73 protein-coding genes (2 of these 73 running past the window's edge) are annotated in these 51,912 nt (G+C 59.4%); 12 read left to right on the top strand and 61 right to left on the bottom strand.

The window, feature by feature from the left end:
- From CSC67_RS08900 to CSC67_RS08890, 3 genes are all read left to right on the top strand, one after another.
- Positions 1–731, top strand: the 3' portion of a protein-coding gene (locus CSC67_RS08900) for an RNA polymerase factor sigma-54 (RefSeq protein ID WP_118994162.1). The gene continues 769 nt to the left of window position 1, outside the view; the window shows 731 of its 1,500 coding nt (coding positions 770–1,500); the start codon falls outside the window, past its left edge; the stop codon is at positions 729–731.
- Between the two features lie 65 nt (positions 732–796).
- The gene (locus tag CSC67_RS08895; RefSeq protein ID WP_118994161.1) at positions 797–2,251 is read left to right on the top strand and encodes a UDP-glucose dehydrogenase family protein; all 1,455 of its coding nucleotides are present in this window, start codon (positions 797–799) and stop codon (positions 2,249–2,251) included.
- Positions 2,248–2,688 (top strand): hypothetical protein, encoded by a 441-nt coding sequence (locus CSC67_RS08890; protein ID WP_118994160.1) that lies wholly within the window; start codon positions 2,248–2,250, stop codon positions 2,686–2,688. Before CSC67_RS08895 ends, CSC67_RS08890 begins: the two co-directional genes overlap by 4 nt.
- A 33-nt stretch (positions 2,689–2,721) precedes the next feature.
- On the opposite strand, the gene CSC67_RS08885 is transcribed toward CSC67_RS08890, so the two are convergent.
- From CSC67_RS08885 to CSC67_RS08855, 7 genes are all read right to left on the bottom strand, one after another.
- Positions 2,722–5,454 (bottom strand): ATP-binding cassette domain-containing protein, encoded by a 2,733-nt coding sequence (locus CSC67_RS08885; RefSeq protein WP_118994159.1) that lies wholly within the window; start codon positions 5,452–5,454, stop codon positions 2,722–2,724.
- Positions 5,444–5,977, bottom strand: a complete 534-nt coding sequence (locus CSC67_RS08880) for a hypothetical protein (protein ID WP_118994158.1) — start codon at positions 5,975–5,977, stop codon at positions 5,444–5,446. The genes CSC67_RS08885 and CSC67_RS08880 overlap by 11 nt, the downstream gene beginning before the upstream one ends.
- An 86-nt stretch (positions 5,978–6,063) precedes the next feature.
- Positions 6,064–7,602 (bottom strand): phospholipase D family protein, encoded by a 1,539-nt coding sequence (locus tag CSC67_RS08875; protein ID WP_118994157.1) that lies wholly within the window; start codon positions 7,600–7,602, stop codon positions 6,064–6,066.
- Between the two features lie 27 nt (positions 7,603–7,629).
- On the bottom strand, positions 7,630–8,433 hold the full coding sequence (locus CSC67_RS08870) for an alpha/beta fold hydrolase (protein WP_118994156.1): 804 nt from the start codon (positions 8,431–8,433) through the stop codon (positions 7,630–7,632).
- Between the two features lie 62 nt (positions 8,434–8,495).
- Entirely contained in the window at positions 8,496–8,690 is a 195-nt protein-coding gene (locus CSC67_RS08865) for a YqaE/Pmp3 family membrane protein (RefSeq protein WP_118994155.1), read from the bottom strand.
- Positions 8,691–8,821: 131 nt separating this feature from the next.
- Entirely contained in the window at positions 8,822–9,208 is a 387-nt protein-coding gene (locus CSC67_RS08860; protein ID WP_135227454.1) for a hypothetical protein, read from the bottom strand.
- Between the two features lie 91 nt (positions 9,209–9,299).
- Positions 9,300–9,650 (bottom strand): GFA family protein, encoded by a 351-nt coding sequence (locus tag CSC67_RS08855; protein WP_118994153.1) that lies wholly within the window; start codon positions 9,648–9,650, stop codon positions 9,300–9,302.
- Positions 9,651–9,915: 265 nt separating this feature from the next.
- On the opposite strand from CSC67_RS08855, the gene CSC67_RS08850 reads away from it, so the two are divergent.
- On the top strand, positions 9,916–10,113 hold the full coding sequence (locus CSC67_RS08850) for a hypothetical protein (RefSeq protein ID WP_118994152.1): 198 nt from the start codon (positions 9,916–9,918) through the stop codon (positions 10,111–10,113).
- On the opposite strand, the gene CSC67_RS08845 is transcribed toward CSC67_RS08850, so the two are convergent.
- Together CSC67_RS08845 and CSC67_RS08840 are read right to left on the bottom strand one after the other, a co-directional pair.
- On the bottom strand, positions 10,110–11,096 hold the full coding sequence (locus CSC67_RS08845) for an ABC transporter substrate-binding protein (RefSeq protein ID WP_167752816.1): 987 nt from the start codon (positions 11,094–11,096) through the stop codon (positions 10,110–10,112). The two genes, CSC67_RS08850 and CSC67_RS08845, sit on opposite strands and share 4 nt — an antisense overlap.
- 96 nt (positions 11,097–11,192) lie before the next feature.
- On the bottom strand, positions 11,193–11,984 hold the full coding sequence (locus CSC67_RS08840; RefSeq protein WP_118994151.1) for a glutathione S-transferase family protein: 792 nt from the start codon (positions 11,982–11,984) through the stop codon (positions 11,193–11,195).
- A gap of 218 nt (positions 11,985–12,202) precedes the next feature.
- Between CSC67_RS08840 and CSC67_RS08835 the strand changes: the two genes are divergently transcribed.
- A complete protein-coding gene (locus CSC67_RS08835) occupies positions 12,203–13,129 on the top strand; it encodes a LysR family transcriptional regulator (protein WP_118994150.1) in 927 nt (308 codons plus the stop codon).
- 95 nt (positions 13,130–13,224) lie between these two features.
- Here the strand turns inward: CSC67_RS08835 and CSC67_RS08830 are convergent, their stop codons facing one another.
- The 3 genes from CSC67_RS08830 to CSC67_RS21755 all read right to left on the bottom strand — a co-directional run bounded on the left by CSC67_RS08830 (position 13,225) and on the right by CSC67_RS21755 (position 14,851).
- Positions 13,225–14,001 (bottom strand): class I SAM-dependent methyltransferase, encoded by a 777-nt coding sequence (locus CSC67_RS08830; RefSeq protein WP_118994149.1) that lies wholly within the window; start codon positions 13,999–14,001, stop codon positions 13,225–13,227.
- 115 nt (positions 14,002–14,116) lie between these two features.
- Positions 14,117–14,404, bottom strand: a complete 288-nt coding sequence (locus tag CSC67_RS08825; protein ID WP_118994148.1) for a hypothetical protein — start codon at positions 14,402–14,404, stop codon at positions 14,117–14,119.
- Between the two features lie 294 nt (positions 14,405–14,698).
- Complete coding sequence (locus CSC67_RS21755) at positions 14,699–14,851, bottom strand: putative hemolysin (RefSeq protein ID WP_425337639.1); 153 nt, start codon at positions 14,849–14,851, stop codon at positions 14,699–14,701.
- A gap of 298 nt (positions 14,852–15,149) precedes the next feature.
- Between CSC67_RS21755 and CSC67_RS08815 the strand changes: the two genes are divergently transcribed.
- Together CSC67_RS08815 and CSC67_RS08805 are read left to right on the top strand one after the other, a co-directional pair.
- Complete coding sequence (locus CSC67_RS08815) at positions 15,150–15,377, top strand: hypothetical protein (protein ID WP_118994146.1); 228 nt, start codon at positions 15,150–15,152, stop codon at positions 15,375–15,377.
- A 795-nt stretch (positions 15,378–16,172) separates the two neighbouring features.
- The gene (locus CSC67_RS08805) at positions 16,173–16,844 is read left to right on the top strand and encodes an SOS response-associated peptidase (RefSeq protein WP_118994144.1); all 672 of its coding nucleotides are present in this window, start codon (positions 16,173–16,175) and stop codon (positions 16,842–16,844) included.
- A 13-nt stretch (positions 16,845–16,857) separates the two neighbouring features.
- Here the strand turns inward: CSC67_RS08805 and CSC67_RS08800 are convergent, their stop codons facing one another.
- From CSC67_RS08800 to CSC67_RS08565, 47 genes are all read right to left on the bottom strand, one after another.
- Positions 16,858–17,034, bottom strand: a complete 177-nt coding sequence (locus CSC67_RS08800) for a hypothetical protein (protein WP_245220181.1) — start codon at positions 17,032–17,034, stop codon at positions 16,858–16,860.
- Positions 17,035–17,093: 59 nt separating this feature from the next.
- The gene (gene ligD, locus CSC67_RS08795) at positions 17,094–18,047 is read right to left on the bottom strand and encodes a non-homologous end-joining DNA ligase (protein WP_118994142.1); all 954 of its coding nucleotides are present in this window, start codon (positions 18,045–18,047) and stop codon (positions 17,094–17,096) included.
- Entirely contained in the window at positions 18,044–18,229 is a 186-nt protein-coding gene (locus CSC67_RS08790; RefSeq protein WP_118994141.1) for a DUF3606 domain-containing protein, read from the bottom strand. Before CSC67_RS08790 ends, ligD begins: the two co-directional genes overlap by 4 nt.
- 171 nt (positions 18,230–18,400) lie before the next feature.
- The gene (locus CSC67_RS08785; RefSeq protein ID WP_118994140.1) at positions 18,401–18,772 is read right to left on the bottom strand and encodes a hypothetical protein; all 372 of its coding nucleotides are present in this window, start codon (positions 18,770–18,772) and stop codon (positions 18,401–18,403) included.
- Positions 18,769–19,194 (bottom strand): alanine-zipper protein, encoded by a 426-nt coding sequence (locus CSC67_RS08780; RefSeq protein ID WP_135227452.1) that lies wholly within the window; start codon positions 19,192–19,194, stop codon positions 18,769–18,771. The genes CSC67_RS08785 and CSC67_RS08780 overlap by 4 nt, the downstream gene beginning before the upstream one ends.
- Positions 19,187–19,531, bottom strand: coding sequence for a hypothetical protein (locus CSC67_RS08775; RefSeq protein ID WP_118994138.1), 345 nt, complete (start codon positions 19,529–19,531; stop codon positions 19,187–19,189). The genes CSC67_RS08780 and CSC67_RS08775 overlap by 8 nt, the downstream gene beginning before the upstream one ends.
- A 2-nt stretch (positions 19,532–19,533) precedes the next feature.
- Complete coding sequence (locus CSC67_RS08770) at positions 19,534–19,980, bottom strand: glycoside hydrolase family 19 protein (protein WP_245220180.1); 447 nt, start codon at positions 19,978–19,980, stop codon at positions 19,534–19,536.
- A 189-nt stretch (positions 19,981–20,169) separates the two neighbouring features.
- Positions 20,170–22,092: an acyltransferase family protein gene (locus CSC67_RS08765; protein ID WP_118994136.1), complete on the bottom strand. Its 1,923-nt coding sequence runs from the start codon at positions 22,090–22,092 to the stop codon at positions 20,170–20,172.
- A 61-nt stretch (positions 22,093–22,153) separates the two neighbouring features.
- Entirely contained in the window at positions 22,154–22,627 is a 474-nt protein-coding gene (locus CSC67_RS08760) for a hypothetical protein (RefSeq protein ID WP_135227451.1), read from the bottom strand.
- Between the two features lie 5 nt (positions 22,628–22,632).
- Positions 22,633–23,310, bottom strand: a complete 678-nt coding sequence (locus tag CSC67_RS08755) for a gp53-like domain-containing protein (protein ID WP_118994134.1) — start codon at positions 23,308–23,310, stop codon at positions 22,633–22,635.
- A 64-nt stretch (positions 23,311–23,374) separates the two neighbouring features.
- Entirely contained in the window at positions 23,375–24,031 is a 657-nt protein-coding gene (locus CSC67_RS08750) for a baseplate wedge 1 family protein (protein ID WP_118994133.1), read from the bottom strand.
- Positions 24,031–25,482, bottom strand: a complete 1,452-nt coding sequence (locus CSC67_RS08745; protein WP_118994132.1) for a baseplate J/gp47 family protein — start codon at positions 25,480–25,482, stop codon at positions 24,031–24,033. The genes CSC67_RS08750 and CSC67_RS08745 overlap by 1 nt, the downstream gene beginning before the upstream one ends.
- A gap of 11 nt (positions 25,483–25,493) precedes the next feature.
- On the bottom strand, positions 25,494–25,856 hold the full coding sequence (locus CSC67_RS08740) for a contractile injection system sheath initiator (protein ID WP_118994131.1): 363 nt from the start codon (positions 25,854–25,856) through the stop codon (positions 25,494–25,496).
- Entirely contained in the window at positions 25,853–26,479 is a 627-nt protein-coding gene (locus CSC67_RS08735) for a Gp138 family membrane-puncturing spike protein (RefSeq protein ID WP_118994130.1), read from the bottom strand. Before CSC67_RS08735 ends, CSC67_RS08740 begins: the two co-directional genes overlap by 4 nt.
- Entirely contained in the window at positions 26,476–27,390 is a 915-nt protein-coding gene (locus tag CSC67_RS08730; RefSeq protein WP_118994129.1) for a phage protein, read from the bottom strand. The genes CSC67_RS08735 and CSC67_RS08730 overlap by 4 nt, the downstream gene beginning before the upstream one ends.
- Positions 27,371–27,703: a phage baseplate plug family protein gene (locus CSC67_RS08725; protein ID WP_118994128.1), complete on the bottom strand. Its 333-nt coding sequence runs from the start codon at positions 27,701–27,703 to the stop codon at positions 27,371–27,373. The genes CSC67_RS08730 and CSC67_RS08725 overlap by 20 nt, the downstream gene beginning before the upstream one ends.
- Complete coding sequence (locus tag CSC67_RS08720; protein WP_118994127.1) at positions 27,700–28,326, bottom strand: phage baseplate protein; 627 nt, start codon at positions 28,324–28,326, stop codon at positions 27,700–27,702. Before CSC67_RS08720 ends, CSC67_RS08725 begins: the two co-directional genes overlap by 4 nt.
- Positions 28,327–28,383: 57 nt before the next feature.
- The gene (locus CSC67_RS08715; RefSeq protein ID WP_118994126.1) at positions 28,384–28,869 is read right to left on the bottom strand and encodes a hypothetical protein; all 486 of its coding nucleotides are present in this window, start codon (positions 28,867–28,869) and stop codon (positions 28,384–28,386) included.
- A 29-nt stretch (positions 28,870–28,898) separates the two neighbouring features.
- Positions 28,899–30,806, bottom strand: a complete 1,908-nt coding sequence (locus CSC67_RS08710) for a tape measure protein (RefSeq protein WP_118994125.1) — start codon at positions 30,804–30,806, stop codon at positions 28,899–28,901.
- A gap of 154 nt (positions 30,807–30,960) precedes the next feature.
- Complete coding sequence (locus CSC67_RS08705; protein WP_118994124.1) at positions 30,961–31,431, bottom strand: phage tail assembly chaperone; 471 nt, start codon at positions 31,429–31,431, stop codon at positions 30,961–30,963.
- Entirely contained in the window at positions 31,431–31,859 is a 429-nt protein-coding gene (locus tag CSC67_RS08700) for a phage structural protein (RefSeq protein ID WP_118994123.1), read from the bottom strand. Before CSC67_RS08700 ends, CSC67_RS08705 begins: the two co-directional genes overlap by 1 nt.
- 15 nt (positions 31,860–31,874) lie before the next feature.
- Positions 31,875–33,230 (bottom strand): DUF3383 family protein, encoded by a 1,356-nt coding sequence (locus CSC67_RS08695; RefSeq protein WP_118994122.1) that lies wholly within the window; start codon positions 33,228–33,230, stop codon positions 31,875–31,877.
- A gap of 63 nt (positions 33,231–33,293) precedes the next feature.
- Positions 33,294–33,800, bottom strand: coding sequence for a phage neck terminator protein (locus tag CSC67_RS08690; RefSeq protein ID WP_118994121.1), 507 nt, complete (start codon positions 33,798–33,800; stop codon positions 33,294–33,296).
- Positions 33,787–34,143 carry a hypothetical protein gene (locus tag CSC67_RS08685; RefSeq protein ID WP_118994120.1) on the bottom strand — a complete coding sequence of 119 codons (357 nt, stop codon included), beginning with the start codon at positions 34,141–34,143 and terminating at the stop codon, positions 33,787–33,789. Before CSC67_RS08685 ends, CSC67_RS08690 begins: the two co-directional genes overlap by 14 nt.
- Entirely contained in the window at positions 34,140–34,583 is a 444-nt protein-coding gene (locus tag CSC67_RS08680; protein WP_118994119.1) for a hypothetical protein, read from the bottom strand. Before CSC67_RS08680 ends, CSC67_RS08685 begins: the two co-directional genes overlap by 4 nt.
- Before the next feature lies 1 nt (position 34,584).
- Positions 34,585–34,950 (bottom strand): DUF4054 domain-containing protein, encoded by a 366-nt coding sequence (locus tag CSC67_RS08675; protein WP_118994118.1) that lies wholly within the window; start codon positions 34,948–34,950, stop codon positions 34,585–34,587.
- Between the two features lie 5 nt (positions 34,951–34,955).
- Positions 34,956–35,270 (bottom strand): hypothetical protein, encoded by a 315-nt coding sequence (locus CSC67_RS08670; protein ID WP_118994117.1) that lies wholly within the window; start codon positions 35,268–35,270, stop codon positions 34,956–34,958.
- A gap of 12 nt (positions 35,271–35,282) precedes the next feature.
- Positions 35,283–36,239: a DUF2184 domain-containing protein gene (locus CSC67_RS08665; protein ID WP_118994116.1), complete on the bottom strand. Its 957-nt coding sequence runs from the start codon at positions 36,237–36,239 to the stop codon at positions 35,283–35,285.
- Between the two features lie 29 nt (positions 36,240–36,268).
- On the bottom strand, positions 36,269–36,724 hold the full coding sequence (locus CSC67_RS08660) for a structural cement protein Gp24 (RefSeq protein WP_118994115.1): 456 nt from the start codon (positions 36,722–36,724) through the stop codon (positions 36,269–36,271).
- A 15-nt stretch (positions 36,725–36,739) separates the two neighbouring features.
- Positions 36,740–37,786: a DUF2213 domain-containing protein gene (locus CSC67_RS08655; protein ID WP_118994114.1), complete on the bottom strand. Its 1,047-nt coding sequence runs from the start codon at positions 37,784–37,786 to the stop codon at positions 36,740–36,742.
- A complete protein-coding gene (locus tag CSC67_RS08650; RefSeq protein WP_118994113.1) occupies positions 37,783–38,649 on the bottom strand; it encodes a phage head morphogenesis protein in 867 nt (288 codons plus the stop codon). The genes CSC67_RS08655 and CSC67_RS08650 overlap by 4 nt, the downstream gene beginning before the upstream one ends.
- Positions 38,609–39,865 carry a phage portal protein gene (locus CSC67_RS08645; RefSeq protein ID WP_118994112.1) on the bottom strand — a complete coding sequence of 419 codons (1,257 nt, stop codon included), beginning with the start codon at positions 39,863–39,865 and terminating at the stop codon, positions 38,609–38,611. Before CSC67_RS08645 ends, CSC67_RS08650 begins: the two co-directional genes overlap by 41 nt.
- Positions 39,862–41,313 (bottom strand): phage terminase large subunit, encoded by a 1,452-nt coding sequence (gene terL, locus CSC67_RS08640; protein ID WP_118994111.1) that lies wholly within the window; start codon positions 41,311–41,313, stop codon positions 39,862–39,864. Before terL ends, CSC67_RS08645 begins: the two co-directional genes overlap by 4 nt.
- 4 nt (positions 41,314–41,317) lie before the next feature.
- Positions 41,318–41,866: a terminase small subunit gene (locus CSC67_RS08635; RefSeq protein ID WP_167752815.1), complete on the bottom strand. Its 549-nt coding sequence runs from the start codon at positions 41,864–41,866 to the stop codon at positions 41,318–41,320.
- Positions 41,867–41,924: 58 nt separating this feature from the next.
- Positions 41,925–42,263, bottom strand: a complete 339-nt coding sequence (locus CSC67_RS08630) for a GrlR family regulatory protein (RefSeq protein WP_118994109.1) — start codon at positions 42,261–42,263, stop codon at positions 41,925–41,927.
- A gap of 362 nt (positions 42,264–42,625) precedes the next feature.
- Positions 42,626–42,928: a hypothetical protein gene (locus tag CSC67_RS08620; protein ID WP_118994107.1), complete on the bottom strand. Its 303-nt coding sequence runs from the start codon at positions 42,926–42,928 to the stop codon at positions 42,626–42,628.
- Positions 42,925–43,281: a hypothetical protein gene (locus tag CSC67_RS08615; protein ID WP_118994106.1), complete on the bottom strand. Its 357-nt coding sequence runs from the start codon at positions 43,279–43,281 to the stop codon at positions 42,925–42,927. Before CSC67_RS08615 ends, CSC67_RS08620 begins: the two co-directional genes overlap by 4 nt.
- Entirely contained in the window at positions 43,281–43,631 is a 351-nt protein-coding gene (locus CSC67_RS08610; protein WP_118994105.1) for a hypothetical protein, read from the bottom strand. Before CSC67_RS08610 ends, CSC67_RS08615 begins: the two co-directional genes overlap by 1 nt.
- A complete protein-coding gene (locus CSC67_RS08605) occupies positions 43,628–44,002 on the bottom strand; it encodes an endodeoxyribonuclease RusA (protein ID WP_118994104.1) in 375 nt (124 codons plus the stop codon). Before CSC67_RS08605 ends, CSC67_RS08610 begins: the two co-directional genes overlap by 4 nt.
- Positions 43,999–44,232: a hypothetical protein gene (locus CSC67_RS08600; RefSeq protein WP_118994103.1), complete on the bottom strand. Its 234-nt coding sequence runs from the start codon at positions 44,230–44,232 to the stop codon at positions 43,999–44,001. The genes CSC67_RS08605 and CSC67_RS08600 overlap by 4 nt, the downstream gene beginning before the upstream one ends.
- Positions 44,229–44,918 (bottom strand): ATP-binding protein, encoded by a 690-nt coding sequence (locus CSC67_RS08595; protein WP_245220177.1) that lies wholly within the window; start codon positions 44,916–44,918, stop codon positions 44,229–44,231. Before CSC67_RS08595 ends, CSC67_RS08600 begins: the two co-directional genes overlap by 4 nt.
- Positions 44,919–44,964: 46 nt before the next feature.
- The gene (locus tag CSC67_RS08590) at positions 44,965–45,771 is read right to left on the bottom strand and encodes a YdaU family protein (RefSeq protein WP_118994101.1); all 807 of its coding nucleotides are present in this window, start codon (positions 45,769–45,771) and stop codon (positions 44,965–44,967) included.
- Positions 45,768–46,136 carry a GIY-YIG nuclease family protein gene (locus tag CSC67_RS08585; RefSeq protein WP_118994100.1) on the bottom strand — a complete coding sequence of 123 codons (369 nt, stop codon included), beginning with the start codon at positions 46,134–46,136 and terminating at the stop codon, positions 45,768–45,770. Before CSC67_RS08585 ends, CSC67_RS08590 begins: the two co-directional genes overlap by 4 nt.
- A 73-nt stretch (positions 46,137–46,209) precedes the next feature.
- Complete coding sequence (locus CSC67_RS08580) at positions 46,210–46,587, bottom strand: hypothetical protein (protein ID WP_118994099.1); 378 nt, start codon at positions 46,585–46,587, stop codon at positions 46,210–46,212.
- Positions 46,584–47,087 carry a nuclease domain-containing protein gene (locus CSC67_RS08575; RefSeq protein WP_118994098.1) on the bottom strand — a complete coding sequence of 168 codons (504 nt, stop codon included), beginning with the start codon at positions 47,085–47,087 and terminating at the stop codon, positions 46,584–46,586. The genes CSC67_RS08580 and CSC67_RS08575 overlap by 4 nt, the downstream gene beginning before the upstream one ends.
- Before the next feature lie 124 nt (positions 47,088–47,211).
- The gene (locus CSC67_RS08570) at positions 47,212–47,622 is read right to left on the bottom strand and encodes a recombination protein NinB (protein WP_118994097.1); all 411 of its coding nucleotides are present in this window, start codon (positions 47,620–47,622) and stop codon (positions 47,212–47,214) included.
- Positions 47,622–48,140, bottom strand: coding sequence for a hypothetical protein (locus CSC67_RS08565; RefSeq protein WP_118994096.1), 519 nt, complete (start codon positions 48,138–48,140; stop codon positions 47,622–47,624). Before CSC67_RS08565 ends, CSC67_RS08570 begins: the two co-directional genes overlap by 1 nt.
- Positions 48,141–48,208: 68 nt before the next feature.
- Between CSC67_RS08565 and CSC67_RS08560 the strand changes: the two genes are divergently transcribed.
- Positions 48,209–48,436: a hypothetical protein gene (locus CSC67_RS08560; RefSeq protein ID WP_118994095.1), complete on the top strand. Its 228-nt coding sequence runs from the start codon at positions 48,209–48,211 to the stop codon at positions 48,434–48,436.
- 139 nt (positions 48,437–48,575) lie between these two features.
- On the opposite strand, the gene CSC67_RS08555 is transcribed toward CSC67_RS08560, so the two are convergent.
- The gene (locus tag CSC67_RS08555; RefSeq protein WP_118994094.1) at positions 48,576–48,938 is read right to left on the bottom strand and encodes a hypothetical protein; all 363 of its coding nucleotides are present in this window, start codon (positions 48,936–48,938) and stop codon (positions 48,576–48,578) included.
- Positions 48,931–49,182 (bottom strand): transcriptional regulator, encoded by a 252-nt coding sequence (locus tag CSC67_RS08550; RefSeq protein ID WP_118994093.1) that lies wholly within the window; start codon positions 49,180–49,182, stop codon positions 48,931–48,933. Before CSC67_RS08550 ends, CSC67_RS08555 begins: the two co-directional genes overlap by 8 nt.
- A gap of 86 nt (positions 49,183–49,268) precedes the next feature.
- Here CSC67_RS08550 and CSC67_RS08545 point away from each other — a divergent pair, with 86 nt between their 5' ends.
- The 4 genes from CSC67_RS08545 to CSC67_RS21340 form a co-directional block, all read left to right on the top strand.
- Positions 49,269–49,619 (top strand): helix-turn-helix transcriptional regulator, encoded by a 351-nt coding sequence (locus CSC67_RS08545; RefSeq protein WP_167752814.1) that lies wholly within the window; start codon positions 49,269–49,271, stop codon positions 49,617–49,619.
- Positions 49,620–49,778: 159 nt separating this feature from the next.
- Positions 49,779–51,170 carry an ATP-binding protein gene (locus CSC67_RS08540; RefSeq protein ID WP_118994091.1) on the top strand — a complete coding sequence of 464 codons (1,392 nt, stop codon included), beginning with the start codon at positions 49,779–49,781 and terminating at the stop codon, positions 51,168–51,170.
- A gap of 397 nt (positions 51,171–51,567) precedes the next feature.
- Entirely contained in the window at positions 51,568–51,747 is a 180-nt protein-coding gene (locus tag CSC67_RS21225) for a hypothetical protein (protein WP_125166239.1), read from the top strand.
- 102 nt (positions 51,748–51,849) lie between these two features.
- A protein-coding gene (locus CSC67_RS21340) for a hypothetical protein (protein ID WP_167752813.1) crosses the window boundary here: on the top strand, positions 51,850–51,912 show its start. It continues 93 nt past the right edge of the window; only the first 63 of its 156 coding nucleotides appear in the window; the start codon lies at positions 51,850–51,852; the stop codon falls past the right edge of the window.

The following is a 51,912-nucleotide window of genomic DNA, read 5'->3' as shown; positions in this document are numbered from 1 at the left end:
GCCTCATGCGCTCGTTCGATTGCGACGAAGAAGAAGCCCGCGCCGCCTGCCTGCTGATACGCGGACTGGATCCGCGTCCCGGGACGCGCTACGCATCGATCGACCCGTCCTGCTACATCGTTCCCGACGTCATCGTGCGCAAGGTAGGCAAGCAGTGGATGGCGCTTTCCAATCAGGAAGCCGTGCCGCGCGCGCAGCTGCACACCACCTATGCCCGCCTGTTCAAGGAAAGCCGCTACAACGAGCGCGCTTTGATGGCCAAGGCGCTGCAGGAGGCGCGCTGGCTGATACGCAGCCTGGAACAACGCAACACGACGATACTTCGGGTGGCTCAAGCCATCGTCTCACGCCAGCAGACCTTCTTCGATTATGGGGATGTGGCGCTGCGACCTCTGATGCTCAGCGAGATCGCCGAAGAATTGGGCATGCATGAATCGACCGTGTCGCGCGCTACCAGCAATAAATACCTTTCATCACCGCGAGGCATCTTCGAGTTCAAGCACTTCTTCTCGCGCGAGCTCGCCACCCGCTCGGGCGGCACCTGCTCGGCGGGTTCCGTGCGCGCCCTCATCCAGGAAATGATCGACGCCGAGGATCCGAAGGAACCCCTTTCCGACGTGATGCTGGCCCGCAAGCTGGCCGGCCAAGGCGTGGTAGTGGCACGCCGCACCGTATCCAAATACCGGGCCCAGATCAAATACCCCTCGGCCGAATTGCGGCGCGCGCCTTAGGGCGGCAACGAGGCCGGGCGGGCATACGGCTTGCATCGGGATGGCGGTTTTCGCAAGGAATCCACATGAAAATCGCCATCATTGGAACGGGGTATGTCGGCCTCGTCACAGGCGCCTGTCTCGCCCGCGCCGGACATCAGGTGCTCTGCATCGACCAGAATCCCGGCAAGATCGAATCCCTCCGCCGGGGCGAGTGCCCCTTCTATGAGCCTGGCCTGGACGACCTGGTTCACGAGCAAACCGGCGGCGGCTCGCTGAACTTCGATACGTCGCTCGAGGCGGGAGTAGACGGCGCCGAGATCGTCATGCTCGCCGTGGGCACGCCCTCCAAGGCCGATGGCTCGGCCGACCTGGGCAACCTGTTCTCCTGCGCTCGGGAAGTCGCCGCCGCCTTGCGCGGCGACGCTCTTGTGGTGGTGAAGTCGACCGCCCCGGTGGGCACTTGCGATCGCATCCAGCACATGCTGGACGAGCATCGCCCCGCAGGCAGCCGAAACCGATGGCTGCGCGTGGCTTCCAATCCGGAGTTTCTGGCCGAGGGCACCGCCGTCGACGATTGCATGTATCCTGAACGCATTGTGATCGGCGTGCGGGACGAGCGGTCGAGACAGATGCTGACCCGCATGTACAGGCCGTTCGATCCTGCCGGCGAACGGCTGCTGTGCATGGACGTGCGCAGCGCGGAGTTCGCAAAATATGCCTGCAATGCCATGCTGGCGGCCAGGATATCCACGGTCAACGAACTGGCCTCGATAGCCGGCAGCGTGGAGGCCGACATGGGCCAGGCCTGCCGTGTAATGGGCCTCGACCGCCGCATCGGAAAAAGATATTTGCGCCCGGGCGCCGGCTACGGCGGATCATGCCTGCCCAAGGATGTCGAAGCGCTGATTCACCTGGCCCATGAACACGGAGAGCCCGCCACCTTGCTGCGCAGCGTACAGGCCGTCAACGAGCGGCAGGTGGGATTGATGGCGAAGGCGATTGCGCGTCATTTCGATGATGACCTTTCGGAGCGCACCGTGGCCGTCTGGGGCCTTTCTTTCAAGCCCGGCACCGACGACGTCAGGGCATCGCCCAGCCTGCGCCTGATCGACCAGCTCATCCGTCTCGGAGCTCGGATACAGGCCTACGATCCCATCGCCGCCGGCCATGTGCGCAGCCTGATCCCGAGCGCCCGCCTCACGCTGGCCCCCACCGCCGCCGAAGCATGCCGGGAGGCGGACGCCCTGGCCGTCATGACCGAATGGAACGAATTCGGGCATCCGGACTTTGCCCGCCTGGCGCGCGTTCTCAAGGGCCGGGCCGTATTCGACGGCCGGCGCCTGTACGACACGGACGAACTTCACGCGCATGGCCTTTGGCATTATGTGCCCGGCCAGAAACTGGAGGTCTCCTCGCCATCGTCGGTCCATGCCGCCTCGATCGGCACAGCATTTGCTCAACGGCCAGTACGCCAGGAAGCGGGGCCCTCGCCCCTCAACCTGAACGTATCATCACTTTCGCAAAGGAGTCGTCCATGAAAATTCTTAAACCCGCCCTTGGCACCCTGATACTGGGCTTCAGCCTGACCGCGTTCACCGCCGCAGCCCAATCCTCCAACGACGCTCGACCCGGTACGGGCGCGACGACCACTCAGGAAGCGACCCAAAGCCCGCGGGCCGGCGGCAGCGCCGCCATGACGGACGAAGAGCGCCAGCGTCGCTACGATGCCGAAAGGAAGCGCTGCGACAATCTGCAGGGTGATGAAAAGGACATCTGCCAGAAACAGGCGGAGGCCAATCGCGACACGGCCAAAGCTGAAAGCGAACGAAGCAAGAAGACGGCCGAAGCCAACCGTGACGCCAACAAGAAAGAGAAGGATGCCCAGTACGACGTAGAGAAGGAAAAGTGCGACGCCATGTCGGGCGACGCGAAGGACCGTTGCATAGCTGAAGTGAAGACGCGCTTCAATAAATAAAACGTCTGCCCCCACGGCGGTGGCGCTCAGCCCTCAGGCTCGCGTCACCGCGCGGACGGTGGCCACCAGCTCGCGCGTGTCCACCGGTTTTCCCAGATACACTTGAAACCCCGCCAATAGCGCCCGCAGGCGATCTTCACGCCCCGCATGGCCCGATAAGGCCACGGCCGGCAGCCTTCGATGCAGCGGTATCCCCCGCTCCGCTTCCAGCGCCCTGATCCGGCTGATCACCGCATAGCCGTCCAGATCCGGCATGGCCAGATCGCATAGCAGCACCGTGGGCCATTCTTCGGCCGGCCTGCCCCGCAGCGCCTGCAACGCCAACTCGCCATCGCCAAAGGCGGCGACTTCGGCCCTGTGATCACGCAGCACTTCCGCAATCAGCTCGCGCGACGCCTCCTGGTCCTCGATGAGCAGCACTTCCATGCCTTGCAAAGCATCACTGAGCGACGCGTCGTCCGCCGCCCCGGAGCCCAGTTGCGCCACGGCGCGCAAAGGAAGATCGACCGTGAAGACCATGCCATGCCCTTGCTGTGCGTGCTCTATGCGCCAGCTTCCGCGCATCTGTTCTATCATGCCGCCCAGCCTGACGGGGTCCGGCGGCGTATAGGCGACGGGCCAATCCACCCGGCCGAGCGACTCCGACTTCTGCACCTCGTCGGGCGACGGCCGCCCATCTTCGATCGCGAGCCGAGCCATGTCCGCGGCCCGTTCCAGCCTCAGGGCGATGCGTCCGCCCGGCGGCGTAACCGCGATGGCATTGATGCACAGCTCCCAGACCACCTGCTGCAGCACGCCCGGATCGCCGGTGACGCGCGCCGCATCGTCGTTGATCAGCGTATAAAGCTGCACGCCCTTCTGGGCCGCCTGGGGACGCACGGCGTCCAGCACGCTGGCGGCCAGCGCCACCAGGTTGACGGGCTGGTCCGCCAGTCGGCTTTCCTCCTGCCGGATCTGGTCCTGCTGGCGCTGCAAATGCCACATTTGCGCGTACAGTCCCTGCTTGTGCAGAAGCTCGCGGTGCGTACCGCGCTCGACGATGCGGCCGCGCTCCATCACTAGGATCTGGTCCGCATCGACGATGGTCGACAACCTGTGCGCAATGATGAGGGTGCTGCGATGACGCGATATGTCGTCGAGTTGCTCTTGTATGGCACGCTCGGTGCGCGTATCCAGCGCCGAGGTGGCCTCGTCGAAGATGAGCAGCGCCGGGTCTTTCAACAGCGTGCGCGCGATGGCGATACGCTGCCTTTCCCCGCCGGAGAGCTTTACGCCCCGCTCTCCCACCCGGGTCTCGTACTGAGCAGGCAGGCTCTGGATGAATTCGTGCACGCTGGCTTCCCGGGCCGCCCGTTCGACGTCCTCGCGCGTGGCGCCCCGGCGGCCATAGGCAATGTTGTAGGCAATCGTGTTGTCGAACAGCAGCGTATCCTGGGGAACGATGCCGATGGCGTCGCGCAGGCTCTCGTGGCTCACCGACCGGATGTCCTGCCCATCGACGCAGATGCGTCCCGAATCCACATCGTAGAAGCGCAGCAGCAGGCGAGCCAACGTCGACTTGCCCGACCCGCTGCCCCCCACCACCGCCACGGTCTGCCCCGATTCGATACGAAAATCCAGCTCGTGCAAGATGGGCCTGCCCGGCTCGTAGCCGAAGCTCACGCCTTCGAACACCACCTCGCCGGCGCGCAGCCTCAGCGGCTCGCTGCTTTCGGACTGCGTCTCGGTGGGCTGGCTCAGCAGCTCGGCCATGCGTTCGGCATTGACCAGCGCCTCGCGCGACTGGCGGAACACCACGCCCAGAGTGTTCAAGGGCAGACAGATCTGGATCATGTACGCATTGATCAGGACCAGGTCGCCGACCGTCACATTGCCGGCCACGACATCGCGGCCCGCCAGGAGCATCACGCTCGCAACACCGACCGCGATCACCCCGCTTTGCCCCACATGCAATACGGAGAGCGCCTTCTGGTTGCCGATGCCCACGTGCACCCACCGCCTCAGCAAGCTGTTCAGGCGCCTGGCTTCGCGGGTTGCGCCGCTGAAGTACTTGACCGCTTCGTAATTGATCAGGCTGTCCACCAGCTGCCCGTTGGCGCGCGAGTCGAGATCGTTGAGGCGGCGCTGGTAATAAATGCGCTTCTCGGTAAAGTAGGTGGTAAAAACCGCATAGACGGTGAAGGTGGCGGCCACGATCCAGGCGTAGGCCGCGTCGTAGCCGATCACCAGAATCGTCACCACGGCCGCGATCTCGACCACAGTGGGCAGCACGGTGAACAATAGCGCGTTCATCAGGAAGCCCGCGCCGGTCGCGCCGCGCTCGACGTCCCGCGCCACGGTGCCCGTCTGCCGGCTGGCGTGGAACCTCACGCTCAGCGCATGCAGATGCGAAAACACGCGCAACTTGAAATCGGCGACCATGCTTTGCGTGACGCGGGCGAAAACCATGTCGCGCAATTCGGTGAACAGGCCTCCTGCGAACCTCAGCAGGGCGTAGCCGACCAGCAACAGCGCCGGCAAGGTCAAGGCCTCGGGCGGCCCGCTCAGCGCATCGACAATGGCCTTCAGCGCGCCGGGCACCGCGACCATCAGAAGCTTGGCCAATATCAGCAGGCCGAGCGCGGCAAGCGTTCGCCACCGATGGCGCCACAAGGCCTGCATGAGCGCGCGCCAGACCTCGCGCTGCGCCCGCACGGGCGTGCCTTTGCCGGCGCCGCCGCCTCCAACGAGCTTGGCAGCGCCCTGCTTTATCCCGTCAACGTCCATCGGCCTGAGCGGAGCCGGCATCCTGCCCGGCGGGGCCGAGCTCCGGCGTTTCCGGCTGGGCGAGCGCCCTTGATTTGGCAACCGCCTTGAGGCAATGCGCAACGCAGCCGGCAAACGCTTCGTCGTACCAGGGATTGGCGCCGCTTACCCCGACCACGATCCCGTCCACGCATACCGCGCCCCACACGCCGCAGTCCCCCGCGGCCAGCAGGTGGGGAGACACGGTCCTGACGGCGTGCCCGTCCCGGCCCGTGCGCCAGCAGATGCGGGCCTTGTCGCGGGCGAACCGCGCATAGTCGGCGTCCCATCGCTCCCGGTCCCCGACCGAATGCTCATGCAATATGGACTGTTCGAACGGCGCCGCCCCCCAGGGACGGGCCGGATCCATGATGACGATATGCAAAAAGCCGCTCTCGCCTACGGCCGGATTCTTCATGGCCGTTTCTATCATGGGCAGAACCATGTTTACCGCCTGGCTGGCCGCGGATGCATCGGCGAACCAGGATCCCTCATTGTCGGACATCGGATACTCCGGACGAAGAATTGGACACCGTGTCCGGGCAGCAATCCGCATGCCTCGGAAAAACGGCGTTGCTCGTCACAAAGTCTTCATAGCAGCCATTCGATGGGCAGGTGGGAAAGCAGCCAGACGCTCATGCGGCGCCACAGGCTTGCGCCCGGCTCTACCGTATGCACGATTGAACGGCCATCGCGCTTCTCGACCCATACCAGCCGGCCCGAGTCGTCCAGGCGCACCCGATAGGCGATGTCCGCCGCCTGCTTCTCGATGGCTTGGGGCAGGCGCTGGGCCAGCCTGGGACTGTCGATGACGAAGCCGATTTCGGTGTTGAGCCGGGCCGAGCGCGGATCGAAGTTGAACGAGCCGATGAATATGCGCTCGCCGTCGACCGAAAGCGTCTTGGCATGCAGGCTGGAGGCCGAACTGCCGGTCAGCCCACGGTCGCGCAAGGGAGCTGTGGACGACTCCTTCTTGAATTCATATAGTTCGATGCCCGCTTCGAGCAAAGGCTTGCGCCGCTTGGCGTAGCCGGCATGCACGGCGGCGACGTCGGTCGCCTCGAGCGAATTGGTCAGTATCGTGATCGCGACCCCGTCCCGCGCCAGCGTCGTAAGATAATCGACTCCGTCGCGGGTGGGCACGAAATAGGACGAGACCATGAACAGGTCGTGCTCCGGAACGCCGAAAATACGCCCCAGCCGCTTCGGCAGCATCTCGTGCTCCTGGGCCTGTCCCAACCCCTTGGAGGGGTCGTCGCTGACCATGCGCGTCACGGCCCATTCCAGCTCGATGCTGCCGTCCAGCAGCTGCCGCACAATCGGCAACTCGTTCATCGCCTCGACATATCCCTCGGCCCTGGGCTCGCGCTTGATCTGCTCCGCCTTGGCTTTCAGCTGCCCCAGCCCATCGGACGCGGCGGGTGCGAGAATGAGACTGGCCGGATAGGCCGAAGCGCTTTTCCAATAGCGGTCGAAATCGCGGGAAACGTCCTTGACCACCGGCCCGACGGCCAGCACGTCCAGATCGATGAAGAGGAATTCCTCGGAAGCGCCGAAATATTCATCGCCGACATTGCGCCCGCCTATGATGGTGGCCTGGTTGTCCACCGTATAGGATTTATTGTGCATGCGTCGGTTCAGGCGATCGAAATCGGTGAGATAGCCCACCCAGCGCCAGCCCCGATACATGAACGGATTGAAGAGCCGCAGCTCGATATTGGCATGGCTGTCCAGCGCGGCAAGCACTTCGTCCATGCCCACTGTATTGTTGTCGTCGAGCAGCAGGCGCACCCGCACGCCGCGGTCCGCCGCATCCACCAGCGCATCGAACAGCAGTGTGCCCGCCATGTCGTCGTGCCAGATGTAGTTCTGGATGTCGATGGACTTTTCAGCGGCCTGGGCCATCAAGGCCCTGGCCGCAAACGCATCGCCGCCGCGCGCCAGCGGCGAGACGCCCGACTTGCCGGGATGGCCGGCGGCCAGCGGCTGTATGGCGCGGCCCAGCCGGGTGTCCGCCGTGTCGGTATAAGCGCTGGAGACACTGCGCTCCTCGAGCGAGGGCAGTTGGGCGCACGCGGCCAGCAGGCCCAGCAGGAAGGCCAGGACGATCCGTTTGAATATCGACCCCATACCTCGCTTCATCCTCCCCTCGCCCTTTTACCCGCGCGCCGGCACGGCCAGAAATTCGCCCACCAATTGAAGCAGCTCTTGCGGACGCTCGAAAGGCGCCATATGGCCGGCATCCAATTCCGCATAACGGGCGCCCGAGATGGCCCGCGCTATGGCGCGCGCCGGCTCGGGGCCCAGAATATAGTCCTGCGAGCAGCCGATGACCAGGGTCGGCCGGTCGATTTTTGCCAGTTGCCCGCTGATGTCCAGCCGCGCGTCCAGTTCCACCTGGCGCAACATGCCGTCCCAGCGGTTGGACTGCTGAATGAGGTCCACCCATTGTTCGATTTGCCGGTCGCTGAAACCGCGCAAGAAAGCGGGGCTGAACCCGTTGAGCAGGACGAGGCGGGCGAAAGCGGCCGGGTCCAGCCGGATGAGCTGCTGCCATAACTCGAACTGCAACTTTATCCGCGGCTCGCCGCCCTGGGCAAAGGGCGCCACCAGCACGAGCGAACGGACGAGTTGGGGGTATTCGGCGGTAATGTGCGCAGCGACCGCCGAGCCCAGCGAATACCCCAGCAGATCGAAAGAAGCCACGTTGCAGGCTCTGACCGCCGCCAATACTTGTCCCGCCAGCATGTCGACGGTCAGCGCCCGGCCATCGTCCCGCGTATCGCCCGAACCCGAATAATCGACCCGGACCACCCTGCGATGGGCCGCCAAGGGCTCCATCAAATGATCCCAATTGCTGTGCAGGTTTCCGCCGGTGCCCGATACCAGCACCAGCGCCGGCCCGCTGCCGTCGATCCGGTAGGCTACTTCGGCACCGTCGATCTCCACACTGTCGTTCATGACGACCCTCTTGTTGTTCTGGTAGCTATGATTTTCGGGCCGGGCGCGCCCGGCCCGCTTGCTCAGTTGCGCGAGCCGAGCGCCTTGGCGATTTTCTGGTCCGTCTTGTACTGGCTCAGCGCATACACCGCCCAGATGGCGGCGGGCACCCAGCCGATGATGGTGATCTGCAGAATCAGGCAGATGATGCCGGCAAAGGGCCGGCCGATGGTGAAGAAGGTAAGCCAGGGCAGGATCAGGGCTATGAGAAGACGCATGGGGCAGACATCCGGTAGTTGAACCGAAGGAAGTTTACCTCATGGCGTCCGCGGGCCGGGCACGAAGCGCAACCGTGCGCTTCAGGCCGAATGCAGCTTTCGTACTGCGGCGCCGACCATGGCGTCCACAGTCACGAACCCGCCACCGAGCACAGCTTCCTGATCACATCGTTGTTGAGGGCCGTGCGTCCGCCCGCTTTCTTGTCTTCAATGACGGTCACGTTGTCGGAAGAGGCGAACCGGAGGTCGCCAGTGTAGCCGTGCCGGGTCTTGATGTCCACCAGCCCGCACACCACCGGCCCGCCCGACGAACCGGGCACCTCGGTGGCGTAGACGCCCGAGAACTTCGCTTCGTCGGGGTTCTTCAGCTTGCTCTTGACGCTTTGAAGGGCCGCATCGATGGTGGCTTGGTCCGCCTGCACGCGCTGGGCCTGCGGCTGCCCCTGGTCGACAATTGGATCGGACGTGGCGCAAGCCGCCAAACCCAGGCACAAGCCACCCACAATCAAGAGCCTCATTGTTTTTCTCCCGGCCAATATAGATAAATACGAAGGATGATACACCGAGGGAAGCGGACTTGCGCATGGGCGCGGGGCGTATTTTTCTGAGCTATGCCGCCGCGCCGTCGAAACGCTGAAGCGTCAAGGCATCCAGGTCTATGGACGGTACACAGCGCAGATTCACGGCGCGCACCGCGGACCCATCGGGACTTGCTCCCTCTGCAAAAGGCTGGGTGCCGCAGTGCCGGCAAAAGCGGTGTTCGATCTTATGGGTATTGAACCGGTACGAGAAAAGCGCTTCTTCACCCTGCAACAGCGTGAATTGCTCCGCAGGAAAGAAAGACAGCAAAAAGCCCTTGCGCCTACAGTGCGAACAATTGCAGCTGATCGCCTGCTGTGGCGGCTGGGCGTCGACTTCGAACCTTACTGCGCCGCAGTGGCAGCTTCCTTCAAATGGCATATCGGCATCCTGTATTGAATACTTTCAACTATTCCTTAGGTAAAGGGTGCCATCTAGCGTATTGTGGTTTTTAGCACCAGCCCAAATACTACACCGGACGTGCATCGAGGGCTCGCGTCGAGCTCCTCTCTTCCGCCTTCCATCGGCCACTCAAACACTTCCCCCAGCTTGCACTGGCGTTTGGCCCCGCTGCCACTGTTACATCACATGGCCAAACCGCGACACGCCAAGAAGGCGCCATGTCGCCCAACTCAGGTGCAGGTCTATGCAAACCAAGCTTCGGCATTACATTCGCGAAAAGTTAGGCAACAGCCGTTCCATCAACGTCCCCATTTCCGAACTCGAACAAATCGCCGGCGACGACTGGCTTCTCGAGGTGGTCGCACAAGCGCAGTCTCTTCAGCTGCGAGTAGCTCCACATGCGCGTGACGACTCGCTTGTATTGATAGAACGGGAATCCTAATCTTCGATGAACTGATTCGTATAGAGTTCGTCCAGAGGCGAAGCTTTGGGAACAACGCCGTTTTCAACGTAGAACCGCTGCACCGCCTTCAGGCGGTCCACGTCGATCTTTCCCGGCACAGACTGATTACCGAACACATACTTGTTATAGAGCCTGAAGACCTCCCGGAGCTCTGCTTCTTTGCCCGAATAACTCGGCTCAGCCTCGACATACCGACGTACCGCTTCATCAGGATCGTTCATGACGAGCGCCATGCCTTTGAGCGTGGCGTCCACCACCTTTTTGACCAGATCGGGCCGATTCTCAATAGTGTCTTCAGAGGCTGCGATCGCCTGGGACATGGTGCCGAACCCTTTGGCCGGGTCCATGATGCTGACGTCCGCGCCGCCCTGCCTAGCGTTCACTATCCAGTCAGGAACCGCCACCATGACGTCGCTTTTCCCGCTCGTAAATAACTGCCATACACCGGCGGGGCCGGCGGCCTGTATATTCGCATCGTCCCTGGCAAGCCCGGCCTGACTCATGGTGCCCAGCAAAGAATAATACGTCGTGTCCGTATAAGCCATGACAGTAATCGTCTTGCCTTTGAGGTCGGCCGGTTCTGTAATGTGCTGCTCTTTATGGGAAGCGATAAGCGCCAAAGAGCCGCCTCCAAGCAGGGCGACCATTTTTATAGGCACGCCGTATGGCCGCACCATGATAGGCGTGTCGCCGCGGATATGCCCTATCATCGCGTTTCCTGCGCCGATCTGCTTGGCGGCGTCCACGCCCCCCTTCGCGGAAACAAATTTGAGCTTGAGCCCGGCGTCCCTGTAATAGCCTAGATGTTCTGCCAGCACATAGGGCGCAAAGGCGGGGAGAGTCTTAGGCGCAGGCAGCAGATAAGTGATCGATTCCAACTCATCCGATGTCGGCTGCGCGCCGGTGATACTGGACCATGCCACCATGAGCGCCGTAAATGCTCCAGAAGCAAACTTTCTCATGCGATGTCTCCTGCTCAAAAAAATGGATTTCTCGGGGTGTCTGCGAGCGTGTTCAACATGTTTTATTCAAGTCTTCCGATGCTGGACAATACGGCTTCACGCTTCAAGTAATGCGGCCACTTGAGGCCACACATCTACCCCCTGTTTCTTTAACTCATCGTCGTAGCTATTGGAGCGAAAGGCGGTGACGGCCAGATCGAAGCTCGGCCTTGCCTGGACTCGATCGAACCATGATTTGACGTTGGGCAGAGCGGCCCACATTCCCTCCAGGCCCAGGCGGTCCAGACGCGTGACGTAAGGAACGATGGCAATGTCCGCCAGCGTGAACTCATCCCCGGCCAGCCAAAGGCTTGCGTCCAGCGCGTCGTTCATCTCCCGCAACACCTTGTCGTGCAGCAATACCGCGTCTTTCACAAAGGGCGCCTCGAACTCCTGTTCGAGGATTTTTCGTTGCCTGGCCGCACGCGCACGGTCCGGCAGTTTCTTGAGCCGCTCTTCCCATTCATGCCTGTCGTGATTGCTGCGCAGCTGATGCACGAAGGCGCTGGCGTAGGTCACCGAGGCACACGCGACATGCAGCCCTTCGTCGGGTATCTTCGTCCAGGTTCTCATGCGCGCTTTTCCCAGAGCGGAAGCCGGCCTGAGCGGACTGCTCGGGAAAACGTCTTCTATATATTCGAGGATTACGGTCGATTCGCAAATGGGAGTGTCGTCGTGGATCAACACTGGAACCAGACCCTTGGGATTGATGCGGAGGAACTCCGGCGTCAGGTGTTCTTGCTTCATGAGATCGATTTCCCGTCCCTCCCATGGAAGGCCTTTTTCATATAGGGCCAAGCGCACTTTTTGTGCGCACACAGAAATATTGTGATGTAGCAATGTCAGCATGGTGAGCCTTTCTCAATGAACAGAAAGGATGATAGGGTCGAGATTCGGGTCCTGAGAAGGCTCAATGCTCGAATAATATATATTCCCGTTTGGAATAAAAGAGACAATCGCAGTTGAATTGCTCATATCGCCACCGGACCACGAAGGAGTGTTTTTCCATGACGACGCCGGCGCACTGCGATCGCAATTCATTGTGTCGATAAACCGGGAATCACCGCATGAACTTGCTCACCGCTATTGAAATATTCGTCCGGGTTGCCCATTCCGGCAGCTTTTCCGCCACAGGAAGAGAATTCGGCCTGACTCAGTCCGCTGTCAGCAAGCATGTCGCCCAACTGGAGGCCCATTTGGGAGTACGGCTTCTCAATCGGACCACGCGCCGTATGAGGCTCACGGAAGAAGGCCTGTCCTACTTGGGATTCGCAACCAAGGTGCTGGACGATTTGTCCGAAGCCGAGGCATCGGTCGGCAAGGCAAAGGCGGCTCCCGGCGGGCTGGTGCGCATAAGCAGCCCCGCCTCGTTCGCCAGAGAAATACTGGTCCCTAAAGTCAATGAGCTGCTTCAGCAGTACCCCGACCTGCGGATCGAACTGCTTTGCACTGATTTATCCGACAATCTGGTCGTGGAAGGCGCCGATCTTGCCATCCGCTTTGGCGAACAAAGCGGCACCGTGATCGCCAGAGGCGTCGGAACCGCATGCCGAGCCGCGGTGGCCTCGCCTGCCTACCTCCGACAGGCGGGTAGTCCCAACCGGGCCGAAGACTTGTCGATTCACAATTGCCTGCTGTATTCCAACCCTTTAGTGAATAATGTCTGGTCCTTCGCGCGCAGGGGCAAGACGCACCGCATCGCAGTTTCTGGAAGCTTCTCATCCAATAACGCCGAAATAATCCGGGCCGCATGCCTGTCGGGAACCGGCATCGCTCTCATGCCCGACTGGCTTTTTCTGGACGACTTGCGAACGGGTCGGCTACAGAGAGTTCTCAAGCAGTACGAGCCGGAAGGAATGCCCATTTTCATAACATACGCTTCCCGAAGATTCGTCCCGCCAAAGCTGCGCGTCGTCCTCGATTTCCTGACGGACGAAATGAAGAAAACGTTTACGGCTGTTGGGGAAGTCGCCACTTCGACATCAGCAGTATGAATCGCATCGCGGCCAGTTGATGACTATGATGTGCTTCGCCGGTCTGCAAGAGTCGGCCTTGCGAGACTGCCGCGCACGATCACGCCAACCTCTGGCTACCGAGGCGCCCTCGCCCACCACAGCCCTGTCTTCATCGAAAAAGAACCGTCCTCTTCGATAGCCAACGCCTGCTTCACCTCTGCCGGCGCTTCCTGCTGGACGGTGCGGATCATCGCTATGCGCTCAGGGCTGGTGCGCATCCGCGTAATCCATGGTTGGAATGCAAGACGCGTGATCCAGTTCTGGTGCTGAATCGCCGAAAAACCGGCGTCCGTGATGAGCCGCTGCCATTCCGACGGTGAACGATCCCGAACGTGGGATCGGTCGCGCAATACCTCTATCGCCTGCAGATGCGTATCCACCAAAGGATCTTCATCGCCCTCGACATCTATCATGAGCAAATAGCCGCCGGGCTTGACCACGCGACGCATCTCCTTGAGCGCCTCCGGCAGGTTGAACCAGTGGTGGGCGCTGTAGCGCGATGCGACCACGCAGAACCGGCCGTCGTCGAACGGCATGGATTCCGCGCTGGCCTGAACGGTCTGGATATTGGCCAGTCCTTTTTCGTTCGCGGCACGCTGGACCGTGGCCAGCATATTGGGGGACGGGTCCACCGCGACCACGCTGGCCAGTGCCTCTGCCACGGCAAAGCTCAAATGCCCTGCCCCGCAACCCACATCCAGGAACCGGCCCGACGCCGCGGGAATCGACTCGCTGACCAGCTCGCTGGCACGCAACAGATCGGGGCCCGCGGCATGCACGGCGCTCTGCAAATAGGCTTGCGCCTGGGAATCGAACTGCGCCTGAACAGTTTCGCTATGACCGGTTTTCATGACCCTTCCTTATCCAGTGATTGAAGGAAATCACGATACAGGGCGCCGCATACCCGTACAAGATGGGGAAATATACTGGTATATATGCTAATGGGTTTTGTCATTCAATCGGCACCTATGCCACCCGACGTGTATCCAACTCCGAGGCTCCACTGGCCTGTACAATGAGGCGCCCCGCTTCAACGGTTATTCTTAGTTTTTCGTCCGGGGGACCCTCGATGATCTCGTAGAGCGAATCTGACAACGCCTCTCGATCATGATCGAAGACGCGCGCATCAAGAATGACCTTGCGACTTCCACGTACATAGAGGAGACAACCCTCATGATTTGGCAGGTTATCGTAAGCAATGATGTAGCGTTTTAGCGCTTTAGGCAGATCACCGATAAATTTTCCGTAGCTCATGGCGGCTCACTTATTCACAATCTCCGTGATGAGGCAAGTTGTCATGGACGATGATGCGGCCTTCCAGAGATCGAGCCAATTCGTTGACGAGCGTCCCGTAGCTCATGATGGTCCTTTAGTTATTTGTTCGTTCTGGTTGCAGTGAGCGGGCCACTACAGCAAATATCGGGCCTGCGGGACCAACCTCAGGGCGGCGACATATTATTTACTTTTTCCGCCTGTCCAGGAACAGCGCTACGGCCTTCTCCAAATCGCCGCGGTCAGGCGGTTTGCACCATGATCGACTAATGCAGCTCATCGCTGCGGATGGTTCTTCCGATAGAACTCCCACTCTTCGACGCGTGTTCCATCGGAGAGCACGCACATAGTTAGGTCCCCTTCCGGTCGCTGCTTGATATCGAGGGTGCCTCCACGCTCAATGCAGTAGACAGAAGCGGGGTTGGGCATGCCGACATCCTTTAGCGGATCGGGACCGGTTACGGTGCAGCCAGTCGTCAATATGACAGCTAAGGCAATCCCAAATTTATACATGTCCCATCCTTTTTCTGAGTGAAGGGCATTGTACTTCCGGCCTGGCCAGCCTCAACCACCTATAGGCCACTCTGCTGCCGGCGTCAGTTGCGAATAGGGCCCATTACACCACCTTACGCCCAAGCCGCCGCCTCAATCGTCAGGCTTGACGTCGCGATCTCGTCGCCGTGGTATGTTGGAATCCTTGACACAGCACTTTAGCGATGGACACAGCATGGACGATTACACTTTTGCGCTACAGATACTTGATCAATTGAACGGGGTCGAAGAGTACGACTCGGCGTACTACCGACAGCGATCAGACAGGATCCGTGAGGCTGCGGAACGGCGCGATGTTGATTCCGAAGAGATCTTCGCGGTTTTAGTGGATGCCATCCGCATGGATATCAAAGAACACCCAAATCAAGAGCGCTTGCAATACCTTCTGACCAAGAACACGTAGCTACAGCGGAAACGATAAACCCGCCGATCTTGCTAAGAGCGCAATTGATACTGGGCGAGGCCTATTCTCGTTCGGGATGGGCTCGTTTGGCGGGGTGTCATTCGCGCATGGATCCGCCGAATTGTGCGCCGGGCATCAGCTACAGAATGATGTAAGTTCCAACGCGGCTCATTTCGTTCTAATTTTCATATGATGAAACAAGAGCGCGCAGTTAACTTATTGATTTATAAGAATCTTTTGGGGTGACCGATGGGACTCGAACCCACGACAACCGGAATCACAATCCCAAGGCCTATAAATAGCTGAAAACGAAAGCTCAGTCATATCAAAGACTTGCAACGATAGCCTCCTCTCAATCGGCTGCGCTTTCCCATCTTTTTGCAGGCTTTTTCAAGTACTTTGGTCAAGATTTGGTCAACCTACGCCCGCCACATCGCGGGCTTTTTTGTGCTAAAAATACTGTACATCTATACAGTTTATCGGCACCATGAAAGTCACTATTGTCCGCACCCATCGCCTCGGCCAGCTACTCCCGGAACGTGAATGGGGCCCTCCCGTTCCAGGTCCGGTTCTAATGTATTGGATGCGACACCCAGAACTGAACAGGGGCCCTGGCCGCCTGAAGGTCATTCGCCGCGGACATTTCGGGAAGGATGAGGAGTCGCCGATCCCAGAGCTACACGATCCGGAAATGCTGGCGTTCATGAGCGACCGCGTTCTGTCGATTAAGGGCTTTGAGGAAATAGAAGGACGCCGCTACTATCAAACTTGGAGAATCTTCTTCGGGGATTGATCATGTGCGGACGCATCAAGCAAGAACGCTCGGCATTCGACTACATGGAGACGATTCGTACCAATATGGGCACGATTCTGGACGCGGGGCCGGGCCTGAAATACAACGTGCCGCCCGGAACCCGGCCGATGGTCTTTCATCGTCTGGGCGACGGCGCCGACCAGGTCGACCGCTTATTTTGGGGCTATAAGCCGCCGTGGTACAAGCGGGGCCCGGCCAGCAATGCACGCCTGGATACTGTGCTCAAGGGTTCGCCCTTTTGGAAGCCCCTGCTCGGCCGCCGCGTCGTCGTGCCGGCGGACGGCTGGTACGAGTGGACCGGCCAAAAGGGAGACAAACAGCCCTGGTACATCAACCCACGGGACGGCGAGCCGATCCTGATGGCTGGCCTGACTGCTTGGCTACCGGGCCGCGAGGTGCTGGCGGAGACGGGTTTTGCCATCGTCACGGACGATGCTGCAGGTGGCATGATCGACATCCACGACCGGCGCCCTATCTGCCTGACACCTGACGATGCGCGGGCGTGGATTGATCCTGACGTGTCGGTCGACGAGGCGCTCCAGCTACTGTCAACGCCAAGGCCCGAATCGGCCTTTCAATGGTGGGCGGTGACGCGGAAGATGGGTAGCAGCAAGTATCAACTGCCGGATGCTAGCGAAGCGATAGGTTTATGACCGCCCCGCAGACTTAGGCGGCGTCGAGCGTTCGCTCTTTGTGGAGTTGTTGCATTGACTCAAGACTTGCACCACTGCCAACCAGCCGCGAAGGATCGCCGCTCTGCCACAGCTCATAATGCCACTTGCCCTGCAGCTTGACTCGACAGATCGTCCAGCCAGGAGGGCCGATCCAGTAATAGTCGTTCATTGGGCGCCAATCCGAATTGGCCATCTTGCACACCTTGCATCGTATCGCTGGTTCGGATTTTAGCGTGAAGACGAGGGCTTTTCGCGACGGATCTGGCGTGCCGGCTTATCCGCCCTCAGGCCCCGGAAGGTGGAATGCCGGATGTGTCCCGACGGCGTCCATTCCCCGAACGACACTTCGGCAACCATCTTCGGCTCTACCCAGTGCACGCCCTTCTTAGGAATCTTCGTAGATGCTGGGAATGGCTTTTTCGTCGTCTCGATGGAATCCAGCTTGGCGCGCAGGTCGACCAGCAGCTCTGTGTCAAAGCCCGTCCCCACGTTGCCCACATACTGCAGCTCACCGGCTTTATCGAAGACGCCCAGGAGCAAAGAGCCAAAGCCGGACCGCGAACCTTCGGGGTCCGTGAAACCGCCTATAACGAATTCCTGCCGGAGGCTGCATTTAAGCTTGATCCAGTCGTCGGAGCGCCGCGACACGTAGCGCGACCCTTTGCGCTTGCCGATGATGCCCTCCAGGCCCAACTCACACGCGGAGCCGATCAAATCGTGGATGTCTCCATCCAGCGCCGCGCTGAAACGCACGGCATCCGAACCGTCGCCCAGCACGTCGGCCAGCCTGGCCCTGCGCTCGATGAGTGGCAGGCCCCGCAAGTCCTCGCCGGCACAATATGGCACATCGAACAGATAATAGATGATGCTGCGCGGCTTACTGACATCAAAAGCCAGCTGCAGCAGATTGAAGCTCGGCTTTCCCTCGTCGTTCAGCACGACGATTTCACCGTCGTACCAGCCGTCGGGCAGCTTCAGGGCGCGCAGCTCTTTCTCGAGCGGACGCAATCTGGCCGTCCAGTCGTTTCCGTTGCGGGTGAAAAGCTGGGCCGCCTTGCGCTCAATGCGCGCAAGCAGTCGATAGCCGTCGAATTTGATCTCGTACAGCCAATCGTCGCCGGCGGGCGGCCGAGCTACTAGGGTGGCGAGCTCGGGTTTGAGCGTCGCCGGAAGTGCGATCATTGCCGAATACCACTTAGGTACTTCTCAACGTCTTCCGCGTAGGTTCCGGCTGCTTGCACCGCGGCCTTGAGCTCGTCACGGCTACAACCAAATTTTTCGCTCCAGTAGCGCAGCTCCCAGTCTTGGCTGACGTCGATGCGGTTACGGTCCTGGCCGCCGCGGTCTTGTAGGTTGTCGCTCATGTCTGCGCTCTCCAGAATTTAGGGTGGCATGCAGCAAGCAAACTTTGTTCCTACCCCGGCCACGCGCCGACCACAGACTGATGTCGCGCCTTGCACTGGGCATACAGGAAAGCTAGGTCAATATAAGCCTCGGCAAGCGCATCCCAGTCATGAGAAGCAAACGCCGGAATATCAGGGCACGGCGCGGACAGATTGGCCGGCAGTTCTGGCGCGCTCGATGCCGTCCTGTATTGTGCGCAGCCGCCCATCGTCAATACGACAGTCAGCAGGCAAAGGAGCCTCGACAGCCTTGGTTCGGTATTCGGTAATAACTTGCGGCTTGGCACTTTCCAGCTCCTCAATGTAATCCTGCAGGATTGCGATGCTGTCATTGACCCGCTTGATATCAGCCTTGTATTGCTCGGCGGCGGCCAACTGGGCGGCCGTTTCGGTGTCCTTTACGCCCTGGGCATACTGGTAGCGGCCATAACCCCAGATGGCAGCCACCAGCAAAGCCAGCCCGGCGGCGCCCAATAAGTACTTGTTGACCAGCAGATTGATCATTCCAGCCTCAAATTCTTCACCGGCTTCACTTCGGTGATCTTGATATTGGCCTGAGCCGCGTTCTTCGCGGCGCCCTGGGCAGTTGTGGCGGCCGTGCGCGCCGTGGTGGCCGCTGTCTTGGCTGTCTGGGAGGCCTCTTCGGCCACAGTCAATAGCCGCCCCACCGCATCGGAAATTTGATCCATTTCCTGGGCCAGGGCCTCGAGGCGCAGCCGGTTCACGCCGCGCTCCAGCTTCAGATCGTCCTCGAGCCGAGATATTTGCCGCTCATAGGCTTTTTGCTGGCGGCTCAGGTAAGAGTCGTAGTGCCACGACGAATAGCCCATCGCCAAGAGCGCGCCCGACAGAAAGATGCCGGCGACGGCGAAAATGAATTTGTATCGGCCCGCCATGCAGCGCAGGCGAATTAAGGTTTCACGCATTGCGCTCTCCCGCCATAACATTGATCTGGTTCGTCAGGGCCTCGATTTTCGAGTTGGCGACCTCGAGCTGGTAGGCCATGACGGTGAGTTGGGATTTCACTTCGGCCAATTCCTTGAAGAGCGCATCGGCCCGGTCCTCAGCATCGTCGGCCCGCTTGAGCGCGCGATCACGCTCAACCATCACCTGGGCCAGCAAGCCAGACTCGGTCCGCCCTTGGACCACCTGTGTATCCACCGACTGTTTCATCAGTGGCCACAGCAGTCGAATGGCGAAGAAGCCCACAGGCACGCCAATGACGTACATCCATGTTGGTATTCCTTCCAGTGCTTCCGGCATCTTCACCCCAGTTCCTTGATTGCTAGTTCGTATCGACGTTGGCGGTCTGCCATGCCGTTGTATCCGCCGTTCACCCGCCGCGTGACCGCTCGAAAGTCGCCGGTATCGGCCAGTTCATTCAATCCATTGCTCGCCCACCACCAGGCGGCAGAGCGGGCCGCGTGCTCTGGCTCTTCCAGGCGCTGAGGATGGCTTAGGAAATCCACTCCAAGACCCTTCGAAACGTCCGAGTGATTGGATCTGCCTGTGATCTGTATCAACCCTCGCCCTCGATACCGGGATCCGTCGCCGGGCCGGGTATTGCCCAGATCGGCCCTGCCCTCGTAACGCTGCTGCGCTGGCGTCGGCCCCCAAATCTCCCGGGCGTGCACGAAATCGCCTGATTCGTGCCCGATGGTGGCCAGAAACATCGCGGCTCGATACGGCGAGACGATGGCGAACTCGAACATGGCGCGCTCGACGGGGTCGTACCATCGGTCCGCCAAGGCCGTACTGAGCCCGGTGGCCGCTCGGAATTGGTCTTTGGTCATGGGTATGGACGTAAAAAAGCCCGCGGAGTGCGGGCAGAAACTTTTGGGCTGGAACGAGGAAAGGGGTAATAGCCTAAGGAATTACTATCGGAGCACTTTAAGAAGAGGCTATTGAACTACGGAGCGCCCATGATTGAGGATGCGTCCGCCAGACTGTATGAACAATTCCCCTAGCACCGTCGCCCCATACACATTCAAATGGTGCTCGTCAAAGTGGGTGGGTTTACCCGCAAAGGTGCTCATGTGTTCAAAACCTGCTAACGCAGGCGACAAATCTACCCAATGAGCATTCGGAATCCGCTCTACAAGCTGCTTCACGAGAGCATTAGCTCGAGCATACTCATTCGACGACTGGCGCTCCACACTCAAGCCCAACTCCGCAAAGTGCAATTGCCGAAGCGGATGCACCGGCAGCCGGGGCGGGTCGGAAAATACGTACACAGGGACTTTCTGAGCCATCTTCCGCAATGTCAATTCAAGCTTTGACAAGTAGTCACCGTCCGCGCGCGCTTCGAGCATACCCAACTGAAATGCCCATAGCGAAGCAATGAATACAGCCTCGTAGTCCCCATAGCTTTTAGCCACCAAGTCCTTGAGATCATTGCAAGGTTTATGTGCCCAGCTTCGCAACACAGTTTCATCGAAGTCGAACACAGGCGAACAAGAACTTCCTGTAAGCACATTAGCGGACCACCCTTCGTACCTGCCGACCACATCGATAAAAGAATTAAGCATCGCCGCATGTGAATCACCCGTCATCAGGACCGTCGGCGATTTGGATCTATCGCCACGTACACACTGCTTATCAAAACGACCATGGCACACATCAGTACCGTAATTCCTCAACTCCATGTCGAGTGTCGCTATCGGCCGCACCTGTTGAAGACCATATGTCGCCGCTATGATCAGAAGCGCTGGCGTCAAGAAAGCACCGAAGAACGCACTTCGGAAGCTCAGTGATGCCGCCTTTGTTTTGCGCTCGATATACCAATAAGACAAAAATGCCAATAAGAAAGTGAGGACAATAGCCTGAAGGACCCAGTGCCAAGGCAAAGCATAGCTGCCATATACGTAACGCATATAAGCGAGTATCGGCCAATGCCATAGGTATAACGAATACGACAGTAGCCCAATGAACGCCATCGCAGGCATCCCAAGCGCCTTGTGCAACAATGTCAGGCCGCCGCGTTCCTGCCCGGAGTAGATTAGGAATGCAGCTCCCAGGCAAGGGTATAGTGCATTAAGGCCTGGGAACAACGAGTCCTTGCTTAGCGTCGCCATCCCGAGGAAAATTAAAATCCCACCGGCATAGGCGAGCGCACGGAGCGCCACACGGTTTCGATATAGAGGAATCAGCGCTACGAACGACCCGATCATGAGCTCGCCGAAACGCGTCTGAAGAACAAAATACAACCCTGCGGCTCCAGGGTTTGCTATTAGCGCCGTCTGAGCATAGGCGAAGCCCATTACGATGAGAGCGAGCGTCAAGACAAGCGTTGCAGGTTGACTAAGGCGTCTCCTTTGCCTGAATATAAAGTGCCCAACCGCATAGAGCAGCAGCAGCAACAACGGCCAGATGAAATAGTATTGCTCTTCAATCGATAGCGACCAGACGTGCAGCATCGGCTTTTCATCAGCCGAAATATCGAAGTAGCCCTTATCCCTCGAAAAATAGATGTTCGCCGCAAACAATGCGGCGTGGCGCACCGACGATAAAAGCGCATGAAAGTCTTTTGGCAGTAGCAATACTGCGCCCACCAACATAGTGACCACAGTCACTGTGTAGAAGACCGGTAAAATCCGCCTTATCCGCCTAACATAGAACCAGCGCAATGAAAATTTCCCGCGCTCTATTTCTCTACCGATGATACGGGTAATCAAAAACCCCGATATCACGAAAAAGATGTCGACGCCCGTGTATCCGCCAGGAACCCATGAGAAGTCGATGTGAAATAGCAGCACCGACAGGACAGCGACTGTACGCAGTCCGTCTATGTCTGCTCTGTATTCTCGTGTCCGACCTGCGCTCATGGAAGTTGTGTATAGCGATGAAATCTGCGCAGTGTAACAAAGCCCAGGCGGCAGAAATCGATCAAGTCGCCGGCAGTTCGAGAGCAGGCAGTTCCATAATCAATTCCTTGTCGGTTGGTATAGGACGACGGCCCGCCTGCACTTCTCCCAGAATCTCGTAACACTTGGCCCACACCAAGGACCGCCACGCCCTGAACGCTCGACCTTCTGCTTGAAACTTAGGAACGGCAGACTCGTCAGCGTAAGTACACGCTGTTCTAATGTCATCGTAGCGGTAGGCGCGCGCCGCCTCGTCCATGTGCTGTTGCACCACTGCAACTTTGAGATCGGCGACTTCCTCGTCACCCAAGGGTGGCGGATCGACCAGTTCTGGTAATCCGCGTTGCCCAATGGCAATCAACTTTCCGGAAGCCTGCCCGGCCAAAAGAGACGCATGAAGTTCCTTGGATATCTGAAGAGCATCAGCGGGAATCTGCTCCACTGTGTGGATATTGCTATCAAAGAAGCCGCGTTCACTTTCTGAAAAGTAAATCATATTTATCACCACCCAATTGCCATCCATTCGCTGTTAGTAGTAGTGCTTCCCTGCACGCGATACCAAGTGACGTCAAACGTACTATTGGTCCTGCCACTATAAGCAAGCACAGTTTTGTTGCTCTCATTCGATGCATCGATACAGAAAACTCGATATGAGCCCTTCGGAAAAGAGATAGGTAAAGTGGTAGTCAGTCGACCGCTAACGCTCGGTCCTATAGCCGCCGATCCGAGTTGCAGGATCATGCCGCCGGGAAACTTCTGATAGCCGTTGAAATTGTCGAGCTGATTTGATCCTTTGAACGCATCTGCCAGCTTCTTTGGGGTCAGCGCTCGCTCGTCGTCCGTTAAGCCCTGCGCTTCGCTCATAGTCGCTAACTCGATGATTCCCCGAACTGACTCAGTAGCATTAGGCGTATATCCGTCCAGGATCTTTTTCAGGCCTTCCATATCCGCGGCGCTGAGAGTGACGCCCTTCTCGGTCGCGGCAGCCTGGATCTGAGCAAAGAGCCAGTTCGCTTTCTCATCCACAACCTGATGCACCCGATTGAACTGCTCAACGGATGGCGGCACAGAGCCGATCGTCGCCCATCCCTGTTTGTATTGGGTATCGTCCCAATTATAGACAGAGCCATCCTGGGCCCATTTGTAAGAGAAGCCAGTGAAAAAATCGACAGCGGCCATGTTTAGGCTCCATAAAGCAAAATAGCCACGCGAAGGTGGCTGTTTAATAACTCAGTTGGTGGGGTCAGACGCCTTGGGCCATTACGCCCTCTCCGAACCCGAAAAGGCCCTGGCTAAGGAATCCAAAAGGCTTCTCGTCGGTATTCGCTAGCAGGTCAACGCCCACGCCGGCCAGTGCCGGGACCCAGCGCGCCGGATTGATCATTAAGGCCGGATTGGTATCGGGTGTCGTGTTGAACCACACGCCGATCTTGGCGTTACCCATGTCGCGCACACGCACGACCGAGGCGTCGAAGATGGCTTTCACTGACGCCGCGATCTCTGGCGCCGTCCCGTGCCCATTGTTCAGCCCAATCTTCCAGTACAAAATTTTTCTGTACTCGGTGTCGAGTAGCCGGGTAGATCCTGCCACTGCTGGTTCGTACTGCCGACGCAATCGTGCCTTGCCGAAAGCCATAATGTCCGGCTGGCCATCAAAGCCGAAGAACTGAACGTATAGCGCATCGTCTATCTCGCGGGACTGACCGACAATCTCGCCGATCCCGTCGAGCTGCTTGCCCACGGCCGTATCCAGCCAGCGCTCGTCGTAGAGCGCCTTGAGCTGCTTATGGCCGAGCGGGGCGTACAGAGCCTTGACGACGGCCTCCAGCCGCGGCGAGTTGCCGTACTGGGCCAGGAAGTTGCCCCAGGCAATATCGGCATGGTTCTGGTCAAGATCCATTATGTCACCTCGATGCGACTGGCATCAAACAGGGCCTTCTCAACGCCGTCGATGGTGATGTTCTGAGCGGCGTAGTCACCGGGGTCCGGCACGTAGTCCGGATCCGTCGAGTAGGCGAAGGAAAGCTCCACATCTGCAATGCCCGGCGTCTCGTAGATGGCGCAGAAGAAGCGTTGTATCCGGACGTCCTGGCCAATGACATGAGCCTGGCCAGTCGCCAAGATAGCCGCGGCGATCTGCTCGAAGCCGTCCGACGGGAAAGCCTGCTCTTCGGGAGGCAGCAGGGTAACTATCGCCCGGGCCCACACGTATACCGCCGTGGGCCTGTCAAACTGCACGATCTGCTGGCCTTCCGGCGTGTTCAGTGTCTTGACGGCGTCCCCGTTGGTGTCGATTCCTCCGCCCTTGTATTTGTATATGGCCGCGGCTATGTCATCGTCAATACCGCCGTCGACAATGACGTGGATGCTGTGCGGCTTGCGGCCGTCAGCGTCGACTTCGTCGGTCTTGTTGTCGAACACCCTGATATCGACGATGCCCGGCACATCGTTTAGCAGGTTGGGCCCGATGCTGGGCAGCGTGCCGGCGCCGAAGCGAAATACGCCCAGGCGATACCGCGCGCGTAGCTGCGCGTCGGTTTCTTGCAGGCGTCCTACGGCGCCCGGCTGCAAGTTGGACACCCGCGTCCAGCCTGCGGTCAGCGTGACAATGCTGTTCAGGTCGCCGGGCTCTGCCACTTCCGGAATAGGGTCGATGGTCTGGACCAGGACGGCCGAGCCGATCTCCGAGAACGATAGATTCGACGTCAGCGTGACAGCCACCGCAAGCGCGGCCGTGGACACCAAGCGCAAGGCTGCGCCATCGCTGCTCACCTGCAGGCCGCTGGTAGCCAGCGCCGCCATAAGGCCGGCCAGTATCTCGCCTATGGTCGCGGCCGCGCTGCTGGTGTAGCTGTATGGCTGCGCGTCTACCGTTATGGTGTAGGTGGCCCCGTTCTGCACAGCGGGCACGATGCGCACGTCGGCCGCCGCGGCAGCGCTGATCGTGACAGCCGCCGCAGTTTCCCAGATATTCTGTGTGGAACGGTGCCGGATTTGCGCGCCGGCGGGCACCACCGTGCTTTGTAGGCCATAAGCGACAACGTAAGCGCGCGAACGCTCCGCCTGCAGCCGCTTGACTCCGGAAAATGAGACCGAGCGGTCAAGAGAAGCGCCCACGGCCGAGCCCGGGTACATCGCGTAATAAACGCCCTCGCCCATTTCCCACAGCGCCGCCTCGCGGTCGGCGAAGGTGTCGATGACCACGCCCATGACGGAGTCGGGACGCGTCTCGATGTCGTCGGGCAGAGCTTTGGCGCGCAGGTTGGCTCGCATCGCCTCGATGATCTCTACCCGGATTTCGGGCAGGCGCGGGCGAACGAAGCCTGCGGGGGTGACTCCATAGTCGGCCATCGGTGTCAATCCTATCTGGTGACAGAGACCGTGACCGGCCCCTCATTGGTTTGAATGTCGTCGAGCGTAATGCGGCCCTGGCGAGCCTGTGCGTCGATCTCGACCTGCACATTGGGCACAGCCATCACACCCGGCACGTCACGCACCTTGGCGCGCACGACGTTCTCGATCTCGGCTCGATTGGGCGACTTCACCATGATCTTCTCGAGGTATGGCACACCCCATGTATTGTCGAGAAACCATTCACCCAGGAAGGTCAGCAGTGTGACCTTGATCTGCTGGCGGACACGCTGCAGTCCATCGATCAGCACGACGTCGTTGCCCTTGGACAGAGCTAGATCATGGTTCCGGTCAAGTTTCAGGTCTACGCTCATGTGTTCGGCCCACCGCTATTTCCGCTGCCAGGCTGTACGCCGTTATGCGTGTGGCCTACTAGGCTGACACCGTTTGCAATAACATCGCCCGTAATGGACGCGGTATGCTCGCCGCCGCTTCCGATCATGCCTTCCGTGTAAGTCAGCAGCCCATTGACGGTGGTGGGCGCGTTGATAGTGAGGCTCGGCGCGGTGATCGTCATGTCGCCACTGGGTGCAATCTTCAGCGTGCCGGCGCCGTATTGCACCGTGACGTTGTCCGGATCGGCCGACATGCCGGGGCGCATAACCGGCGACGCGAAGCAGTCCGTCAAATCGAACTGCCGGGGATCGTCTGGAGCCTGGTCCGATCCCGACAGCCAATTTTCCAAGCTACGCTGGGAAAAATTGAGCTTGACCGGATCACCGGGCTTGAGCGGTACCGTTACCAGCGCGCGGCCGCCGTCCGCGATCGGCCAGCACACCGGCACGCGGACAATCTGCGGTGCGGCCAAAATCTCTCCGTTCGCCAACTGCTTGGGCAAGGCCGACTGCACCGTGGCGGTAGTCCCATCGTAGGCAATGATGACGCCCGGCAAACAGATGTTCATCTCGGCCAGCGCGGCGGCAATGAGATCGTTCATTTTTGCTTCCTTGGTGGCGCATTGCGATCCACGAGCTCAAGCTCGGTCTGCCAATCTCCCGGACCGCCCCAGTCACCGTTATGGCGCAACGACTCCACGCGAAACCAATCCTCGACCGTCCGGCTTTCCAGTTTGACCAGGTCGCCCGGGTTCAGCGTGGGCAGCAGCAGCGAGGTCGCCCGCCAGCCGTCCACCTGCTGGCGCGCTGACACGATGTTTTTGTTGTCGCCGGTTCGTTTGTCCTGCACTTTGGCTTTCTCCCGAGCGCCTTGACGGGTCCGCTCTGGATGACCGATAAGGCCGGATTCGGCCGACAGCACGAAGCCTTGGCGCTTGGTAACGCCGCGGCGAGGGATAATCTGCAGGTCCCCGTTCTGTATGCTCCACTCCAGTCCCGTGCCCTGCACGACCTTGTGCAGCGCCATGCGCGCCGCGCCGTAGTAGCTGAAGCCGTTCTGCCAGGTTCGATCGGGTACGTCGTCAGCCATGAGCAGCCGAAGGCCCATTTGTTTGGCGATCTCAGCCACGATGGCCCGGGCTTTGACGCCCGGCCCATAGCCCAGCGTCACAACGGTGTCGCGGATTTCGGCGTAGCCGTCGAGCACGTCAAGCTCGGTGATCACATCGGGCCCATCGAAGTACGTCCACCCCTGCAGGACTGTGCCGTAGGCCATCAGAAGGGGCCCATCCTCTTCGGCGTAGCCGGCGTACAGCACGGCGACGTTGTCGGGCTCGACGATGGCGTCCCGAGTCTCCTTCTTCAGGTTCCAGACTCGAATCTTGATTTCGTTGGGCTCTTCCTTCGTGTTCTTCTCAATGTCGAACGTCATGCGCAGCGGCGGCAGGATCTCGACGCCCTTCTCACCTGGCGGCCCCACGAGTAGCCGGTAATCACGATTGAAGCGCGGCAACTTCGGCCTCCGTCAGGTAATACAGCGTGGCGGACTGCGTCAAGAGCGTGTCACGGCCAATCTGTAGATTGTCGTCTTGGGCGTAGACGACGAACTCGCCGCGCGGCACTGCAAGGTGGCGGAACTGGTCGAGCAGTGGCGTGTTGGGAACCAGGACAACGCCCTGAAGCACCGCCTCCGAACGAGCGTCTTGTATGGCCATCGTCCATAGCTGGGCCTCGCTGTTCCAGTCAAATCGCAGGAAGTAGGTAGTGTCGTCCAGACTGGCTTCGATAATGAAGCTGTTCTGGTCGATGAAAGGGATGGGAATCATGTCGCTACCACCTCGCTGCCAAACTGCGTTCGACTCTCATTCGGGCCGATCTTTCCGCTGAACATTTCGTCGAGCGTGCTTTGGTTGGTCTGCGGCACGCTAGAGCTGTCCACCTTGCCGCCTTTGGCTGCCGTCTGCCCAGCCTTGCCGTTGGTGCCCTGGCCTTTCTGGCCCGATACTTTCTCGGGCGGGATGTCCGCCTGCTTTAGTTGAGCCTTCTCGATCTTCTGAAACTCGCAGTCAAGAGTGAGTTTTTCGCCTTCATTGGTCCGCGACATTTTCGCGTTGGACATGGCGTAATCGGCGTACACATCCATGCCGGTCACGATGGTGACTGGCAAACGTTGCTCATGGATCTGGCGCAAGGCCTCCTTCGTGGCGATGAGCTTGGAGCGACCGCCGGCCCCAAACATGGTGATGCCGGCCGCCGTGACCACTCCAGACACCGCCAAGCGTTCCGGCTCGCGTGTGATGTGGTCGCTGATGACCGTTCCATCTTCGACCGGGTACTGGCTGATGTTCGCCGCCAGCTCGGTGTCTTCGATCAGCAATGCGTCGAGCGGGACGCTTCCGATCATCGATTGGGCGCCGCCAAGGCCGAAAAGGAGAGAAAGGAATGCCATTTCGAGCGTCCATTAAAAAACCGCCCGAAGGCGGCCATACCGATTTGTTGAAATCCATCACGTTACAAGAAAGTAGATGAGCCCCGCGATCAAGAAGCTCGCGCCGATCTTTCCGACCCACTCGTTGACCACGTCTTGCCGCTCTTTGCTCTTGGCCACAGCGGCCGCCCTCTTCTCCCGACGCTCTTCGACGGTTAAGTCTTGAACATCAAACAGAGCTGCTCGGATGATGTTCATTTCGTCAGGGCTGAAGGTCGCCAAGATCCTGCGGCCATCAAAGAATCGAATGGATGCCGTCACTTCCTTCCTGGCCCCACGTCCGACTATTGCCCCTACAACTGCGCCGGCACCGCCAAACAACAACCCGCCAGCCGCAGCGGTACCCAAGCCACCGCTTGTTTGGCTGTCTTGTGCCTCCACGTCAATGCTTTCGATATCAGCAAAGAGAACAGAGTCTTTGGAAAACAAGCCTTCGAACACGAACTTCTTGCTTTTGACGTGTGCTGTTTTGCGCTTAAAGTCGCCCGCCAGAATCTTCATCATGGCCCCCAAATGTAAATTTTCGCTACATTCTAAGCCATAGCCTCCACATTGGGCACCCTCCAGCCAGTACGAACGGCCGCTTCTGTACGGCGACCGACTTCGTTTCCAGCCGCCCGAGCGAGCGCCGCTGGGTTGCTCGAGGGTGCCGTGATGGTGATGTCCTGGTTGATCGTCGAGTCTCCGCTTCGGAAGCTTTGTGGAGTGCCCATCCCACGTCTGGCCCGCTCGTTCAGGGGTCCCAGGATGCTGTCTTTCAAGCCGTCCGCCCATTCGGCGCCGACACTGCCGCCAGTAATGTTCCGCATTGCCCATTTGATCCAGTCCGGAACCATGTCCTCTAGTTTCTGCTTCAGGCGGTCAAAGGTCACCCCGAACGCAGATTCGATCTTGCCGGCGATTTTGTCCGAATTATCATAGATCCACTTCAGCGCGAGCACCGCCGCGACCCAGAAAGCAAGGAACCTGCCCAAGGGCGTGGCGGCGATCAGGTGCAACTCTTTGGCGATGAGCGGCAAAGCCAACGCGCCTACCCACCACAGCAGTCGGCGAATCGGCGACAAGACCACCCATAGGGCGTAAGCAGCCAGCGTGATTGCGCCCCACTTTTTCAGCCAAGCGGTCAGTTCATCGTTGGAGCCGCCGAGCATGTCTTTGATGTAGGTCAGAAACTCTTTCACGCCATCAATGGTGCCCTGCCACTGGCTGTACTCGCCAAACCAACGGCCGAACAGGGAGCTACCACCCTGAGACCAGACCAATAGATCCTCGCCAATCAGATAGAGGCCGCCCAGCAGTGCCGCCATGCGCAGCAGAGGGGCCAGAGCGGCCAAGGTTGCCAACCGAAATGCCCCTGCTGCCTGGGTAAGCTTGGTCAGGCCCCACGTCAGGCCGGCGAAGCCCAAGACTTTGACGATGGTTCGCATCTCGTCGGCGATGAGCTTGGCGACCGAATAGAAGCGCTCGCTGGCGCGCGAGCCCTTGTTGAACTCATGGACAATCCGGCCCCATGAGTTTCGGATCAACGTCCAGCCCCGACCCCAGGTCTTCGGCATGCGCTCGAATTCTTCATTCAGGCTTTCCGCCTGTTTGAGCAGGCCTGCCGCCAGCTCCTTGCTGGTGAGCTTACCTTCCGAGCCGAGCTTACGTAATTGTCCGACCGATACGCCGAACGCATCGGCAATGCTCTGAGCCAGCCGCGGTGCCTGCTCGAGAATGGAATTCAGCTCATCGCCGCGCAACACACCGGAGCCCAAGGCCTGGCCGAGCTGCACCAGGGCCGCCTGCTGACTCGACGACGAGCCGCCGCCGATGGCCATGAGCTTGCCAACGATATCGGTCAACTGCAAGGACTGGTCGACCTGAAGCTCGAGTTCCTTTCGGTTGCGTTGAATAGCCGTGAACAGATCGCCCGTAGCCAGATAGTCCTGGCCATTGTCCTGGGCCAGGCCGTATAGGCGCTCAAGCGACCGACGCTGATCGTTGATACTGTCCGTGGCTAGCCCTACCCGGGCCTCGACGCCCGCCCACTCGTCGGCGAGGCGCACCGTGCCAATGGAGGCGAGGGCCGCGACGGCGGTTCGAACGTAGCCGCTAATCTTTGAATAACCCGCGTTGAGTTCACGGACATTCCGCACCGCACGACGCTGGCCGGCCACAAAGCGACCTTGAGTGTTCCGCAAGCGACCGTATGCGTCAACGGTTCCTCTCGTGGCGGCATTCAGCCTTCTCTGCTCCCGAATTCCCTGAATGATCCGTCCAGGGACCAGGCCATAAGCGGCAAGCGCTTCCCGAGTCCCCTCGCGCCATCCCTGCATCGCGGCCCGGCCTACGCCAGACACTTGCCGGCCCACGTTTTGCGCTTGCTGGGCATAGGTGCGCAGACCCGAGTTTTCCACCTGGTAGCGCAGTAGCGTCACCAGTTCGCGAACAATGGTCATGTCTTTGCCTTGTATGCGGCCTCTTCAGCCGCCGCCTGGGCGTCCAGAAGGTGATTCAGTTTGATGAGGTCGACCAGCAACACCTCTCGGCGCCGGATTTCGCCGACAGAAGCCTTGCCGGCCAACACCGGGCGCCAGATGACGAACTCAGCCTCTATTTCCGGCCGATAGCGTCCGACAGGCCGGCTTGCAGTTGGTTCAGGCCCAGACCAGTACGGCTGAGCCATCGCGCCAAAGGGCCGGCGAAGTTCACCTTGATGACATGGAACAGCAGCTCCAGCACGTCGGTAAACTCGCGAAACGCCATCGCCTTCGCGGCAGCGTCCAGCGGCAGGTCGGCGCCGTTGATCTCGACAGTGATGCTGTCCTTGGTCAGCAGGCGGTCCGCCCAGCGCGTGAGCTGCTTGCCGTCCAGCTTCTCGGATAGCTTCTGGATGGCGCGCGCCATGGCGGCCTCATCACCGGCCTTGTCGCCCTCTTCCTTGGCAACGGCGGCAATGAGATCGCCGACGGCTGGCAGAATGTCCTTCTGCAGGTCCCCGAAGACGGCCAACGCCTCGAAGGCATCCATGGGTGTGATGAAAAACACGGTCTCATTGACCGTGACTTCGACGGGCTTGACCATCAGTCGTTACCTCCATTGGTAAACTGACCAACGGCTTCGATAGGCCATTCCTTGGCCTCTAGGCCCTTGGCAAAGGTCGCCGTAGCCTTCTTGACGATCCATCCGGTACCAGCGAACAGCGTCCCACCGCGCAAGTCAGTAATGGTGATCGGGAATGCGCCGTTGCCGCCTGATAGCCGGTCGGCATCCGCAAGGCTGGACAGGACGTCATTGGAGCGGCTCGTCTGCTGGAGCGTGGTGTTGATCGTGTGCCGAGGATCCAGGCTCATGGAACGCGCAACGTCGCCGTAGGCGCCCGCCTCGCTTGTCACGCCGTCACCCAACGGCTCGATGGTCACGAATGTACCGTCGGCGGTGCCCGTAATGGTATGGGCGCCGACAATGATTTTCACGCGGTCAGCGGAGTAGGTCTTGATATCACCTGCCATTTCGATTTCCTTTGATTAAAGGGCGTAGCTCAAGCTGCCGTTGATGTTGACCACGTGGATGGCGCCGGCAAGGCGCGCAGTGAACTTGGCGTCGTTCAGCACGCGGTTGGCCTTATCGTTGAACGGCACCTGACTGGAGCGCGGCAGCGAGATCGTGTAGCTCGGGATGACGCGATCGTTCTCGTCCAGCTCTTCAGGCGCGATGCCGCCGCGGCGCACATTTAGATCCAGCGGCGCGCGCATGGCATTGCCAATTGCCTGAATGCCGTCGTCGGTGTACGGCACCTTGCCATCGGCATTGATCATCGCCGACACCACCGAAACACGGATGCTTTCAACTAGCTGGTCACGCAGTCGGATGACATCGATCCACTCGCCCGCTGCCACCTTGCCGCCCTGAGTGACCGCGAAGTTGCGGAAGAGCTCGAACGTGGAGAAGTTCTTACTGTGAGCGGTGATGGCTTGACCCTCGGTCAGCTCGTCGTAGACAATGCCCGCCAACTTCTTAAGTGCCCAGCTTTCCTGCCCGGGATAGTAGGTGAACATCGACGACATGATTGCCGCCTCGGGGTACTGGGTCGCCGCATTTGCGCTATAGAAGCCGAACGTGCGGAAGTACTGGTTTGCCATCAGGTCGCTGGCGATATCGTTCGAAGACCCCGAGTCGATGATGTTAGGATCGGCCGAGGCAGTACCGAACAGCTTTTCGTTGGTCTCGGCCCAGGCGGCCGCCGCTTTCACGTCGGCAGCATCACGGCTGGTGATCACTAAGCCATACCAGTTGAAGGGCCCGTTCGAAACCGCCGCCAGCGCATCGGTGATCGACTCTGTACTGGATGTAATGGCAAGTTCCAGATTGCCTGCCACGTTCACGCCCATAGCGGCGCCCGCCACGTCGTTCTCGATGGTCACAACAGCGCCAGTCGCGGTGGCCGTAACGGGCGCGGCTGTGCCGTTTATTGCCGAGGCCAGCGCGGTGGCGATGCCTTCGGCGTCGTCTCCGGCCTGCCCAGAATATATCGCCGTGGCGGTCTGCTGGGTACCCGTACCGTCGCGCCAAGCCAAGGTGGCTGTGTAATCGGCCTGCGCGGCCCGAGTCACCGTAACATTGACCTCGTCAATCTGGCGGCGGCCGATATAGACCTGGCGCACCGCAGGGATCTGCGCAAAGGCGTCGCGGGCGGCGAAATACAGCGGATCAGTGGACGACAAGCCCATGTCCAGCAGCTCGTCTGCGCCAGTGATCACCATGGCGCGGTTGGTCGACAGCACGTGGCTGCCCAAAATGAGCATGTCGGAGAACGACAATTCGGTGATGGCCGTGGTGCGCAGAGCTATCTGCGCGTTGACTATGCGGTCCAGTTTCGCCATTTCTGTGGCTCCAAAAGAAAAGCCGCCCAAATGAAGGCGGCTGATAGTGAATGCAGATCTGCGCTAAGGCAGTGTCATTGTGAAATCTAGTTCCGGCGCTATGCCGGGCGTTGTTTCGATGGTTCCGTTGACGGTCTCGATGTAGCCGACGTCGTCGTCGATGCCTGCGGTGTACATCGCCTCGAGATCTAAGATGGCCCGAGACTCGTACTTTGTATCGTCCAGCAGTGCCGGCACATCCTGCAAGCGCGGCTCGCGCTGCAAGGCTATATTCAGGCTCTCCGCCAGGTCCGACATGCTGTCGGTGTACAGCTTAAGTTGCAACTCGTCCAGAACGCCCCAACTTCCCGCGCCATAGCACTGTAGCTGCACAGTCACTGGTCGATGGGCCGAGATTCTTTGTAGTCCGTCATCATCGACGGGGCCGCGGTGGATGGGCTGCGGAGCCCCTACACTGACCTGCAAGGTGATAAAAGGCCGCTCCGGCCGCTTGCCGTTCTCATTGGCAAACACAACTTGGTGACTGGTTGCCGCGTCGACCAGCGTATAAAAGTCGTCATGCATCGTCATCTGGGGCCTCCAACGCCGCAAGGTACCGATAATGAGCCAGCGCGGTGGAGCGCCAGGGGCTTACAGCCACGAATAAGTAGCGCTCACCTTCCCATAGGAGCACTGCACCGTTGGCGCTGCCTTCGCCAGCCACATCAATGCGGGCATTGGTGTACACGCGCACCATGCGCTCAATCCGCCTCCCGCCTGGTTCTGCCCGCATTTGATCGTAGTCGCTCGCGGTCGCGGGCTGCACGCTTGCCAGGATGGTCGAGGGCGGGTTCTCGGAGCCGTCCACCCAACGGCCATTGACATAGCCGCCGGGCTGACGAGTGATTATGGTCTGTGGCTTACGAAAGCTCATCTCTTCACCACCTCGTAACGCACCGAGTTCACCAGCCGGCCTTTATCGACCAGCGGCACGCTACTGCCCTTCTTCTTGATGGTGGCCGGCGCGTTCGGCTTGAACTCTCCAGACCGGATATGCGCCTGCTGGCGGCCCTGATACCACTGGCCTAGTGTCTGCAGAGCGGCATCCGGGTCCGCTCCATCTTCTACCTTACGCGCCAGATGGTCCATTACCGTGCCAATATCTCGACGATACTTCTGCGCGGCGTCACCCATGAACGGCCGGGCGGGGATCTTCGCCGTGCCCAGTTCGTTGTACACGGCGATGTCCACCATGTCGACGCCGTCTTGCGAACCGCTGCCAGCGAGGATCCCCGCTTTGACACCAGACCCGTGCAGGGCATCCGCCCGGCGCACCATCTTATCAAGGCCGTGGTCTATGACTTTGACCGGCATATCAGCAGCACCTGCGGCGCCATGGGCCGACGGTGATGGCGCCGTAACCGCAAAGATCGCTGAGGGCCTTCCAACGCCCGTAGAAGTCCAGCGGATCGCTGGTTTCCGCAGTGGTGCCATAGGTCACGGCCAAGTCGCCCTCTTTCAAGCTTTTCACACCGGCAAGCACGACTCCGCTTTCCTGCTGCTGGAGGCGACCATACAGCAGCCAAGCCGCGTACAGCAGTTGCGCTTTGTCCTGTTTGGCCTCCGGCAGGCAAGCCGGCCGGTAGGCCTCGGCCATCTCCAGCGCCTTCAGTTTGTCCGATTCTGGCATGCCGGCCACCGCCGGGGCCAGGAAATCGAGATCCTCGACGGTAGCCGACATAGGTACTACTCCTTGGGTTCGGCCAGTTTGGCCTCATACAGGCCGCGTAAGACCTCCGTGCTGGCATTTCCCGCGTACTCAACACCCAGCTTATCCAGTTCGGCCTTGAGCTCGCCGGCGCGCATCTCGGAGGGCGATTTCTGCGCTTCAGATTCAGGTTCTGAGGCGGCTTGTCGGCCGGCAGGCACCAGGGCACCGGACTTGAGCAGGCTCTCGACCGCCTCCTTGGGCACGTCCGCCGTCCGGCCCGGGCCGATACGCACGTAGTCACCATCGACAGCGACGTTGATGAGGCAGGGATTCGGATTGGTCACTTTCATGTATCTTCTCCCTTAGATGCCCACGGCCTTGGTGAAGGCCAGCGGGTAGTGAACGGAAACGCCGCCGGTGCGCGCCAGGCACGGCACGACGAGTTCCAGATTGCGGGCTTGCGCGGGCAACTGGTTGAACGGCATGACCAACTCCAGGCTCGCGTTCTCCTCGCTGAACTCGCCGATAATGGACAGCGACGAGCCATTCACGTCCTGCAACTCGGACATGCCGATGATCTGCAGGTCGGGATAGTTCTCGCGCACCACGGTGTACGCCGACTTGCCGCCAGTGTCGGCTACATACTTGCGCTTCATCGCTGCCAGCGCGGTCGACGGGATCGCCAATCGATTAGGCGTGTGCACGTCCTTGGACTGGGTGGTGACGGCGGCATACAAGATGTCCACGTCGGCGACGATCTGTGCGGCGGTGGTGCCGGCGTTGGCCCAGTTACCAGTCAGGCCCGCGGTGGTACCAATGTTCGGGTGATTGGTGATGCCGTACAGACCGTACTGGGTGTCGCCCACCATGGCGATCTGGTTCTGCTTAACCTCGATAGCACGGCGGGCCGCGGTGGCTTTGCGCTCGGGGAGGCGAGCTCCCAAGGCGGTCGAGGCGCGTAGCTCGTTGATGTTGTAGCCGTAGCTGTCGCCCAGGGTGCGCACGGGGACCGTGGTTTCCTTGCCCGAGACATCGGCGCGCGGCAGATCATCGGCGTAGTTGGCGATGATCTTGGCCATGCCCACCATATCGAAGGACCGATAGGTGATGGTTTCGGCCCATTCGGGGGTGTCCGACGACGTCGGCACGAGTTCCAGCGCCCGCATGACCGGCAGCTTGCGGTCATAGGTGCGGGCCTTGACGTAGTCCAGCTGACGGGCAGCGAAAATGCCTTCGTCCTCGCGCAACGTGACTTGACTTTGGACGGCAAACTGCATGATGGCGGGCACATCCGCCGCATCGTAGTGCATATGTTCCATGTGTGTTCCTTTGCGAAATTACGGGTTTATCAGCCGCCGCTGACCGTGTCGGTCTCGGAGAACGGGTTGTGCAGTTCGACGAGCGCGATATCGCCGTAGAAGCTCGTCGAAACAAGGCCACTACGGAAAACCGCATTTGGCAGAACGTTGGCGCCCGCGTCGGCTACCGTGCCGTTGGCAGCGTAAGAGACTGGGCCGTCCTCAGTTACCTCGCCCTCGTCAGTCACGACAGCCCAGACCAAGCCGCGAGTCATGACCGAGGCACATTCCGTTTTCACATAAGTGGCGTTCTTGACCGCGTGGCTGTGCACCGTGATGCCGCGCACTTTCGTACCGGGGCCCGCCACCAGCAGGCCGTTGGCGTCGGTGCCAGTCACGACGCCGAAAGCCAGCGTGTCAGCACCCACCGGGAAGGATTCGACGCGGTCGTCGCCCGAATCAGCCTTCATGCCCGCGAAGGCAATGTCCATTTGATCGTCGTACATGAGAACTCCTTGGGATTACTTGCGGATGCCGGCCACGTACTTGGCGCGAGCCGAGCTTGCAGACATGGGTTGATCGGTTTGGTTGCCGCCGTCCTGATTCATCGCCTGCCGCGTGGCGGCAACGGTGTCCTGGCGGACCTGCTTCTCGGCAATGGCCAGATCGAATGCGGCAGCTACGTAGTCGTCGCTCTTGCCGTCCATCTTGAAGCTGTCACCCCGCACCTTCTTGATGATCGCTTCTTGAATTTCTCGGTCCTTGGCGTCGGCCTTGAACTCGACGCCCAATTCTTTAGCCTGGGCTTCAAGCTTCAGGCGCGCCACTGCGCCATCGTGGGCGTCTTGGCGAACCTGCTCAATTTGGCCTTCGAGCTCCGTCACTTTGGCTTCGGCGGTATCTGCGCGAGCCTCGGCTTTGTCCTTGTCGGCGTTGGCCGCGGTCAAGTCCTGACGCAGCCGGTTAACTTCTTGAATGACTTCGGGCGCTGCCTCGTAGGACAGGCCACTGTCGAGACGGATCTTATCCATAGCGGATGGTTCCTCTTGGTGGTTGGCCGCCTCGTCGGCAGCGTCGAGATTCAGCCGGGCATTGCCTGCCCGACCACGTAAAACGAGGGCCAAGTGATTTGGCTTGATACTGGTCTGGATCGCGTCGTAGCGCTCGCCCTGTGGCGAGACGCCGGGCGTTTCGTCGAAGGTCACCTCGTACCCGCAGGACAGCTCTTTCTTTCCGGCCTCCACGGGCGATGGGTCGTGAATGACAATGTCGGCCGCAAGATCGTCGCCATCCTGACGCCCCTCGGACATCACCGTACCGACGATGTGCTGCTTGACGTTCTTGCTGGTGACCTTGCCGGGATGCCCGTCGGTGATGGGGATGCCCTTGTAGGCGTTAAGCGAATCCGCGGCAAAGACCACTTCGGGCGGCCGATACTCGCGGCGCTCCTGGCCCTGGGGGTCCCGGTAAACAAAAACGCCCGTCCTGGTCAGAACGGGCGTATCGACGATGTAGCCAGCGTCGTTTCGCGTTGCCTTGATGGGCACGCGGTCGTAGCGCATAGTCATGGCGGTATTCCTAATCGTGTTCGGGTAAAGCCCCTGGCCGGCATCGGGTCGGTGTAGACCAGGCCCTCGATGTCCTCAAGCAGCGGCAATATCGGCTCGGCCCAGCATCGGCATTGGATGGGTTCACCCGGATGCCCGTCATTGGGAGGGTCATCCCAAGCGATCTCCCGCCCTTCGCGCGCGACGTGCTCATCGCGCTCGCGCTCGTCCAGGCTGCCGCGCCACCTGTAGGAAGTCACGCCGATGCCCTGCTGCCGCTGGCCGGTCAGCTGGCCGTTCAACTTGCCGATCTGGTCTCGGGCGATGAGTTCGGCGCGTCTGAGGGTGATTCCGTACTCCTCGCGCACTGTGTCCCGCAGCAGAGCCGTGGGCGTCCCATTGCGCACCGCCTGGACGATCTTGCCATGCAGACGGTCCAGGGCCTGCTGGGGTATGGAGCGGATAAGCCGGATGTTCTCGGCCTCGAACTGGCTCAGGACTTCAGCCAGCCAGGGCTCAGCTTGAAAAATATCGACCCGATAAGCAGCGCGCAGGATGGCATGGAACTGGGCGGCGTTGAAATCATCCACCCGGCGGCCGAACCGCGAAACAGTCTCGACCAGTGCCGGCAGCGTAACCAGGGCCGCGGCATCGGCCACGGCCAAGCGCAGCCGCTCGTACCAGCCCGTGCTTTCAGGGATGTCACGCCAATCGTCCTGTCGTAGCTGGCTCAGCACAGGGATAATCTTCGCCTCGATGGCGCCGTTTACGTCCCTAGCGATGTCTCGCAGATATCGCACGTACTCACGTTCGATCGACGCGGGCCGCAGCCACTTGCGCGGCTTACGTGGCGGCCGCGTACTGCGCTGAGTTGTCTGGGCCATCGTCCTTTTCCAATCCGTAGCGCTCAAGCTCGGTCAGGTACTCGCGCGCCTCCTCCTCGCTGACGAGCCCGAGGCCTACGGCTTTGTCCAAAGCTTCCATTTCCCTCGCTTCGGCCTCGGCGTTGGTCTTCCTGACCTCGGCCGACTCCTTGTCGGTCGGGGACTCGAGCGCTGGCCACTTGATAGACCAGTCTTCGGGCGGATTCGAGAACGAGCGCTGGGCATAGATGAGCGACACAATCCGCTCCAGAGCAGGCGTGAGCCGCGTGCGCTGGGCTCCCTCGATCATCTCGTGGTAGCCGTCAAAGTCTGCATCGCCGGTGGCGTTCAAGCCGCCAGGTGAGCGGCCGAACAAAATCGTTACCGGCATGCCCGTATCAGCCGAGCAGGCCACCTGCAGCTCCTGCAGCACGTCCTTGACGCCGGACAGGTTCATGTCCTTGATGTCGTACTCATCCTCGCTATCGATTGCGACCGTGTTGAGCACGCCGCGCACCGCGTCGACGAGGTTGATGCGCTTCTGTACGACGGGCTCCAGATCGTTCTGGATCATGTCGGCCAGGCCTTTCATGCCGTAAACGGCCTGCTGCTTCCGCTGCAGGATAGATACGGCCAAGCGCACGCCCTCTTGGAAACGCATGACCGCAGGAAACGCCATTTCGGCGACTGATCGGCCCTGCCAAGGGATTCCGCGCGTCTTCAGCTTGGCCGGCAGCGGATCTCCACCCACCTCTACCAGGCGGCTTTCGTGCACGACAAAGGTCGCGCTGCCCGTGTGCACGCGGTAGAACTCGGGCATTCCGAAGTTGGCTTGGCGCGGGTCACTGTAGCGGCGTTCGTCGGCGCTGATGTCCTCGATGTCGAAAACGCGCAGTTCTGCGATTTCGCCGATAGATTCAGGGTTGAGCGGCGTGTTCACCGCGCCATCGTCAGCGATGATGACGATTCCCGCTCCGCCCGACAGGCGCGACCAGCGCAACGCGTCGGCCAGCGCAGGCATGACCTTCAGGCGGTCCAGTTCTGCCTGCAGGCGACCATCGTCACCCTCGATCTCGACGCCCCGGGCCACGGCCTTGTCCGCGGGCTTGTCGATGACGCGTCCGTACAGACCTCCCTGCGCGTACAGCATGCTGGCGCTGAGCACGCCGGCACCCATCTGTAGGCGCCGGTGTCCGATAAGGGCGCTTTCGTAGCCGTCCAGTTTCAGTGTCGTCATTGTGATAGCGCCAGGAATCGTTCTATGTCGTTGCCGCCGAGCATGTCAGCAGCGCAGTCAGCCAGCGCATCGACCTGGTCGTCGTGCGCATGGCTGTCAGTGGCGGTAAAGGCCTCACACTCGGCAATGAAGTCCGCCACCCAGGGTGCTTCCTCCGGTAGGCAGACAAATCCGCTTTCTAAGTGCCCTTGAATGTCCATTACCCGGCTGTACTTGTCCTGTCCGCGCAGGCGCTGCAGCTCCTTGACCGGGATAGTGTGTTTCGTCTTGAGTTGCTGGATCAGACCCGTGCCGCTGGACTTGTCCTCGATGGCGTAATACCGGAAGGCCTTGCCCTGGTATGACTTGGCCAACTTCCATTTGGCATACAGATCGCGGGCAGTCTGCTCGAGCTTGACGGCGTCCATCTTGTCACGCACGCAGTCCAGCAGGTATACGCGGCCGTCCTGACCCATGCCGGCATGCAGAAACACGGTGTAGTCGTTGTGCTCTTTGGCCTTTTGGGCGGTATCGACGTAGGCGGCGCGCCACAGCAGGGGCGGCACCACACGGTAGCGCGGGAACCACTCCCCTTTGATGATCGCCCCGCCCTTCGGCGTGGGCCGCTGCTGGTACTGACCGCTGAAAACGTAGCTGTTGGCCTTTTTGAGGCGCTTCAGGTCGGCCACGGTGTGTTTGGCCGGCCACAGCGCCCGCTCCGTGGGCAGATCCTCGTCGATCAGTGCCTCAAGGCACACATGCTCCCAGGTCTCCCCGTTGCCGCCGGCCAGCAGCCAGCCGGCCAGGTCCTCCTCATGCAATCGCTGCATGATGACGATGATCGGCGTGTCCGGGCTGTTGCGCCGCGACTCCAGCGTGTTCTGGAACCAGTCGATGACGCCCTGGCGGATGACCTCCGAAGTCGCTTCGTCGGGTTTGTGCGGGTCATCGATGATGATGGCGCCGCCGAAACTAGGCCTGGCCTTGCCGGCGCCGAAGCCGGTGATCGTGCCGCCCGAGCCCGCCGCATAGACCACGCCGCCCGCTGTCGTGCGCCAGTCGCCTTTGGCGTTGCTGTCGGCACGAATCCCGACGCCGGGGAAAATCTGTTGGTATTCCTCGTGCTTGACGAGTTCTCGCGCATTGGCGGCGTTCTGCACGGCCAGCGTGGCCGCGTAGCTCGTGTGGATGAACTCCGCATCGGGGTGCCGGCCCAGCGCCCAGGCCATGAAATTGACCACGGCCAACTCGGTCTTCGAGTACCGCGGCGGCACGTTGATGATGAGCCGCTTGCACTCGCCCCGATACACACGCATCAGTGCGTCGCAAATGACCTGGTGGTGATCCGAGCGCAGCCACGCAAAGTTTCGCCGCGCCAGAAACATGTACCGGGAGAAGTAGTACAGGTCCTCTCTGGCCAGAGTGCGCCCAACGAACCGCTCGTGATCGGTCAGTTCGTTGAACCTCATGGCGTCACACCTTGTTGAGCATCTCCTGCGCTAGGGAGGTGAATTGATCAGGAGTCATCGTCACATGCTGGATAGGCCCGCCGCCTGCGCCCGTGTGCTCAACCTTGAACATGCCCAAGTGCCGGCCCAGCAGCTCCAGATTCTTGATCTTGTCGGGCCACTTGATCTTTTTGAGGATACCGACCATGTCGCGATCCTCGCCGCGGCCCTCGAACATTTCGGCTAGATCAAATCCTGATAAGTACTGGCGCCATACGCGCGGCCATTCACTGACCGGCTTCAGGCTCATGCCGTCCGTCATGATGTCCAGGACATCCATCTGATCGATCTCGACCATGCGCTTGACGACGTAGTCGACATCGACTTCGGTACGCTCAGACCGCTTTGCCTGAGCTGCCTGCACCGCCTGAGCAATGTCAGGTTTTGACAGGTTCTCTTCGCCTATCTGTCGGGCTGTCTTTTTCGAGTACCCCGCCCTGATCGCCGCTTGCGTGGCGTTCAAGTCCACTAGGTACTCTTCCACGAAGCGGCGCTGTTTCGCTGTCAGCGCCATTATCTTTGCCCCAAATAAAAACCGCCCGAAGGCGGTGAGAAGATGTTGTGCTCAGTCGTTAAAAATTCAAATCCGCAATCTTGCGGCCTGATATGGTGATGCCAATCTGCCCTTGTACCGGGCCGCCGCCCTTGAGGACGAAAGAACTGTCATCTGCCTGTCCTTCTAGCCCCAGTTGAAATGAGCTTTGATGCGTATTGAAAACCGTCAGCGGCGATCCGTTAATCGATTTCACATTGACGACAGCTCGGCATCGTCCGTCTCCGTCACTGAATGTTCCTGAAAACAGGAATATTCCATCACTTCCACGCACCATCCCATTCTCTACCACCACTACGCCTGGGGCACCAGGCAGAGCTGCGCCAAAATCGATTCGAAAAAATCCTGATAGTGCCATGCTGCTCGCTCCTATTGTAATAAGAAGCTACAGTATGCCCCATCCGTCACCGGTTATCCATTCCAGCCTTCAGTCACTTCGCCCCCATAGCCCGGCCGATCCGCAAGGCCTCCAGCCGGAACGCGCTTGCGTGCCTCCTTCCAGCTCTCAGCCTCGATCACGTCGCCGAATATCTCGCACAAGGCTACGCGACCTTCTGGGCCTACGTGGGCAATGGCGAATTTCTTTATTTCCTCACCAGCCATTACGAGATTTCCAAAAAGAGAGCAGCCCTGCCGTTGTCAAACAGCAGGGCCGCGAGTTACTGCGGGGGAACGCAGCGGAGGAGACAAACGGCAAAAAGCCCCGCGCGTGGCGGAGCTTCAAAAGCTATAGGCGCAATTGTCCTGGGGGATATTATGGCGGTTTCCATTGCGGGTTGAAAGCTCTTGATGTTGCGGTTTCCACCAGTATTCAGCATCCGATCCATTCGGCACCTCTTCTCTTGTGCTGGAAATCTGGCCCGACTCCTCCAGCGCCAGGACCACGCGCCGAACCCCCTCCCTGATCGACGCCTTTTGACGCGTCGACGCCCCTGGCGCCACGTAATTGACGATATGGCGCATCTTGAACTTGCGCCCTGGGTAGGCTGCCATCAAGTCAATAACCTCTTTCGCATACTTCAAAGCAGCCTCCGCTCCACTTGATTCTTAAACAGGCCCAAATACAGCAGGTACTCATGCTCGGTTAGCCAGACGTCGGTAACCTGCCCTATCCAGCGCCGGGCAGATTCTTGGCGCGCCCGAGCGTGCAGCTCCCCGAACATTGCGTTCTTCTGCGGATACTCGGCGGTGATGACCATTCCTTCGTGGTGCGGCAAGCCGCGGTGCATTTCGTCCACGATTTGGGCATGCTCGTGGTTTATCGGCCGGTGGTCGTCCTCCCATGAGACGTAGGGCGTCATATTCCCCACCGTCTCCCCCGACCAGCACCAGCGGGCCCAGTTCCAGAGCAGGTCTTCGGCGGTGATCTCGCGCATTAGCGCGCCCTCCCATTTCCCATCATGTAACTCGTGTACTGGTTCCAGTTCCCGGTACCTGTCGGCGTCATCATCGGCGGCTGTGCCCGCTGGATGTCGGCTAGGCGTGGATGACTCGGCGCGCGCATCGGGCGAAACGGCGGCCTGTAGGGCGCAACCACGGCGTTCGCGGGCTGCTCGTCCTTGATGCCCAGGTAGTCACGCAGAATCTGCGCTGGGGTCAGCCCGCCCTTCGGATGGCGGCCTATGGCTCGGCAGATATCGAGCATGACCGCAGTTGACGACAGCTTCTTGCCTGTCGTTGCGTGCAGTTTCTCGATGGCTGCTTTCTTGAGTTCGTAGCTGTTCATTGGCCTATCTCCACTTTTACGAATCCCCTGCCCTGGGCGTCTAGCGCGTCGTCGAGCGTCCAAGGTCGAAATAGCTTGTCATCAACGCCCAAAGCCTGCGCCACGCCGTCGATGTGGTGTTTGATGGCCCCAATGCATCCTTCGATGTCGCGGTTGCGCCGGTCCGGAAATACGAACAGGGCATTCACCGGCGTTCGCTCTGTGAGCGCGATGGTGTTGGCGCCCAGGGCCTGCTTGGCAGCGAAGTAGCCGTCCTGGCGGGCGCGCACCTTTTGCGCTTGAAATGAAGCCCAGTGCTTGCCACCCTTCGCGTTCGGGAACAGCGCCGGATCAGGCCAGGGCAGAATGATGGTCAGTCGGTCGAGAGTCATGTGCCCATCACCTCCCTTGCGAATTTCAGGCGCTCCCCTTCCAGCCAGCCGCGGCGGCTGATCGAGGTCTGTCTGTCGACGTGGCGATGCTCGCGGCACTGACGCTCGAAGTCCGCGCTCTCGAACGAGCTCTTGCTTTTCTGCAGGTCGCAGTGTCCGTAGCCCTGGCGGGCCATCTTGCCAGCGTCTCGCAGGCTGAAGTGTTGGCAGTCCATACATTGGACGGTCATGCTGCACGCTTCCTGTAGCTTGGCCAGTCGAACACCACCAGCTTGCCGCCGCCCTCGCGTAATCGGTCCACGACACGCTCTCCCAGGTATTCGGTGAGCTTGTCCATAGCCAGGTTACTGATTAGGATCGTCGACCGGCGATTCTCGTAGCGGCCGTTGATAATCTCGAACAAGATCAGCTTTTCCGTATCGCTGCCGAACTGCACGCCCACCTCGTCCAGAATGAGCAGGTCCGGCTCGATCAGGTTCTGCAGCGCCTTGCGCTCGCTGATGTCGCTGTCGCGCCAGGTCTCCTTCACGCTGCGCACAGCGCCCATGACCGACATGAACAGGGCCGATCTGTAGCCTTGCATGATCTGCTTGGCGATTCCGATAGCCAGGTGCGTTTTCCCGGAACCCACGCCACCGCAGAAGATCAGGCTAACGCCCTCGTTCTCGTCGAATGTGTCCGCGTACTGCTTGGCTATCCGCAGGGCCTTGGCCTGACCGTCCAGCTCGGTGGCGTAGTTCTCCAGGCTGCGGTCCTCGAACCGTGGCGGGATGGCAGCTCGGTTGAACAGGTTCTGCAGCCGGGCACGCTCCCAGTCGGCCTGCTGCTGGCGAGCCCGCTGCTCATTCTCGAGGCGTTGCGCTTCATCTAGGCAAGCCATACAGCCCGACCACCCGTAGCGATATTTCTTGGCCACGTAGGCACCATGCGCCTCGCAAGCGCGCTCCTCGGTACCCAGAACCTCAAAAACTCCCATCTGACCCAACCCCCGCGTGGTAGTCTTGCTGCCCAAAGTTCCCATGTCGTGTTGCTCCTGTGGCCATGCCGGCCTTGTCGTTTGTTACCCAACCCGCCTCAAAGCCCTGCCAGCCTCGTTCGACGCATTTGCGCAACGCGTCTTCCAGCGTGACTCCAGCCTTGCCTGCTTCGCGTTGGATGCCCTTCAGCGCAAGCGGGGTCAGATTGGCCCCTTTTCGCCTTCGGAGCGCCAGAAACTCAGTAGCCACCTGAACATCCACGCCAAAGGCGACCAGGTCAGATTCGGAATACGACTGCGCGGGCGAAGCACGCGCGGTATTCTTTTTCTTCTTTGGTTCTTGGTTCTTGGTTATTGGTTCTTGGTTAGTTGCACACTCGTTCGACATCTGTTCAACAGCTGTTGAGGTTTCGTTAGGCGCCTCTTGTTCGGTTGCTTCGCATGCGCTGGGCGTTGGGGAGCTTTTCTGTGCCCTACGTGCAGCACTGGCCTTTCCCGCAGCTGATTTGGCTGCGATGTTGGCTTGGTACTTCAAAATCTCGTCATCGCACCGATCGTGAAACCATCCATGCTTGGTTTCTGTGAAGAACTCGTTCAACACCTGTTGAACGGCTGTTCGCTCCTCGTCAGAGCGGGCGATAATCAGGCGGCAAAGCGCATTGAAGTCGAGCGTGAGCGGTGATTCCGTGTCGTAGTACAGATCCATGAGGTCACGGTAGACGCTGCGCTCGATACGCGTCAGATGTCGTGTGGCACTGTTGAAGTCTCCGATGTGGTGGGGGTAATAATTCATGCCACCCGCCCGCCATCCATGACGGCCAGGAGTGGCCTCTCATACACGCTGGCATCCTTTTCGGCTGTCCATGCGCTCAACCGATCTGGGTGGTCGCAGATAGCATCCAGCAACTGTTGCAAGGGAGCCTCAAAAAACTCTCTCCCAGAATTGATACGCTCGCAGCAGAAGACGTCATGAATTTCTGCCTCTATTGCGAATGCGTCTGCAAATTCCGCATACCCCAGCACCTGAAAGTCCACAGGCACTCCGGTGGCGGCGCTTAGCTCATCGGCTCGAGCATGCGGGCTGCGTTGCGTTGCGCCGACTTTGTATACCCTGGGCATGTATGCATTGCCCATCACGTAGACGAACCCGGCCTTCATTGACTCGCTCCTCGGCTCTTGTAAGCGTAGTCATAACCACTTAAAATCATTGCGTTCATTGCACATACCTCCTTCAGACGTGTGCATTTGAAAGGCCCGGAACCGTTGGCGCGGTTGCCGGGTTTTGTTTTTGGGCTGCGGTATATGTGGGCACGGGATGCCCATGTGTGCCCGGGCTGCGCGCCGATCGGTATTCGCGCGTGGGCTTCAGGATGCCGCGGCTAACACCAAGACGGCCTATGACACCCCAAGCATTCGGGCTGGGCGGGATTAGCTCTTCGAAGTGCCGCTCGATGTGAAAGCGGAAGTCTTCCAAAGCGAAAGGTTCGTGCTGGCGCGGCGCCCATGCTTCCAGACGAGCCATAACGAGCTCCGTCCAGCTGGTTGTCACTGCCTCGGCGTGCTGCCGTGCCGTCTCGATGCCAATGTCGGCGAGTTGTTGGCCGTTCATGCGACCTCCTGAATTCGTGCGGATGAATCCATAGTGGCCTGGCGATGCGGAAATGTATTTTGAACCAGGGCCAAATTACATTTGTCAGATTCGTCCAAGATGGCAGCCCGCACCGGTTCCCACCGGCGCAGCGCGTCAAAGAACACCGCCCTCTTCTCTTCGCGGGTCGCGGTCGTTCCGAAATCCAGCCAGTAATGGCACCCCGCACAGCCGGGCACCGAATATTTGTCTTGCGCTTTCAGCCCCATCCCTTTGCCCGTATCGGCCCAATTGCCGTGACAATCGACCACGGTCGGGTCTTTCGGTATGCGTGGGCATACGCCAGGTACGAGCAGGTAGCAGGACTGACCACGACAGGCATCCAGCATCTTCTGGTCGTGGTGCCCTTCGGTCTTGTGTTTGCGTTTGCTCGAGCGCTGCATCGGCTTGGCGGCGCGCAGAGCGGTCTTGCGCTGCATGGGCTTGCCGGGGTTCTTGAATGTGGAGTTCCAGAGGCTCATTCCTCCCTCCACATACAGTAAATAGCCATGCCTAAACACCACAGCCCGATCGCTATTGCCACCCATATATCTATGTGTGGCGCTGCGTATATTGAGGCCAGCATGAAAAAGATCAGCGAGAACTTCATTGATCCCTCCCCAAGCTCGTAGGCGACCACTCGACGCCGCGTTGCGTGCCGAATGCATGCGCCAATTCGATAAGCTCCGTCATCTGCCGAACCGTCATCTTGCTGGTGCGCTGGCCCAGCAGGACCATTCCGCCATCGATACCCATCGCCATCCGGGTCTCACGGCGCAGGCCTGCCGTGAGAATGTCTTTCACCTCTTCGGGTGACACCTTGACCAGGGCGCCGTTGACAACGAACTCGACCTGGCGGCTGATATCCGTCAGGATTGACCACAGCATGTCGTTCTGAGCCAAGGACCGCGTCTTGGGCTTGATTTCGCAGCGGTAGCCTTCGGGGGCCTGCGCGATCGCCTGGGCGGCGTTCCGGCGCACCATCGGGCTCACGAGGTTGAACACTTGGCGCTCCATCACTCCCCCTTCGCCGCCCGAAGCGCGTTGCGCTCCATGCGGTGCAGAATGACTCGAGCATCACGCAGCAGCGGAACAAGCTTGTCAGCCTCGGCCTGGTTAATGGCGCCGTCGGCAACTGCCTCGGACGTCACGCCAGCGATCTGACCGATGAGCATGCTGATGTCGAGGAACTTGGATTGCAGCGCTGCTGCCTCGCATTTCCAGCCACCAGCCGGCGCAGGCGGGACTGCATCGACGTGCAGCCCCTCGGATGCGCACAAGGCCTGCAACCAGTCACGCGCATACTCTGCTCCGCCGGCCTTCTCTTCCATCCATTCGGACAGAAGCAACGCCATCTCGACACTGATTGCCTCGCCCTTCTCGCGGCGTAGTCTTGCGCGTAGCGTTTCGGGGTGGATGCTTTTTCCACGACGCTCTGTCAAGAATCGGGCCGCGTCGACGAGTCCACCCTTTGTGTCGCGCACGCTGTTGTAGAGAACGTCCAGCCAATCGGTATTTGTGTATCGGCACGTCATATTGGATACCTTGAACTGCGCTGAATTTCAGTGTTTCGCTGTCGCGCGGCGCGGCTTAAAGTCTCGCCATGGACAAAAACAACGCTCGGAAAGTACGAATTCCCCCGCCCCTGTCGCTGGGCCACACTCTGGGGATGGACGAATACATTTGCGACGGCCTTTTTGAGCGGGCCGTGAATCTGGCCTATCGATCCTTCGCGGATCCGACCGACGACCACATCGAAGCGGTCTACCATCGGCTGGTGCTCAACCATCAATGGGGAGCGGGAGACGCTGGGGCGGTGACGGTGCATTAGGGTGGCCAGTCCTGAATCGTTAGAATCGAAGCTTCCACACTTAGAAACCTTCGATAAAGGACTGGCCATGAGCGATGAATGGCATGAGATCGAACCGCAGGTCGGGAAAACGACCCGCCTACACAACAACGTTCCGACGTCAACGCGAGTTGAAATCATTACGGGCTCCGGTGACGTGGTCGAGTTCGTTATGACCGTCGGATCGGACTTCGCTTTCAGATGCCGATCCCCTGGCGCTAAGATCCGCCTTAAAGATGCCGATCCTGGTTTCGTTGGGATCACTGTCGTCAACAACGAGCCGTAGACCGGGCGAGTATTGGATGACGAACGTCCCCTTCTCTTCATCGCCCGTGAAACTGTCCTTGGCGCTCCGATCCAACTGCTCGGACAGCTCCGCCCGCATCTGCTTCCACAGGGATGGGGCTTGGTTCAGCGCCAAGCACAAGATCACCGCGATAATCAGCAACGAGACCGATTGAGTGAGCGTCAGCCAGCTACACATGCTCTGCCTCTTTGAGTTGGGAACGACGAACCACGGCCCAGCGAACCGATGGGCACAGGCTCTCGCACGGCACGCCGGTGAGTTTCTCGATTTCAGGGGCATGCTCCGCCGGCACTTCGCGCCCTTCCTTCTTCCATTGGTTAAGGGCGCCTCGACTGACTCCAAGAGCACGAGCAAGCGCAGCCTCGGAGCCGAATTTTTGGGCCGCTTCTACCAGTGGATGTATCTGAGGTTTGGTATTCATGCACACAGTCTAGTTTTTCTAGACATTAAAGTCAAGATTATATAGACCCGATCTGTACAGATTTTCTTTACACTCGATATATGGACATGAAGGGATGGATTAAGGCCGCACGCCTACACGCAAAACTCACCCAGCAACAACTGGGGGATCGTATGGGCATGTCCAAAGGGAATGTCTGGGCGTGGGAAAAAGGCAACCATGAGGCAAGCCTTGACCAGTTGATAAAGATCGCTGAGATCACTGAGTTCAGGGAGCCATTTCCAGGCACTGCGGCCCAGGCCAATGTAAAGTCGTCCAACGAAGTCGGCGCTGCATGGCCGTTCACTTCGATTGACGAAAATAAGGTTCGATCACTGGACGATGGACAGAGGGCCAAACTCGAACGAGCCATCCTGCATTCCGCAGATGCGGTAAGCCTGGACATCAAAAAAGACTAGCCATCTTTTAGTGAGAGGTCACTTTTCGGCGCCAAGTAACAAGAATTTAGTTTGATGTGGGGATGTGAGGACTGGGGCGCGATGGCCTGGAGCGCATTTTAGGGGTTGGCGCTGCCTCGCCGGCTGATAGTCAGCGGCTGTGGTAATGGAGATTGATGGATGACTGAAAAAAAACGAATTACCGAGGATGATCTGAACCGGTACCTTTCTGCGGAAGAAGGCCCTTACTTTGATCTCAAGCATAGCGACATAGCGCCCGCGAAACTCACTAAGACCATTTCGGCCTTTTGTAATTCTGCCGGCGGTGAGATATTGGTCGGAATCGGCGAAGACAAAGCAGAAGAGAAAAGTCGATATTGGGCTGGCTATGACGACATGGAAAGCACAAATGCAGTATTCCAAGTCATTGAAGACATGCTCCCGCTTGGGAATCACTACGAATCTACATTCTTGGTAGTCGATTCTAAGCCTGGCTTACTTCTGCATCTCATAGTATTCAAGACGCCCGGTATTGTAAAAGCAAGCGATGGCAAAGCATACGTAAGAAAGGGCGCTCAGAATCTTCCAGTCGAATCGAATGACGCTCTTCGTAGACTTGAGATGGAAAAGGGTGTCATCTCGTTTGAGGATAACGCTGTCGCCGTTGGCCAGCAAGTGATCACGAACTCTCTATCAACCTTGAGTTTCATGCTGCACGCGCTGCCAAGGTCAGAACCGGAAGAATGGCTAAAGAAGCAGAATCTATTGATACCTGCTGGGCCGACTGTAGCCGGGGTAATGTTGTTCGCAGACGAACCACAAGCAATTCTTCCAAAACGATCGGCAATAAAAGTCTATAGATATCAAACGAAGGGCAGTGGCAGCAGGGATAGTTTAGCTTTCGACCCGCTCACGATTGAGGGCTGTATATACGACCTAATAAAGGCCGCAGTGAATAAGACCAAAGAAGTGGTCGAAGGGATTAGCAAGTTAGGGCCCAATGGTCTTGAGAAGATCGCCTACCCCGACGACACGCTGCATGAGATCATCACAAATGCCGTTTTGCATCGAGACTACAGCGTTCCCGCGGACGTTCATGTTCGCATCTTTGACAACAGAATTGAGGTAGAAAGCCCGGGGAGGCTGCCTGGCCACATAACGAAGGAAAACATCCTCAACGAGCAGTTCGCACGAAACCCGAAAATCGTGAGGTTGATCAATAAATTCCCGGATCCTCCAAACAAGGATGTAGGCGAGGGCCTGAATACAGCTTTTGAGGCGATGAAGAAGCTACAACTCCAGCCGCCAGAAATAGAAGAGCTAAACAATTCCGTTGTCGTTCACATACGCCATACACCACTTGCCTCCCCTCACGATGTGGTTATGACATACTTAGAGACCAATTCGGAAATATCGAATCGAATCGTTCGTGAATTAACGGGGATCGGGTCAGAAAACGTCGTAAAACAGGTTTTCCTTGATCTGCAAGCTCGCGGCTTGATCGAGAAAGTTCCCGGCAAGCGAGGCAGCGCTTCTGCATGGCGAACGATCACATCGCCTTCCGAAGATTAAAAGCATTTCTTTACCAGCTACCGGTGAAGTCCACCACCGGTGAAGTCCACCACCGGTGAAGTCCACCACCGGTGAAGTCCACCACCGGTGAAGTCCACCACCGGTGAAGTCCACCACCGGTGACCGAGCCCGGCCCCGCGCCGGGTTTTCTTTTGCCAGTAACAAGAGATACAAAGTAACGCTATCTTTAATTCGCTGCGGGCCCCACACTGAATTTATCAGCTAAGGAAGCGGCGACACACCACGACACACCGAGCCGAGCTTCCTCCCCTCTTAAAGCGTGCACCTCGCATGCGCCCTTTGCACACCGGTTTCATCGAAGCCGCAATGATTCGCCAAGGGAAATAATCCTAGCTCAGATGTGACGCGAATCCGCTAGGACGCTCTTGGAGCCATCATGACATATCTTTTCCCCTTCTTAAGAATTCCGCAGCCCGAACAAAAGGCGATGGATATGGATACCCCGCCAAATCCGCCATCGCAGGCTGACGAAATCGGCCATAGCAAAAGGCGGGTACAAGTTCGCCGCCGAATCCTTCGCTTGATGAAAGAGAAATTTCCCGGCCTGCCCTATTAAGCTGCAGTACGGCCCGGCAGACATGCTGCCCTACCCTAACCACTTAAGCCGCAGCCGAATCATTCTGAGAGGCGCGGACCGAACACTCACTGGAGTATTACCATGACACAAAATCAATCGAACCAACCCAACCAGCCCGGAAAGCAACAAGCCCCCGGCCAGCAG

The organism is Pusillimonas caeni, assembly GCF_003545815.1.
GTDB lineage: Bacteria > Pseudomonadota > Gammaproteobacteria > Burkholderiales > Burkholderiaceae_B > Pusillimonas > Pusillimonas caeni.
This window is presented reverse-complemented; position numbering and strand designations above follow the sequence as displayed.

Excerpts from the sequence above, each read along its gene's own strand:
- CSC67_RS08655 (WP_118994114.1), bottom strand. The coding sequence starts at position 37,786 with ATGACTATGCGCTACGACCGCGTGCCCATCAAGGCAACGCGAAACGAC.
- CSC67_RS08645 (WP_118994112.1), bottom strand. The coding sequence starts at position 39,865 with ATGACGACACTGAAACTGGACGGCTACGAAAGCGCCCTTATCGGACAC.
- CSC67_RS08540 (WP_118994091.1), top strand. The coding sequence starts at position 49,779 with ATGACTGAAAAAAAACGAATTACCGAGGATGATCTGAACCGGTACCTT.
- CSC67_RS08830 (WP_118994149.1), bottom strand. The coding sequence starts at position 14,001 with ATGAAAACCGGTCATAGCGAAACTGTTCAGGCGCAGTTCGATTCCCAG.
- CSC67_RS08575 (WP_118994098.1), bottom strand. The coding sequence starts at position 47,087 with ATGAGCCTCTGGAACTCCACATTCAAGAACCCCGGCAAGCCCATGCAG.
- CSC67_RS08885 (WP_118994159.1), bottom strand. The coding sequence starts at position 5,454 with ATGGACGTTGACGGGATAAAGCAGGGCGCTGCCAAGCTCGTTGGAGGC.
- CSC67_RS08740 (WP_118994131.1), bottom strand. The coding sequence starts at position 25,856 with ATGAGCGTAGACCTGAAACTTGACCGGAACCATGATCTAGCTCTGTCC.
- CSC67_RS08880 (WP_118994158.1), bottom strand. The coding sequence starts at position 5,977 with ATGTCCGACAATGAGGGATCCTGGTTCGCCGATGCATCCGCGGCCAGC.
- CSC67_RS08560 (WP_118994095.1), top strand. The coding sequence starts at position 48,209 with ATGGACAAAAACAACGCTCGGAAAGTACGAATTCCCCCGCCCCTGTCG.
- CSC67_RS08875 (WP_118994157.1), bottom strand. The coding sequence starts at position 7,602 with ATGGGGTCGATATTCAAACGGATCGTCCTGGCCTTCCTGCTGGGCCTG.
- CSC67_RS08840 (WP_118994151.1), bottom strand. The coding sequence starts at position 11,984 with ATGCTGACATTGCTACATCACAATATTTCTGTGTGCGCACAAAAAGTG.
- CSC67_RS08815 (WP_118994146.1), top strand. The coding sequence starts at position 15,150 with ATGGACGATTACACTTTTGCGCTACAGATACTTGATCAATTGAACGGG.
- CSC67_RS21755 (WP_425337639.1), bottom strand. The coding sequence starts at position 14,851 with ATGCCCAACCCCGCTTCTGTCTACTGCATTGAGCGTGGAGGCACCCTC.
- terL (WP_118994111.1), bottom strand. The coding sequence starts at position 41,313 with ATGAGGTTCAACGAACTGACCGATCACGAGCGGTTCGTTGGGCGCACT.
- CSC67_RS08690 (WP_118994121.1), bottom strand. The coding sequence starts at position 33,800 with ATGACGATGCATGACGACTTTTATACGCTGGTCGACGCGGCAACCAGT.
- CSC67_RS08760 (WP_135227451.1), bottom strand. The coding sequence starts at position 22,627 with ATGATTTACTTTTCAGAAAGTGAACGCGGCTTCTTTGATAGCAATATC.
- CSC67_RS08680 (WP_118994119.1), bottom strand. The coding sequence starts at position 34,583 with ATGCCGGTCAAAGTCATAGACCACGGCCTTGATAAGATGGTGCGCCGG.
- CSC67_RS08545 (WP_167752814.1), top strand. The coding sequence starts at position 49,269 with ATGAAGGGATGGATTAAGGCCGCACGCCTACACGCAAAACTCACCCAG.
- CSC67_RS08580 (WP_118994099.1), bottom strand. The coding sequence starts at position 46,587 with ATGAACGGCCAACAACTCGCCGACATTGGCATCGAGACGGCACGGCAG.
- CSC67_RS08675 (WP_118994118.1), bottom strand. The coding sequence starts at position 34,950 with ATGTCGGCTACCGTCGAGGATCTCGATTTCCTGGCCCCGGCGGTGGCC.
- CSC67_RS08610 (WP_118994105.1), bottom strand. The coding sequence starts at position 43,631 with ATGAACAGCTACGAACTCAAGAAAGCAGCCATCGAGAAACTGCACGCA.
- CSC67_RS08635 (WP_167752815.1), bottom strand. The coding sequence starts at position 41,866 with ATGGCGCTGACAGCGAAACAGCGCCGCTTCGTGGAAGAGTACCTAGTG.
- CSC67_RS08650 (WP_118994113.1), bottom strand. The coding sequence starts at position 38,649 with ATGGCCCAGACAACTCAGCGCAGTACGCGGCCGCCACGTAAGCCGCGC.
- CSC67_RS08790 (WP_118994141.1), bottom strand. The coding sequence starts at position 18,229 with ATGAGCGACAACCTACAAGACCGCGGCGGCCAGGACCGTAACCGCATC.
- CSC67_RS08850 (WP_118994152.1), top strand. The coding sequence starts at position 9,916 with ATGCAAACCAAGCTTCGGCATTACATTCGCGAAAAGTTAGGCAACAGC.
- CSC67_RS08755 (WP_118994134.1), bottom strand. The coding sequence starts at position 23,310 with ATGGCCGCTGTCGATTTTTTCACTGGCTTCTCTTACAAATGGGCCCAG.
- CSC67_RS21225 (WP_125166239.1), top strand. The coding sequence starts at position 51,568 with ATGACATATCTTTTCCCCTTCTTAAGAATTCCGCAGCCCGAACAAAAG.
- CSC67_RS08725 (WP_118994128.1), bottom strand. The coding sequence starts at position 27,703 with ATGATTCCCATCCCTTTCATCGACCAGAACAGCTTCATTATCGAAGCC.
- CSC67_RS08825 (WP_118994148.1), bottom strand. The coding sequence starts at position 14,404 with ATGAGCTACGGAAAATTTATCGGTGATCTGCCTAAAGCGCTAAAACGC.
- CSC67_RS08835 (WP_118994150.1), top strand. The coding sequence starts at position 12,203 with ATGAACTTGCTCACCGCTATTGAAATATTCGTCCGGGTTGCCCATTCC.
- CSC67_RS08870 (WP_118994156.1), bottom strand. The coding sequence starts at position 8,433 with ATGAACGACAGTGTGGAGATCGACGGTGCCGAAGTAGCCTACCGGATC.
- CSC67_RS08800 (WP_245220181.1), bottom strand. The coding sequence starts at position 17,034 with ATGAACGACTATTACTGGATCGGCCCTCCTGGCTGGACGATCTGTCGA.
- CSC67_RS08765 (WP_118994136.1), bottom strand. The coding sequence starts at position 22,092 with ATGAGCGCAGGTCGGACACGAGAATACAGAGCAGACATAGACGGACTG.
- CSC67_RS08715 (WP_118994126.1), bottom strand. The coding sequence starts at position 28,869 with ATGATGAAGATTCTGGCGGGCGACTTTAAGCGCAAAACAGCACACGTC.
- CSC67_RS08590 (WP_118994101.1), bottom strand. The coding sequence starts at position 45,771 with ATGAATTATTACCCCCACCACATCGGAGACTTCAACAGTGCCACACGA.
- CSC67_RS08705 (WP_118994124.1), bottom strand. The coding sequence starts at position 31,431 with ATGGTCAAGCCCGTCGAAGTCACGGTCAATGAGACCGTGTTTTTCATC.
- CSC67_RS08895 (WP_118994161.1), top strand. The coding sequence starts at position 797 with ATGAAAATCGCCATCATTGGAACGGGGTATGTCGGCCTCGTCACAGGC.
- CSC67_RS08780 (WP_135227452.1), bottom strand. The coding sequence starts at position 19,194 with ATGCGTGAAACCTTAATTCGCCTGCGCTGCATGGCGGGCCGATACAAA.
- CSC67_RS08745 (WP_118994132.1), bottom strand. The coding sequence starts at position 25,482 with ATGGCCGACTATGGAGTCACCCCCGCAGGCTTCGTTCGCCCGCGCCTG.
- CSC67_RS08775 (WP_118994138.1), bottom strand. The coding sequence starts at position 19,531 with ATGCCGGAAGCACTGGAAGGAATACCAACATGGATGTACGTCATTGGC.
- CSC67_RS08865 (WP_118994155.1), bottom strand. The coding sequence starts at position 8,690 with ATGCGTCTTCTCATAGCCCTGATCCTGCCCTGGCTTACCTTCTTCACC.
- CSC67_RS08770 (WP_245220180.1), bottom strand. The coding sequence starts at position 19,980 with ATGTTCGAGTTCGCCATCGTCTCGCCGTATCGAGCCGCGATGTTTCTG.
- CSC67_RS08890 (WP_118994160.1), top strand. The coding sequence starts at position 2,248 with ATGAAAATTCTTAAACCCGCCCTTGGCACCCTGATACTGGGCTTCAGC.
- CSC67_RS08695 (WP_118994122.1), bottom strand. The coding sequence starts at position 33,230 with ATGGCGAAACTGGACCGCATAGTCAACGCGCAGATAGCTCTGCGCACC.
- CSC67_RS08605 (WP_118994104.1), bottom strand. The coding sequence starts at position 44,002 with ATGACTCTCGACCGACTGACCATCATTCTGCCCTGGCCTGATCCGGCG.
- CSC67_RS08665 (WP_118994116.1), bottom strand. The coding sequence starts at position 36,239 with ATGGAACATATGCACTACGATGCGGCGGATGTGCCCGCCATCATGCAG.
- CSC67_RS08615 (WP_118994106.1), bottom strand. The coding sequence starts at position 43,281 with ATGCGCGAGATCACCGCCGAAGACCTGCTCTGGAACTGGGCCCGCTGG.
- CSC67_RS08785 (WP_118994140.1), bottom strand. The coding sequence starts at position 18,772 with ATGATCAATCTGCTGGTCAACAAGTACTTATTGGGCGCCGCCGGGCTG.
- CSC67_RS08735 (WP_118994130.1), bottom strand. The coding sequence starts at position 26,479 with ATGAACGATCTCATTGCCGCCGCGCTGGCCGAGATGAACATCTGTTTG.
- CSC67_RS08700 (WP_118994123.1), bottom strand. The coding sequence starts at position 31,859 with ATGGCAGGTGATATCAAGACCTACTCCGCTGACCGCGTGAAAATCATT.
- CSC67_RS08845 (WP_167752816.1), bottom strand. The coding sequence starts at position 11,096 with ATGAGAAAGTTTGCTTCTGGAGCATTTACGGCGCTCATGGTGGCATGG.
- CSC67_RS08565 (WP_118994096.1), bottom strand. The coding sequence starts at position 48,140 with ATGACGTGCCGATACACAAATACCGATTGGCTGGACGTTCTCTACAAC.
- CSC67_RS08685 (WP_118994120.1), bottom strand. The coding sequence starts at position 34,143 with ATGAGCTTTCGTAAGCCACAGACCATAATCACTCGTCAGCCCGGCGGC.
- CSC67_RS08710 (WP_118994125.1), bottom strand. The coding sequence starts at position 30,806 with ATGACCATTGTTCGCGAACTGGTGACGCTACTGCGCTACCAGGTGGAA.
- CSC67_RS08660 (WP_118994115.1), bottom strand. The coding sequence starts at position 36,724 with ATGTACGACGATCAAATGGACATTGCCTTCGCGGGCATGAAGGCTGAT.
- CSC67_RS08670 (WP_118994117.1), bottom strand. The coding sequence starts at position 35,270 with ATGAAAGTGACCAATCCGAATCCCTGCCTCATCAACGTCGCTGTCGAT.
- CSC67_RS08855 (WP_118994153.1), bottom strand. The coding sequence starts at position 9,650 with ATGCCATTTGAAGGAAGCTGCCACTGCGGCGCAGTAAGGTTCGAAGTC.
- CSC67_RS08585 (WP_118994100.1), bottom strand. The coding sequence starts at position 46,136 with ATGAAGGCCGGGTTCGTCTACGTGATGGGCAATGCATACATGCCCAGG.
- CSC67_RS08630 (WP_118994109.1), bottom strand. The coding sequence starts at position 42,263 with ATGGCACTATCAGGATTTTTTCGAATCGATTTTGGCGCAGCTCTGCCT.
- ligD (WP_118994142.1), bottom strand. The coding sequence starts at position 18,047 with ATGATCGCACTTCCGGCGACGCTCAAACCCGAGCTCGCCACCCTAGTA.
- CSC67_RS08600 (WP_118994103.1), bottom strand. The coding sequence starts at position 44,232 with ATGACCGTCCAATGTATGGACTGCCAACACTTCAGCCTGCGAGACGCT.
- CSC67_RS08860 (WP_135227454.1), bottom strand. The coding sequence starts at position 9,208 with ATGAGGCTCTTGATTGTGGGTGGCTTGTGCCTGGGTTTGGCGGCTTGC.
- CSC67_RS08555 (WP_118994094.1), bottom strand. The coding sequence starts at position 48,938 with ATGTGTAGCTGGCTGACGCTCACTCAATCGGTCTCGTTGCTGATTATC.
- CSC67_RS08805 (WP_118994144.1), top strand. The coding sequence starts at position 16,173 with ATGTGCGGACGCATCAAGCAAGAACGCTCGGCATTCGACTACATGGAG.
- CSC67_RS08720 (WP_118994127.1), bottom strand. The coding sequence starts at position 28,326 with ATGGCATTCCTTTCTCTCCTTTTCGGCCTTGGCGGCGCCCAATCGATG.
- CSC67_RS08550 (WP_118994093.1), bottom strand. The coding sequence starts at position 49,182 with ATGAATACCAAACCTCAGATACATCCACTGGTAGAAGCGGCCCAAAAA.
- CSC67_RS08570 (WP_118994097.1), bottom strand. The coding sequence starts at position 47,622 with ATGGAGCGCCAAGTGTTCAACCTCGTGAGCCCGATGGTGCGCCGGAAC.
- CSC67_RS08750 (WP_118994133.1), bottom strand. The coding sequence starts at position 24,031 with ATGGATCTTGACCAGAACCATGCCGATATTGCCTGGGGCAACTTCCTG.